Origin of the sequence: Pseudomonas syringae pv. cilantro, assembly GCF_001293775.1 — a bacterium.
Classification (GTDB): Bacteria; Pseudomonadota; Gammaproteobacteria; order Pseudomonadales; family Pseudomonadaceae; genus Aquipseudomonas; species Aquipseudomonas syringae_P.
In genome coordinates, this window is the sequence record NZ_LGLN01000045.1 from 22191 (window position 1) to 79861 (window position 57671).

At 60.4% G+C, this 57671-nt stretch carries 47 protein-coding genes and 2 pseudogenes (1 of these 49 only partly in view); 23 read left to right on the forward strand and 26 right to left on the reverse strand.

The genetic code is table 11. The features are described 5' to 3' along the window. Positions 1-97: 97 nt before the first annotated feature. The 3 genes and pseudogenes from ABJ99_RS28255 to ABJ99_RS13245 all read right to left on the reverse strand — a co-directional run. Positions 98-211: pseudogene (locus tag ABJ99_RS28255) on the reverse strand (type II toxin-antitoxin system RelE family toxin); the annotation flags it as partial. Continuing rightward, positions 201-440 (reverse strand): annotated as a pseudogene (locus ABJ99_RS13240) (type II toxin-antitoxin system RelB/DinJ family antitoxin). The pseudogenes ABJ99_RS13240 and ABJ99_RS28255, both read right to left, overlap by 11 nt. A 79-nt stretch (positions 441-519) precedes the next feature. Further along, positions 520-1107: a GNAT family N-acetyltransferase gene (locus ABJ99_RS13245; protein ID WP_054086224.1), complete on the reverse strand. Its 588-nt coding sequence runs from the start codon at positions 1105-1107 to the stop codon at positions 520-522. 158 nt (positions 1108-1265) lie between these two features. Here ABJ99_RS13245 and ABJ99_RS13250 point away from each other — a divergent pair, with 158 nt between their 5' ends. Then, positions 1266-1760, forward strand: coding sequence for a hypothetical protein (locus ABJ99_RS13250; protein WP_007252955.1), 495 nt, complete (start codon positions 1266-1268; stop codon positions 1758-1760). Positions 1761-1901: 141 nt separating this feature from the next. Here the strand turns inward: ABJ99_RS13250 and ABJ99_RS13255 are convergent, their stop codons facing one another. The 5 genes from ABJ99_RS13255 to ABJ99_RS13275 all read right to left on the reverse strand — a co-directional run bounded on the left by ABJ99_RS13255 (position 1902) and on the right by ABJ99_RS13275 (position 9048). Then, positions 1902-3176, reverse strand: coding sequence for an OprD family porin (locus ABJ99_RS13255; protein WP_054086225.1), 1275 nt, complete (start codon positions 3174-3176; stop codon positions 1902-1904). Positions 3177-3406: 230 nt separating this feature from the next. Continuing rightward, on the reverse strand, positions 3407-3613 hold the full coding sequence (locus tag ABJ99_RS13260; protein ID WP_054086226.1) for a hypothetical protein: 207 nt from the start codon (positions 3611-3613) through the stop codon (positions 3407-3409). Between the two features lie 219 nt (positions 3614-3832). Then, a complete protein-coding gene (gene aguA / locus ABJ99_RS13265) occupies positions 3833-4939 on the reverse strand; it encodes an agmatine deiminase (protein WP_054086227.1) in 1107 nt (368 codons plus the stop codon). A 5-nt stretch (positions 4940-4944) separates the two neighbouring features. Further along, complete coding sequence (gene aguB / locus ABJ99_RS13270) at positions 4945-5823, reverse strand: N-carbamoylputrescine amidase (protein ID WP_054086228.1); 879 nt, start codon at positions 5821-5823, stop codon at positions 4945-4947. Between the two features lie 312 nt (positions 5824-6135). Then, on the reverse strand, positions 6136-9048 hold the full coding sequence (locus ABJ99_RS13275; RefSeq protein ID WP_054086229.1) for an aminotransferase: 2913 nt from the start codon (positions 9046-9048) through the stop codon (positions 6136-6138). Between the two features lie 227 nt (positions 9049-9275). Here ABJ99_RS13275 and rfbB point away from each other — a divergent pair, with 227 nt between their 5' ends. The 5 genes from rfbB to ABJ99_RS13300 all read left to right on the forward strand — a co-directional run bounded on the left by rfbB (position 9276) and on the right by ABJ99_RS13300 (position 14803). Beyond that, entirely contained in the window at positions 9276-10358 is a 1083-nt protein-coding gene (gene rfbB / locus ABJ99_RS13280; protein ID WP_054086274.1) for a dTDP-glucose 4,6-dehydratase, read from the forward strand. Positions 10359-10438: 80 nt separating this feature from the next. After that, positions 10439-10984, forward strand: coding sequence for a dTDP-4-dehydrorhamnose 3,5-epimerase (rfbC, locus tag ABJ99_RS13285; RefSeq protein ID WP_054086230.1), 546 nt, complete (start codon positions 10439-10441; stop codon positions 10982-10984). Between the two features lie 168 nt (positions 10985-11152). Next, positions 11153-12961 carry a sensor histidine kinase gene (locus tag ABJ99_RS13290; protein WP_054086275.1) on the forward strand — a complete coding sequence of 603 codons (1809 nt, stop codon included), beginning with the start codon at positions 11153-11155 and terminating at the stop codon, positions 12959-12961. Further along, entirely contained in the window at positions 12958-14343 is a 1386-nt protein-coding gene (locus tag ABJ99_RS13295) for a sigma-54-dependent transcriptional regulator (RefSeq protein WP_054086231.1), read from the forward strand. Before ABJ99_RS13290 ends, ABJ99_RS13295 begins: the two co-directional genes overlap by 4 nt. Then, positions 14330-14803 carry a thioesterase domain-containing protein gene (locus ABJ99_RS13300; RefSeq protein WP_054086232.1) on the forward strand — a complete coding sequence of 158 codons (474 nt, stop codon included), beginning with the start codon at positions 14330-14332 and terminating at the stop codon, positions 14801-14803. The genes ABJ99_RS13295 and ABJ99_RS13300 overlap by 14 nt, the downstream gene beginning before the upstream one ends. 99 nt (positions 14804-14902) lie before the next feature. On the opposite strand, the gene cysQ is transcribed toward ABJ99_RS13300, so the two are convergent. Then, entirely contained in the window at positions 14903-15745 is an 843-nt protein-coding gene (gene cysQ, locus ABJ99_RS13305) for a 3'(2'),5'-bisphosphate nucleotidase CysQ (RefSeq protein WP_054086233.1), read from the reverse strand. After that, positions 15742-16305 carry an ADP compounds hydrolase NudE gene (gene nudE / locus ABJ99_RS13310; RefSeq protein WP_007252944.1) on the reverse strand — a complete coding sequence of 188 codons (564 nt, stop codon included), beginning with the start codon at positions 16303-16305 and terminating at the stop codon, positions 15742-15744. Before nudE ends, cysQ begins: the two co-directional genes overlap by 4 nt. A gap of 98 nt (positions 16306-16403) precedes the next feature. Here nudE and yrfG point away from each other — a divergent pair, with 98 nt between their 5' ends. Then, positions 16404-17066 carry a GMP/IMP nucleotidase gene (yrfG, locus tag ABJ99_RS13315; protein ID WP_054086234.1) on the forward strand — a complete coding sequence of 221 codons (663 nt, stop codon included), beginning with the start codon at positions 16404-16406 and terminating at the stop codon, positions 17064-17066. Positions 17067-17107: 41 nt separating this feature from the next. Here yrfG and lysM read toward each other — a convergent pair whose 3' ends face one another. Next, positions 17108-17545 carry a peptidoglycan-binding protein LysM gene (gene lysM / locus ABJ99_RS13320; RefSeq protein ID WP_054086235.1) on the reverse strand — a complete coding sequence of 146 codons (438 nt, stop codon included), beginning with the start codon at positions 17543-17545 and terminating at the stop codon, positions 17108-17110. Positions 17546-17696: 151 nt separating this feature from the next. Here lysM and ABJ99_RS13325 point away from each other — a divergent pair, with 151 nt between their 5' ends. The 4 genes from ABJ99_RS13325 (at position 17697) to ABJ99_RS13340 (ending at position 22514) form a co-directional block, all read left to right on the forward strand. Continuing rightward, positions 17697-18578: a LysR family transcriptional regulator gene (locus ABJ99_RS13325; protein WP_054086236.1), complete on the forward strand. Its 882-nt coding sequence runs from the start codon at positions 17697-17699 to the stop codon at positions 18576-18578. A gap of 103 nt (positions 18579-18681) precedes the next feature. Continuing rightward, positions 18682-19518 (forward strand): formate dehydrogenase accessory sulfurtransferase FdhD, encoded by an 837-nt coding sequence (gene fdhD, locus ABJ99_RS13330; protein WP_054086237.1) that lies wholly within the window; start codon positions 18682-18684, stop codon positions 19516-19518. Further along, positions 19515-21851: an FdhF/YdeP family oxidoreductase gene (locus tag ABJ99_RS13335; RefSeq protein ID WP_054086238.1), complete on the forward strand. Its 2337-nt coding sequence runs from the start codon at positions 19515-19517 to the stop codon at positions 21849-21851. The genes fdhD and ABJ99_RS13335 overlap by 4 nt, the downstream gene beginning before the upstream one ends. A gap of 216 nt (positions 21852-22067) precedes the next feature. After that, positions 22068-22514 (forward strand): hypothetical protein, encoded by a 447-nt coding sequence (locus tag ABJ99_RS13340; RefSeq protein ID WP_054086239.1) that lies wholly within the window; start codon positions 22068-22070, stop codon positions 22512-22514. Positions 22515-22573: 59 nt separating this feature from the next. On the opposite strand, the gene ABJ99_RS13345 is transcribed toward ABJ99_RS13340, so the two are convergent. After that, the gene (locus tag ABJ99_RS13345; protein ID WP_054086240.1) at positions 22574-24502 is read right to left on the reverse strand and encodes a RecQ family ATP-dependent DNA helicase; all 1929 of its coding nucleotides are present in this window, start codon (positions 24500-24502) and stop codon (positions 22574-22576) included. 145 nt (positions 24503-24647) lie between these two features. Here ABJ99_RS13345 and ABJ99_RS13350 point away from each other — a divergent pair, with 145 nt between their 5' ends. Continuing rightward, the gene (locus ABJ99_RS13350; protein ID WP_054086241.1) at positions 24648-25466 is read left to right on the forward strand and encodes a hypothetical protein; all 819 of its coding nucleotides are present in this window, start codon (positions 24648-24650) and stop codon (positions 25464-25466) included. Positions 25467-26049: 583 nt separating this feature from the next. Here the strand turns inward: ABJ99_RS13350 and ABJ99_RS13355 are convergent. The 14 genes from ABJ99_RS13355 to tagH all read right to left on the reverse strand — a co-directional run bounded on the left by ABJ99_RS13355 (position 26050) and on the right by tagH (position 44730). After that, complete coding sequence (locus tag ABJ99_RS13355; RefSeq protein WP_054086242.1) at positions 26050-26556, reverse strand: hypothetical protein; 507 nt, start codon at positions 26554-26556, stop codon at positions 26050-26052. Further along, the gene (locus ABJ99_RS13360; RefSeq protein ID WP_054086243.1) at positions 26553-27458 is read right to left on the reverse strand and encodes a hypothetical protein; all 906 of its coding nucleotides are present in this window, start codon (positions 27456-27458) and stop codon (positions 26553-26555) included. The genes ABJ99_RS13355 and ABJ99_RS13360 overlap by 4 nt, the downstream gene beginning before the upstream one ends. 72 nt (positions 27459-27530) lie before the next feature. Then, positions 27531-28472, reverse strand: a complete 942-nt coding sequence (gene tagQ / locus ABJ99_RS13365; RefSeq protein ID WP_007252932.1) for a type VI secretion system-associated lipoprotein TagQ — start codon at positions 28470-28472, stop codon at positions 27531-27533. 86 nt (positions 28473-28558) lie between these two features. Then, positions 28559-30283, reverse strand: coding sequence for a formylglycine-generating enzyme family protein (locus ABJ99_RS13370; RefSeq protein WP_054086244.1), 1725 nt, complete (start codon positions 30281-30283; stop codon positions 28559-28561). Further along, entirely contained in the window at positions 30276-31469 is a 1194-nt protein-coding gene (locus ABJ99_RS13375; protein WP_054086245.1) for an ABC transporter permease, read from the reverse strand. Before ABJ99_RS13375 ends, ABJ99_RS13370 begins: the two co-directional genes overlap by 8 nt. Then, on the reverse strand, positions 31469-32185 hold the full coding sequence (locus tag ABJ99_RS13380) for an ABC transporter ATP-binding protein (RefSeq protein ID WP_054086246.1): 717 nt from the start codon (positions 32183-32185) through the stop codon (positions 31469-31471). Before ABJ99_RS13380 ends, ABJ99_RS13375 begins: the two co-directional genes overlap by 1 nt. Then, complete coding sequence (locus tag ABJ99_RS13385) at positions 32185-35208, reverse strand: serine/threonine-protein kinase (protein WP_054086247.1); 3024 nt, start codon at positions 35206-35208, stop codon at positions 32185-32187. The genes ABJ99_RS13380 and ABJ99_RS13385 overlap by 1 nt, the downstream gene beginning before the upstream one ends. Positions 35209-35219: 11 nt before the next feature. Then, entirely contained in the window at positions 35220-35948 is a 729-nt protein-coding gene (locus ABJ99_RS13390; protein WP_054086248.1) for a PP2C family protein-serine/threonine phosphatase, read from the reverse strand. Further along, positions 35949-36602: a type VI secretion system-associated protein TagF gene (gene tagF / locus ABJ99_RS13395; RefSeq protein WP_054086249.1), complete on the reverse strand. Its 654-nt coding sequence runs from the start codon at positions 36600-36602 to the stop codon at positions 35949-35951. After that, positions 36599-40102 carry a type VI secretion system membrane subunit TssM gene (gene tssM / locus ABJ99_RS13400; protein ID WP_054086250.1) on the reverse strand — a complete coding sequence of 1168 codons (3504 nt, stop codon included), beginning with the start codon at positions 40100-40102 and terminating at the stop codon, positions 36599-36601. Before tssM ends, tagF begins: the two co-directional genes overlap by 4 nt. Then, a complete protein-coding gene (locus ABJ99_RS13405) occupies positions 40099-41412 on the reverse strand; it encodes a DotU family type VI secretion system protein (protein WP_054086251.1) in 1314 nt (437 codons plus the stop codon). The genes tssM and ABJ99_RS13405 overlap by 4 nt, the downstream gene beginning before the upstream one ends. A 6-nt stretch (positions 41413-41418) precedes the next feature. After that, on the reverse strand, positions 41419-42753 hold the full coding sequence (gene tssK, locus ABJ99_RS13410) for a type VI secretion system baseplate subunit TssK (RefSeq protein WP_054086252.1): 1335 nt from the start codon (positions 42751-42753) through the stop codon (positions 41419-41421). A gap of 14 nt (positions 42754-42767) precedes the next feature. Next, positions 42768-43271, reverse strand: coding sequence for a type VI secretion system lipoprotein TssJ (tssJ, locus tag ABJ99_RS13415; RefSeq protein ID WP_054086253.1), 504 nt, complete (start codon positions 43269-43271; stop codon positions 42768-42770). 43 nt (positions 43272-43314) lie between these two features. Beyond that, complete coding sequence (gene tagH, locus ABJ99_RS13420) at positions 43315-44730, reverse strand: type VI secretion system-associated FHA domain protein TagH (protein ID WP_054086254.1); 1416 nt, start codon at positions 44728-44730, stop codon at positions 43315-43317. Between the two features lie 390 nt (positions 44731-45120). On the opposite strand from tagH, the gene tssA reads away from it, so the two are divergent. The 11 genes from tssA to ABJ99_RS13475 all read left to right on the forward strand — a co-directional run. Then, positions 45121-46128, forward strand: a complete 1008-nt coding sequence (tssA, locus tag ABJ99_RS13425; RefSeq protein ID WP_054086276.1) for a type VI secretion system protein TssA — start codon at positions 45121-45123, stop codon at positions 46126-46128. Positions 46129-46223: 95 nt separating this feature from the next. Beyond that, positions 46224-46739, forward strand: coding sequence for a type VI secretion system contractile sheath small subunit (gene tssB / locus ABJ99_RS13430; protein ID WP_007252919.1), 516 nt, complete (start codon positions 46224-46226; stop codon positions 46737-46739). Between the two features lie 15 nt (positions 46740-46754). Then, positions 46755-48251, forward strand: a complete 1497-nt coding sequence (gene tssC / locus ABJ99_RS13435) for a type VI secretion system contractile sheath large subunit (protein WP_054086255.1) — start codon at positions 46755-46757, stop codon at positions 48249-48251. A 114-nt stretch (positions 48252-48365) separates the two neighbouring features. Beyond that, positions 48366-48854: an Hcp family type VI secretion system effector gene (locus ABJ99_RS13440; RefSeq protein WP_007252917.1), complete on the forward strand. Its 489-nt coding sequence runs from the start codon at positions 48366-48368 to the stop codon at positions 48852-48854. 78 nt (positions 48855-48932) lie between these two features. Continuing rightward, entirely contained in the window at positions 48933-49388 is a 456-nt protein-coding gene (locus ABJ99_RS13445) for a type VI secretion system amidase effector protein Tae4 (RefSeq protein ID WP_054086277.1), read from the forward strand. Beyond that, on the forward strand, positions 49388-49825 hold the full coding sequence (locus ABJ99_RS13450) for a hypothetical protein (protein ID WP_054086256.1): 438 nt from the start codon (positions 49388-49390) through the stop codon (positions 49823-49825). The genes ABJ99_RS13445 and ABJ99_RS13450 overlap by 1 nt, the downstream gene beginning before the upstream one ends. Further along, positions 49822-50334, forward strand: a complete 513-nt coding sequence (gene tssE / locus ABJ99_RS13455) for a type VI secretion system baseplate subunit TssE (protein ID WP_375232742.1) — start codon at positions 49822-49824, stop codon at positions 50332-50334. Before ABJ99_RS13450 ends, tssE begins: the two co-directional genes overlap by 4 nt. Beyond that, positions 50331-52190 carry a type VI secretion system baseplate subunit TssF gene (gene tssF / locus ABJ99_RS13460; protein WP_054086257.1) on the forward strand — a complete coding sequence of 620 codons (1860 nt, stop codon included), beginning with the start codon at positions 50331-50333 and terminating at the stop codon, positions 52188-52190. Before tssE ends, tssF begins: the two co-directional genes overlap by 4 nt. Further along, positions 52154-53206, forward strand: a complete 1053-nt coding sequence (gene tssG / locus ABJ99_RS13465) for a type VI secretion system baseplate subunit TssG (RefSeq protein WP_054086258.1) — start codon at positions 52154-52156, stop codon at positions 53204-53206. The genes tssF and tssG overlap by 37 nt, the downstream gene beginning before the upstream one ends. Next, on the forward strand, positions 53199-55886 hold the full coding sequence (tssH, locus tag ABJ99_RS13470) for a type VI secretion system ATPase TssH (RefSeq protein ID WP_054086259.1): 2688 nt from the start codon (positions 53199-53201) through the stop codon (positions 55884-55886). Before tssG ends, tssH begins: the two co-directional genes overlap by 8 nt. A gap of 45 nt (positions 55887-55931) precedes the next feature. Continuing rightward, a protein-coding gene (locus tag ABJ99_RS13475; protein ID WP_054086260.1) for a type VI secretion system Vgr family protein crosses the window boundary here: on the forward strand, positions 55932-57671 show its 5' portion. It continues 195 nt past the right edge of the window; only the first 1740 of its 1935 coding nucleotides appear in the window; it begins with the start codon at positions 55932-55934; its stop codon lies off the right edge, out of view.

Sequence of the window (57671 nt, forward strand, 5' to 3'; positions counted from 1 at the left end):
ATTGCAGGGAGCTTCCGCAGCTCGGGTTTCTTTTTGGTTGGCATACATGCACCTCTTACTCATGTTATGCCCAAACACAAAATTTCTGACACCCCCCTCGGGGTGCGATCAGGACCGTCGCCAGCTTTTTCTTGAGCTGCTGGCGCACGGTGTCACCTAATTTGCGCCACTCCTTCAAAGCCCGGGCATCGAACTCAAGGCTATAAGTCATCCAATGAAACCTTGACCCGTTGTGGAGCAACAAGACGCTCACGCACTTTCGCCAGTAGCGCTGCATCTTCCTCGGTCATCAAGACTGTCTTGAATGGCAGCTGTCAGCGCTCGGCTACGTACTGCAGGGTCTGACGCATCAGTTCAGAAGGGGTAACGCCAAGCTTTTCCAATTCCTGAAAAGCACGCGCTTTGAGATCGTCATCGATACGAATATTTATAGATGCCATCAGAGCGGCCTCCATGTGTAATGACATTAGTCTTTACACTGAGGCAAAAGGCTCGCTTTTGCAAGCAGGAAACGACTGATCAAAGCATGGACCAAACTATCGCCCCCCCCCCCCCNCCCCCCCCCCCCCCCGCCCTCCACGCTTCCCGCGTCATCTCCCAGACCTCAACCCCATACCGCCCACCGACAAACTCATCTTCATGCGTGCCCACCACACGCATGCCCTCGTTGATCGAGATGCGGCGGGACGCTTCATTCAGGACGGCCTTGGGAACTTGCATCAGCGGCATGTTCAGCACTTCAAACCAGTAACGGTTGATAGCCTGGCACGCTTCCGTCATGTAGCCGTTGCGCTGCCAGTTCGGGTGCAGCCAGAAGCCGCGGTTGTTACCGGGCTGGGTCATGAGGGTGATGCTGCCGATAATGTCGTCAGGAGCGCTTTGCAGACGGATCATCCAGTGCCACTCAGTGCCTCGGGCGATGGCGGGCAGTGCAACGTCCTCGATGTAACGCAGCGCACCCTCTTCCGGATAAGGCCAAGGGACGCGGCTATAGAGGTAGCGCACGATGTCCCAGTGCGGGAAGCACCGCTGGACGTCGGCTGCATCCTCCAGCCGAAGTGGTGTCAGCAATAGCCGATCGGTCTGCAAAGTTGGTGTGGCGCTCACGACGAATTCCTTCTCGGTCAGTAGTCCCTACAGGATGAACGGTCTCTGTACCGGGGATTTACGCCGAACTGCACGACGCGAATCAAGGTCTATGCAACATCTTTTATACATCGGAAAGCCTAGTGCCCAGAATCATTACGGATCAGACGCCTCAGACTGTGGCAGATGAGCAGCAGACCAAGCTATTTGGCTCGCCCAAGGAGCGACTGGATTTTTATCGGCGCGAGATTCATTACGAAACCACCAACCTGTCCAACCGCACCAACGCGTATCTGTCGGCACAGTCGTTTCTGGTGATTGCCTATGCGTCGTCGATGGCGAACATGAACCCGGAGTGGGGCGTGATGTTCACGCTCGTCGTGCCGCCCATGCTGGCCTTGTTGGGATTGCTCAGCACGCTGTTCGCCTGGCCCGGCATTCGGGCAGCGTGCGACATCATTCAGCACTGGCATCACAAGCAAGCACAACTGTTGCGCAGCGAACCGGTGATCGGACTGACCTATGATGACTCGCCACTGTTCAGCGACTGGGAATCCAGCGAGACCGGGCCGAAGAAGTCCCTGCTGTTCTCCAAGCGCACCCCTTGGCTGTTCAGCTTTTTCTGGATTTTCCTCGGCAGCTTCGCAGTGTTCGTGCAGTTGATCGCGGACTGAGGGCCATCGGCTCTAGAGCGGAGGTAGACGTAGCCCTGCAATCGCCGCCTGTGACGCAGAGCGTCACGAGAGGCATGCCCACGCTGGAGCGGTGGGCACGATCAGGACGCAGGCGACTTTTTCGTCAAGCCGCCTCCCCCATCAAAAAACGCTAATCGGGTAGTCGACAAAAATACGGGTCTCGTTACCGTCGCTGTTGTAAGCCTGTGCATCGTCTGACACGCGCAAGAATGAGTTGCGCAGGCGGATCGAGAGGTCTTTGGCCGGGCCGTTCTGGACGACGTAGGTCAGCTGGCTGAAGATCTCGCGCTCGGTGCCGTCGCCGCTGCCAACGGTGCCATCATCGATGTTGTCGCCGCGCACGTAGGCGGCCTTGTAGCTCAGGCCGGGCAGGACCAGCCCGGACAGGTCGATGCCGTAGGCTGCTTGCCACGAGCGCTCGTCCTTGCCGTTGAAGTCGGACCAGTAGGAGTTGGCGAGGTAGATGGTGTTGCCGCCATCGCCGAAACCGCCGTCATTGCGGTAGCCGCCGTAGGCGTAACCCATGTCGCCGCTGCTGCGCTGATGCGCCAGGGTGAAGGAGTGAATGCCGACCGCCCAGGTTGCCGCCAGGCTCCAGATTTTATTGTCACGCGCATCGCTGGTGGTGAAGTCTTTATCCAGCGTGGTCTTGTAGCCGTTGAAGTCGAGGGTCAGCGACTGGTCTTCCGGCAAGGCAAAAACGTAGTTCAGGTTCAGGTACTGCTTTTTGAGCACGTCTTCGTTGTCGGAGGCGTAGAACGCGGCGCTGAATTCATCGGTGAATTTGTAGCTGGCGCCGTAGACGTTGATGCTTTTCAGGTCACCACTGTCGCGGCCTTCGGCGCTTTTGCGCGCTTCCTGCGTGAAACGTCCGGCAACCACTTCAAGCCCGTCGATCTCTTTCGAGGTGATCATCGTGCCGGTGTAGCTTTCCGGCAGCAGGCGAGAGTTGTCGTAGCTCAGCACCGGCAGTTGCGGCATCTGGTCGCCGTACTTGATGACGGTGTTCGAGAAGCGCGCTTTTACCGCAGCACCTGCGCGGGACAGGTCATCGGCTGCAGCGCCGCTGTTGCCCTGTTTGAAGAAGTCGATGCCGCCATTACCACTGCGGCCTTTGCCACCATCAAGGCGAATGCCGTACAACGCGAAGGCATCGACGCCCACGCCAACCGTGCCTTGGGTGAAGCCGGATGCGAAGGTGCCCATGAAGGCCTGTCCCCATTCGGACTTGTCTTCACGGCCATTCTTGAAGTCGCGATTGATGTAAGCGTTGCGCAGGTTGATGTTCAGACTGCTGTCTTCGACGAACCCTTTTGAATCTGCCTGTCCCTGGGCCATGGCCTGACTGGCGCTGATGATGCCCAAAGCGAGCATACCCATACGTTTGTTAAGCATCTTGTCTTCCTTTTTTTCTGCAAATTAACACGCACTGTGGCAACGGCACATGGCTGTCCTGGCTTCCAGCCTATGAACAAGCAGTGTAGAGAGCCGCACAAAGTCATTGCAGTGAAGGACTACTGATGCACGTACAAGGAATGGGGCCACAGGCAGTGGGGCGCGAATCCTAGTCCCGGTGCCTGGGGGTGTCAAACCCACAAGTGGCCGGTCTGAAGCCGGTGTATTGCCTAATCTGTCAGCACGTGAAGCAGCGCTTCAAACTCGGCGTCGTTGAACAGTCCGGCCGGGTAACGCTGCAACAGCATTGCGCGCACGTCTGGCCTGGGTTTCGCGGGCCTGGTCATCCTTAACCAATCCGCCATTACCTGGCGGGCCTCGTTACTGTGGGAAGCAGATAAACCACGAACGTACTGCGGGCTCATCACTGCGTTCATAACGAAAACCTCTTGATTCATGAGGGGCTAAATCTACTGATGCCATGTGACAGTCAAGCTAATAAAACAGGTTTGCGCCAATCGAATTTACTGTCACCGCTGATAAATCTGACGAGGGAGGTTATACAGTAACGTATAAAAAAGCCCATCAGATGATGGGCTTAGTAGAGCAAGATCGAGACCATTTAGTTACTGCAAGATACAACTAGTTACGAAGTATTAGCCTTTGTAGGAGGCTGGTTGTTGCTGCGTCAGGCAGTGGATATTGCCGCCACCCAGCAGCAATTCCCGGCCAGGTGCCATCACGACCTCGTGCTCTGGAAACAGCTTTTGCAGGATTTCACGGGCTTTTTCGTCCATAGGATCATCGAAGCTCGGCGCGATAATGCCGCCATTGACGATCAGAAAGTTCACGTAGGAACCGGCCAGACGCACCGACGGGTTGCGTTCCTGACTGCCATGCACCTGATCCACGCCGGCACATTCTTCTTCTGTGGCGAACAATGGGCCAGGAATCGGCATTTTATGAACGATAAACGAGCGCCCCTGCGCATCCAGGGTGTTTTCGAAAATACTCATCGCCGCATGGCAACGCGAGTAGTTGGGGTCTTCGGGATCATCGGTCCACGCCAGTAACACTTCACCCGGACGCACATAGCAGCAAAAGTTATCCACATGCCCGTCGGTTTCGTCGTTGAACAGGCCATCAGGCAGCCAGATGATCTTATCCACAGCCAGATAATCGCTGAGCACCGTTTCGATCTGCTCGCGAGTCAGGTGCGGATTACGATTGCGATTGAGCAGGCACTCTTCAGTGGTGATCAGGGTGCCTTCGCCATCGACGTGGATCGAGCCGCCTTCCAGCACGAAGCCTTCGGTGGCGTAGCGCGGGCAGCGTTCGATTTCCAGCACTTTGCTGCCCAGCTGCGAGTCCAGATTCCACGGCGCGTACAGCCCGCCGTCGAAGCCGCCCCAGGCATTGAATTCCCAGTTCACGCCACGCACTTCGCCCCGGTCGTTGATGACGAAGGTCGGACCACTGTCACGCACCCAGGCATCGTTGCTGCTCATTTCCACAACACGAATGTTCGGCATGTCGAGACGCGCTCGGGCGTTGTCATACTGCCCGGCGGACACTGCCACCGTAACCGGCTCGAAGCGGGCGATGGCCTTGGCGATGGCAACGTGGGCGGCCTGCGCGGGCTTACCGCCAAGGCGCCAGTTATCCGGGCGCTCCGGCCAGACCATCCAGATCTGGGTCTGCGGCGCCCATTCAGCTGGCATGTGGAAACCGTCGGCGCGTGGCGTGCTGTTGAGCGTGGTCATGGTGATCAGGACTCCAGCGAACCGTCGAGGGTCTTGATCGCACCGTACAGGTTCGGACGGCGATCACGGAACGTGCCCCAGGCGCTGCGAATGTGCTCCAGTTCGTCCAGGTCGAAGCTGTGCACCAGCACGCCTTCTTCGGTTTCGTCGAGCTCGGCGACTTTTTCACCGAACTGGTTGGCGATGAACGACGAGCCGTAGAAGGTGATGTCGTAGCCGTCCTGTTCTTCGTTACCGATGCGGTTGCTGGCGATCAGCGGCATCAGGTTCGCGCCGGCGTGGCCTTGTTGCACGCGCTGCCAGTGGTCGCGGGAGCTGATGGTCTTGTCATGCGGCTCGCTGCCGATGGCGGTCGGATAGAACAGGATTTCTGCGCCCTGCAACGCCATGCTGCGCGCGCACTCCGGGAACCACTGATCCCAACAGATGCCGACGCCAATTTTCGCGTAACGGGTCTGCCAGACCTTGAAGCCGGTGTCGCCCGGGTTGAAGTAGTACTTTTCGTGGTAGCCGGGGCCGTCCGGGATATGGCTCTTGCGGTAGATGCCCAGGTTGGTGCCGTCTGCGTCGATGATCGCGATGGTGTTGAAACGCGCACGACCCGCCAGCTCGAAAAAGCTGATCGGCAATACGACTTGCAGTTCTTTGGCGACTTTCTGGAAATGCTTGATCGCGACGTTGGATTCGAGGGTAGTCGCCAACTGCAGATAGTCCGGGTTCGGCTTCTGGCAGAAGTACGGAGTTTCGAACAGCTCCTGAATCAGGATGATCTGTGCGCCCTTGGCGGCAGCTTCACGCACCAGCTTTTCAGCGGTCTCGATGTTGGCTTCCAGATCCCAGGAGCAGGCCATCTGGGTAGCAGCGACAGAAACGATACGGCTCATGAAAATTTCTCCAGGGGCGGTTGCAAAGGACTTAACACCATAGCAGACAAGCAATGACGATTATGAACGCCTTTATATCGGATATAAATCGGCATTAAAAGCTTAAACTATACAAGCAGCGTATTAATTTGTTTATTTTGCCGATATTAATCCACTTAATACTCATGGCGGCGCTCATTTCTACGAGCTGGGCGTAACGCGGAGCGTCACGAGCAGCGTTCCACGCTGGAGCGTGCGGAACGATGGGTGTCGGGCTCCACCTATGGTGCCCATGCTCCGCGTGGGTATGCCGTTCTGGACGCTCTGCGTCCTCTATTCCAGCTCGAGGAGCACCTTCGACACGTTATCGACAAAAAAATCCACGCTCTGGCGGGTGGTGCACATCGGGGGTTTGATTTTCAGGATGTTCAGATGATCGCCGGTGGGCTGCATGAAGATGCCCAGTTCACGCAAGCGCTCGCAGAGTTGCGCAGTTTCTTCTGTGGCGGGTTCCAGGGTCTGGCGGTCGCGGACCAGTTCCACGCCCAGGTAGAAACCCATGCCGTGCACCGCGCCCACCAGCGGATGTTTATCGGCAAGCGCCTGTAAGCGCGCCTTGAAGTGATCACCGACAATCCGCGCGTTGTCCCGCAGCTTTTCTTCTTCCATGACATCCAGCACCGCCATGCCGATCCGGCAACTCACCGGGCTGCCACCGGAGGACGAGAAGAAATAGCCCTCGGCCTCCAGCGCCTCGGCAATCTCGCGCCGAGTGATGACCGCGCCCAGCGGATGGCCGTTGCCCATGCCTTTGGCCAGAGTGATGATGTCCGGCACCACGCCCTGCTCTTCAAAGCCCCAGAAATAATGGCCGAGGCGGCCATAACCCACCTGCACTTCATCGGCGATGCACACACCGCCGACCGCGCGAACGCTCTGATAGACCTGTTGCAGATAGCCAGACGGTAACGAAATACCGCCTGCATTGCCGTACACCGGCTCACAGATGAACCCCGCCACCTGGCGCGCTTGCCCGGCCAGCGTTGCCAGCACCTGATCGACGCTGCGCACATATTCCGGCGCACTGTCCGCGCCACGAAACGGCCCGCGATACGTGTTGGGTGCGGTGACCGGGTGCACCCAGTCCGGCCGGGTGCTGAGCGCCTGCGGGTTGTCGGCGATTGAAGTGGAGATGGCATCGGTCGCCACCGACCAGCCGTGATAGGCCTCCAAGACACTGAGCATGTCGCGCCCGCCGCTGAAGGCCCACGCCAGCCGGATCGCCAGATCATTGGCCTCGGTGCCGCTGTTGACCAGGAACACCCGGTCCATGCCGTCAGGTGCCAGCTTGAGCAAGCGTTCTGAAAACTCGGCAATCGCCGCGTAATGAAAGCGCGAGTTGGTGTTGAGCAATGACCACTGCCGAGCCGCTTCGTGGGCCATGCGTGGATGGCCGTGGCCGAGGACCGCGACGTTATTCAGCATGTCCAGATACGAGCGGCCGTGCATGTCGATCAAATGATTGCGCCAGCCGCGCTCGATCTGCGGCGGTGCCTGGTAATAGTGCTTCTGCGAACGGGCAAAACTGGCATCACGACGCGCCAACAACAGCGCGGCATCTTCCAGTGCTGGCGCGTCGCAATCAAAGCCCAGCAAGGTCGAGGGCGATGGGCAAAACCGGCGCCAGGCAGCGGCCCATGACGGTGTGGTGAACAGCGGCGGGCTGAGCTCTGGCGCCGTACACAATTGCAGCAACAACGAACCGCCGCCCTGCCCGATCAGCGCGCCAGCCTGAACCTGCCCAGACAACGCAGCATCCGGCAGCACGCCCCACAGTTTCAACGTGATGCCGTCGCCGACCAGCAGCAACGCGGCATCGGCGGTCAGGCGGAGCGTGCCGTTGAACGGCGCATGCAGCGCTGTCTCGGCCGGTACATGCAGTTCGACGTGCAACGCGAATGTTTCAGGCTCCTTCGCGCTGTCAGGCAGAGTGCGTGACAGGCGGTACTCACCAAAACGGCTGACCGCCAGCCCGTCATCGCCGGCCGCTTGCGAGAGCAAATATTCATCAAACCCGCTCTGCTCCCAATTGCCTGCCACGAAATGCTCGCTGAGCACGCCCAGATCGACCTGTTTCGGCTTGAGCCCTTGCAGACCGGGCAGTAGCGGTTGGTAAGCGGGCTGCTCGACGGAAGGTAAATTCATCCCCACGGCCTGCAGGATTGCCGCCTCCATCAACGCCATCGGCACCGAAGTGGCAACGTCAAAAATGTTCCATTCGCCCGCCAGATTGGCCTGAATATAGGTGTTGTCAGGCTCGACACTCGCCTGTTGCTCGCTGCTGAGCACCAGCACGGCAGAGCGGGCGACGATCAGCGGCCAGAGCGCCTGCAACTCTTCGGTCTTCAGTGGATTGAGCGCGTTATAAGCAACCACCGCAGGCAGGATGTACAGCGGATCGCCGTCGGCTTGGTGCAGCAGTGCGGCGCAGGTGACCGACAGATCGGCGACTCGCCAGGTGCTGAGCAGATCACCGAAATCGATCAGCCCCTGTATCTGCCATTGACGACGACCATCACGCTGCCAGACCACGTTGTGCTCGGTGATGTCCAGATGCACCGCCTGCATCGGCAGCGCCGCAATCAATGGCAACAAACGATGATGAGCCTGCTCTGCCGCCTCGATCACGCAGGCGCGGGCGTCGGCATCCTTGAGCACCGGCAACAGATGTTTGATCAGCGCATGGGCATGACGCGGGTCCCATTGCAGAATACGTTCGAGGCCGGGGTGTTCGAAATCGGCCAGCGCCAGATCGACCCGCGCGCACAGCTCGCCAAGCCCGACGACGACCTCGCGGCTCAGATGCCCGGCATGCCCCAACGATTGCCCGTCGATAAATTCCAGCACGCGCACATGCACCGCCTGCCCATCGATCTCGACGGACAACAACTGCTCGGTGTCATTGGCACGGATCACGCCAGGCACGTTGACGGCGCCGTGGCGGCCGAGGTGTTGCAAGGCCGCGTGCTGGGCGTTCAGTTCGGCAGTCGAATAAGCGCCATGGCAGATTTTAAGAACGTACCGCCGCGTGTCGGTTTGCAGCAAAAAGTTACGATCCTGCTGACTGCCCAAGGCGCTCAACACGCCGCTCAGCCCATAATGTTGCGCGAGCAATTGCAGCGCCTGATCCACACTGACATCGGGGCAAGGCAGGCTGGAGCGTCGGATAAGCGTGGCGAGCGGCATGGGAGACCTCAATTATTGTCATACCCCGATGCAATGGACAGCGCTTCACGGGCAATCGGACAACTATAGGGCGATTGACGCTCGCCACCAATCCGGCGCGGCACCTCAGGTCGGGAAACCTGCGGCAGTTCTATTCAGCGGCCCACTCAGGTTTAATGACCTCATCCTGTCATACGCGCTCAAGCGCTATGCTGCACTACTTTCAGAACTCACAAGAAGGTCAGTTCATGCGAATACTCGTCACTGGGGGCGCGGGCTTCATCGGCTCCGCACTGATCCGCCATTTGATGAACAACACCGAACACGACGTGCTGAACTTCGACAAATTGACGTACGCTGGCAACCTTGAGTCGCTGCAGTCGATTGCGACCAACACGCGCTATGAGTTCGTACAGGCCGATATCTGCGATCAAGCCAAGGTCAGCGCAGTGCTGGAGCGGTTCGCACCGCACGCGATCATGCACCTGGCGGCTGAATCCCACGTCGACCGTTCTATCGATGGCCCGGCAGAGTTTGTGCAAACCAACATCGTCGGCACTTACAGCCTGCTAGAGGCCACGCGCGCCTACTGGCTGAAGCTGCCGGAAGTCGAGCGTCAGGCCTTCCGCTTTCACCATATTTCCACCGATGAAGTGTATGGCGACCTGCACGGTGTCGATGATCTGTTCACCGAAACCACGCCCTATGCGCCCAGTTCGCCGTACTCGGCGAGCAAAGCCGCGTCCGATCATCTGGTTCGCGCCTGGCATCGCACTTATGGCCTGCCGGTGGTGGTGACCAACTGTTCCAATAATTACGGCCCGTTCCATTTCCCCGAAAAACTGATCCCGCTGGTGATTCTCAACGCCCTCGCGGGCAAGCCGCTGCCGGTGTACGGCAATGGCCTGCAAGTGCGCGACTGGTTGTACGTTGAAGACCACGCGCGGGCGCTGCTCAAAGTGGTCACCGAAGGTGAGGTCGGCGAGACCTATAACATCGGCGGCCATAACGAGCAGAAGAACATCGACGTGGTACGCGGTATCTGCACGCTGCTCGATGAACTGGCCCCGCACCATCCGGCAGGCGTTCAGCACTACAGCGACCTGATCACCTACGTGGTTGATCGGCCGGGCCACGACCAGCGTTACGCCATCGACGCCAGCAAGATCGACAAAGACCTCGGCTGGACACCTGAAGAAACTTTCGAGTCCGGGCTGCGCAAGACGGTGCAGTGGTATCTGGACAACCTGGACTGGTGCCGCAGGGTCCAGGACGGCAGTTATCAGGGCGAGCGACTGGGCTTCAGCGAAAACAAAGATCTGATTGCCTGATCGCCGCACTTTTCGATTGGCACACCTGAGTGCAGACTGTCGAACAGCCACTATTTATCGAAGATTGCAGGGGAAGTCACGTGAACGCAGTAGCCACACAATTGCCGGAAGTCCTTATTCTGGAACCCAGGGTTTTTGGTGATGAACGAGGCTTTTTCTATGAAAGCTTCAACGCCAAAGCCTTTCAGGAAGCCACCGGCCTGACCCGGCAGTTTGTGCAGGACAACCACTCGCGCTCGCAACAAGGCGTGCTGCGCGGCCTGCATTATCAGATCGAAAACGCCCAGGGCAAACTGGTGCGCGTCACCGTCGGCAAAGTGTTGGATGTGGCTGTGGACATCCGCCGCAGTTCGCCGAACTTCGGTCAGTGGGTCGGCGTCGAGCTGTCCGCTGAAAACGCCCGTCAGTTGTGGGTTCCGGAAGGGTTTGCGCATGGTTTCGTGGTACTCAGCGAGCATGCCGAGTTCCTCTACAAGACCACCGACTACTACACGCCTTCGGCCGAGCGCTGCATTGCCTGGGACGATCCGGACCTGGCCATCGACTGGCAGCTGGACGGCCAGCCGAGTCTGTCGGCCAAGGATCAGCAAGGCAAGCGCCTGAAAGAAGCCGATCTGTTTCCCTGAGCGAATGACCACAGGCACCGTGGCGCAATGTCCGGGTGCCTGACACGTCGGCGGCGGGCATAATACGCGCCTGATGCCCACGTCAGGATCGACCGGGTGTTTCTGTTGCCCGTTGCGACTCCTCGCAACCGGCATCGTCAACCCTTCGGCGACGGCCAATCGATGACCATGACCCCCACTCTGCCGCCCCGCCCCCGCTGGCGCAGCCTTGCCCTGTTGGCGCTGTGCCTGGCGCCGCTGCTGTGGCCGCTGGAACATCTGGCCGAGCGCTATTACCGCAACGTGCTGGCCAACCAGAACCGTCAGACCCTCGACCTGTACGTCGCCAACCTGCTGGGCACCCTGCACCGCTACGAAACCCTGCCGCAGATTCTAGGCGACCTGCCCGCGTTACGCGGCCTGCTGGCCGACCCCAAAGACAGCACGACGCTGGAAAACGCCAATCGCTTGCTCAGCGACATCACGCGCCAGACCGGCGCGGACGTCATGTACCTGATGGACGCCAACGGCCTGACCCTGGCCGCTTCGAATTCGGAGCAGAAAGACAGCTTCATCGGCCGCAATTTCTCGTTCCGTCCGTATTTCATCGATGCGCTGGCGGGCCGGACTGGACGCTTCTTCGGCTTGGGCACCACGTCGGTCAAGCGCGGCTACTTCTTCGCCGCGCCAGTGCGCGACGGTGATCGGGTCATCGGCGTGCTGGTGATCAAAGTCGATCTGGACCACACCGAGACCCTGTGGGGCAAGACACCCGAACAACTGCTGCTGACCGACCAGAATGGCGTGGTGATTCTGACCTCCAACCCCGAATGGCGCTTCCGGGCGACCCGTGACCTGTCGGAGGAAGAGAAAAAATCCATCACCGCCATCCAGCCCTATCCGACCCGTGATCCGCGACCGTTGCGAATCGATGAACATGCCTGGCTGACCCAGACCCAAGTCATCGAAGAAACCGGCTGGAACGTGAACATACTCGCCCCGCGCGCCCTGATCGACCGGCCGGTACGCACCGTGCTGGCGATTGGCGGCGCGACACTTCTGGTGCTGATGCTGCTGTTGGGCCTGATGATGCAGCGTCGTCGCCATTACCTGGACCGTATCGCCTTCGAAGCCAAAGCACGGCGCGAGCTGGAAATGCGCGTGATCGAACGCACCAGCGATCTGGAAGGCCTCAACAGCCGCCTGCGTCAGGAAGTGCTGGAGCGCGAACAGGCGCAACAGGAACTGGTGCAGGCTCAGGACGAACTGGTCCAGACCAGCAAACTCACCGCGCTGGGCACCATGTCGGCGAGCATCAGCCATGAACTGAACCAGCCGCTGGCCGCCATCCGCAGTTACGCGGAGAACGCCGAAGTGCTGCTCGATCACCAGCGCACCGAAGAGGCGCGCGGCAACCTCAAGCTGATCAGCGAACTGACCGGGCGCATGGCCTCGATCATCGCTCACCTGCGCGCCTTCGCCCGACGCGACCGTCACGCGCCTGAAAGTGTCGCGCTGCAACCGGCGCTGGACGACGCGCTGGCACTGCTGGCCAAGCGGCGGCGGGCCATGGAAGTCGAGCTGATCCGCGATCTGCCGGACGCGACGCTGTGGGTGCAGGCTGGCGAGACCCGTTTGCGACAAGTGCTGGGCAATCTGCTGGCCAACGCGCTGGACGCCCTTACCGAAAAAGGTCCGCCGCGCAGGCTGTGGATAAGTGCCGAGCAAACCGCCGAGGGCGTCAACCTGTACATTCGCGACAACGGCCCCGGTTTTTCTCAGGAAGCACTGGCGCGGGCCCGCGAGCCGTTCTTCACCACCAAAACGCGTACTCAGGGCCTTGGGTTGGGCCTGGCGATTTGCGATACGCTGATGCGTGCGCTGGGCGGCGAATTGCTGTTCGCCAACCATCCCGGCGGCGGCGCGCTACTTACCCTGCGCCTGCGTGCGGGGGCTTCCGGGGCCAATCTTCAAACGCCAGAGGACCTTTCCGCATGAGTTCGGACACAGCCATCGACAGCCAGATTCAAGTGGTGCTGATCGACGACGATTCGCACCTGCGCCAGGCATTGCGCCAGACACTGGACCTGGCCGGTCTGAACGTTCTGTCGCTGCCCCAAGCCACGGGCCTGGCCGAACGCATCGGTCGCGACTGGCCGGGCGTGGTGGTCAGTGATATCCGCATGCAGGGCATGGACGGTCTGGAGCTGCTCGATCAACTTCACGAACAGGACCCGGACCTGCCGGTGCTGCTGATCACCGGCCATGGCGATGTGCCGCTAGCGGTGAAAGCCATGCGCGCCGGAGCTTACGACTTTCTGGAAAAACCCTTCGCCAGCGATGCCATGCTCGACAGCGTGCGCCGCGCCCTGGCATTACGCCGACTGGTGCTGGATAACCGCAGCCTGCGTCTGGCATTGAGCGACCGCCAGCAACTGAGCACCCGGTTGATCGGCCAGTCGCCGTCAATATTGCGTCTGCGCGAACAGATCGGCGCCCTGGCCGGAACGCGCGCCGATGTGCTGATTCTGGGTGAAACCGGCGCCGGCAAAGAAGTCGTCGCCCGCGCGCTGCATGATCTGTCCAACCGCCGCAGCGGCCCATTCGTGGCGATCAACGCCGGGGCGCTGGCTGAGTCGGTGGTTGAAAGCGAACTGTTCGGCCACGAGCCCGGCGCGTTTACCGGCGCGCAGAAGCGGCGTATCGGCAAGTTCGAGTTTGCCAACGGCGGCACGTTGTTTCTTGATGAAATCGAAAGCATGAGCCTGGATGTACAGGTCAAGCTGCTGCGCCTGTTGCAGGAGCGCGTGGTTGAGCGGATGGGCAGCAATCAGCAGATCCCGCTGGATATCCGTATCATCGCGGCGACCAAGGAAGACCTGCGTCAGGCGGCTGATCAGGGCCGCTTCCGGGCCGACCTGTATTACCGGCTGAACGTGGCTTCGCTGCGTATTCCACCGTTGCGCGAGCGCGGTGAAGATGCGCTGATGCTGTTCGAGCACTACGCCGATGCGGCCAGCATGCGCCACGGCATTCCCAAGCAGGAGCTCAAGCCGGGCCAGCGGGCGCTGTTGTTGCGCCATAACTGGCCGGGCAATGTCCGAGAACTGCAAAACGCCGCCGAACGCTTCGCGCTGGGGCTGGAACTGGAGCTGGAAGGCGCGGATGCCGAGCAGGCTCCGCCGCCGGGCGGAGGCTTGAGCGACCAGGTGGAAAGCTTCGAGCGAGCGTTGATCGCCGCCGAACTGGCGCGTCCGCACAGCTCGGTGCGCAGCCTGGCCGAAGCGCTGGGCGTACCACGCAAAACCCTGCACGACAAACTGCGCAAGCACGGTCTGAGTTTTGGCGACAGCAGCGGAGCCTCCGATGACACCGATTGAGTCCGAAGACAAAGCAGCCCGCGAGCTGGAACGGGTGCTGCACCACGACATTCCGCTGACCCGCGACATGGGCATGCGGGTGATCGACTGGCGCAACCATACGCTGCGCTTGCACCTGCCGCTGGCCCCCAACGTCAATCACAAGAGCACGCTGTTCGGCGGCAGCCTGTATTGCGGCGCAGTGCTGGCAGGCTGGGGCTGGTTACACCTGAGGCTGCACGAAGTGGGGATCACCGATGGGCATATCGTAATTCAGGACGGGCAGATCAGTTATCCACTGCCGGTGCGCAGCGATGCGATTGCCCGGTGCGATGCGCCGGAGGTGGCCCAGTGGGAGAAATTCATCACCACCTACCAACGCCGAGGTCGCGCCCGCCTGACGCTGCACACCGGCATTACAGCGCAGGACAGCGACGAACAGGCCGTGCGGTTTGTGGGGCAGTTTGTGTTGCACAGGTGAGGCCAGCGCACGAAAGCTCATCGTCTGAACCATAGTCTTCGCGATCCGCATGGTTGACGAAGCTGATGTGGGAGTGAGCTTACCCCGGCGTGAACGGCTTCAGGACTGTGCCAGTACCAGCAGTTTCTCGCGCCAGGCGGCGTTGGCGGGCAGGGCCAGGAAGAACGGGTTGAGCAGCGATTCGCGGGGTGGGTAGCTGAAAGGTTTGCCGTCCAGTTGCAACACCGCACCTCCAGCGCCTTCAAGCACGCCTTGTGCCGCCGCGGTGTCCCACTGCGAGGTCGGGGCCAGCCTTGGATAGCAGTCGGCAGCGCCTTCGGCCAGCAGGCAGAACTTCAGTGAACTGCCGATATTAGTCAATTGCAGCGGTCCAAGCCCGTTCGCCAGGCCGGCCAGCAAATGCTCTTGCTCGGGGCTGGAATGGCGGCGGCTGGCGACAACGGTAAACGTCTGCCCGTTGCCGATCTCATTGCGCACCGCAATCGGCTCAACGTGATCACTATCATCGCTGCGCCAGGCGCCCAGCCCGGCACCGCCGAAATAACAACGGTTGTTGGTCGGCATCGAGACCACACCGAACACCACGCGACCGTTCTCTATCAGTGCGACGTTGACGGTGAACTCTTCACTGCCGGAAATGAATTCCTTGGTGCCGTCCAGCGGATCGACCAGCCACCAGCGCTCCCACGTCGCCCGCTCACTGAGCGGGATGTCGGCGTCCTCTTCGGACAGCACGTGAATGCTTGGATCAAGCGCTTGCAAGCCCTCGACCAGCACCTGATGGGCGGCCAGATCGGCGGCGGTTACCGGGGAATCGTCCGTTTTGGTGGTCACGGTGACGTTGGCGCGCCAGAACGGCAGGATCACGTCCCCGGCCAGTCGTGCCAGCTCTATCACCGGGGCGAGCAGCGGATGGGGCAGGTTTTTCAGCGAATCGGTCATGGCTGGAACAGTCCACGCTGGGTCAACAGGTCACGGGTGAGGTACAGCGCCGCCAGCGCGCGGCCTTCGCTGAACTGGGCATTCTGCGCCAGGCTCGACAGTTCCCGAAGGTTGATCCGGTCGACCCGAATCGGCTCGGGCTCGTCACCTTCCAGCCGCTCCTCGTAAAGGTCGGTCGCCAGCACCACCTTGATTTTCTGGCTCATGTAGCCCGGGGACAGCGACAGCTCGGTAAGCAACTCCAGATGGCGCGCACCAAACCCGGCTTCTTCCTTGAGTTCACGGTTGGCGGCGTCCAGCACGTCTTCGCCCGGCTCGATCAAGCCCTTGGGCAAAGACAACTCGTACTCATCGGTGCCACCGCAATATTCTTCGATCAATACAGCGTGGTCGGCATCCAGCATGGCCACGATCATCACTGCGCCGGGGCCGCCTTTGCTGGCCAGACGCTCGTAGGTCCGCTCGACGCCGTTGGTAAAGCGCAGTTGCAGCTCTTCAACGCGGAACAGACGACTGCTGGCAACGATTGCACGAGCAAGTACGGTAGGTTTCTGACGCATGACAGGCTCCTTTACATGAGCGAGGTACTATACCGAGCTTTTCCTGAAGTCTGTGTCGGATATGCTTGCCCGACACCCACCCCCCTGACGAGGCCAGAATGCTTTCCATGCCCTGGAGCGAAATCGATACCGTCCTGCTGGATATGGACGGCACGTTGCTCGACCTGCATTACGACGAACACTTCTGGATGCAACACCTTCCGCAGCGTTACGCCGAATTACATGGCGTCAGCTTCGCCATGGCCTGGCTGGAACTGAAACCATTGTTCGAAAACAACGCGGGCACGCTCAACTGGTATTGCCTGGATTTCTGGAGCACCGAGCTGAAATTATCGGTGCGCGACCTGAAACGTGAAATCGCGCACATGATTGCTCTGCGCCCCGATGCAGAAACCTTTCTGGCCGCCATCAAGGACGCCGGCAAGCGCGTGATCATGATCACCAACGCGCATCGAGATTCATTGTCGCTGAAAATGGAGCGCATAGAACTGGCGCCCTACTTCGAGCGCATGATCAGCTCCCATGACTACGGTTTCCCGAAGGAAAACCAGCAATTCTGGGACGCCTTGCAGGCCGAAACCGATTTTGATCCGGCACGCAGCCTGTTTATCGACGACACGCTGCCCGTCTTGCGCAGCGCTCAGAAATTCGGCGTTGCTCACTTGTTGGCCGTCAGCCAGCCGAACAGCCAGAAAGGCCCGAAAGACACCGAAGAGTTTGCCGCAGTGGACGACTACCGCGAGCTGATCAAGGGGTTGTGACACTGACAGGTGCCCGCCTGAAAGTGGGCACCTGTTTAAGATCACCTGGGAATACGAAGCTTCTGACCCGGATAAATCTTGTTTACGTCCTTGAGCATCGGCTTGTTGGCTTCGAATATTTTCTGGTACTGGTTGGCATCGCCATACACGCGCTTGGAAATAGCGCTGAGGGTGTCGCCCGACTTCACTTCGACGTATTGAGGTTCAGCAGTCTCGCCGCCCGCAACAGTCATTTGGTCGTCGACTTTATCCACGCCATGAATATTGCCCAGCGTCACGACAATCTTTTCCCTTTCCTCCTGATTGGCGACCTGGCCTTTGACGATCACAGTGCTGCCGTTGACTTCGGTCTGCACATTGGGATTGCCCAGACCGACTTTGAAAATATGCTCTTTCAGCACTTCGTCGGTAGCCTTGTCTGACGTCAGCACGTCCAGAATTTTCTCGCCTGCTTCTTTGATAAAACTGATAAGGCCCATTCTCTAGATCTCCCATAGTGTGGTTCAAGGAATGCCGCTATAACTGTAGCCCTTATAAATCAAGGCCTGCAGGCTTCCGACCAACGTTGCTCGACCATGGTTCAGCCTGAACGCGTAGAATCGGCGGCCTGGACTGCCCACCGGAGAGAATATGGACATCAAGCAACTCAAATTTCTGATCGCCCTCGATGAAACGAGACACTTCGGCCAGGCGGCTGCGCGCTGCAATATCACCCAGCCGACGCTGTCGATGCGTTTGCGCAATCTGGAAGAAGAGCTTGGCTTGCCGCTGGTCAATCGCGGCCAGCGCTTTGAAGGTTTCACGGCGCCCGGCGAACGGGTGCTGGCGTGGGCGCGCACGGTACTGGCCGCTTACGACGGCTTGCAGGCCGAAGCCGCCGCGTGCCGAGGCCATCTGGTCGGCACCCTGCGCCTGGGCGTGGTGCCACTGTCGAGTTTCGATCCGTTGCCGCTGTTGCACCGGCTGCATCAGATGCACCCCAACCTGCGCTTCGAGCTGTCATCACTCAGTTCCGAACAAGTGCTTGAGCAATTGGCGAGCAATCGCATCGATCTGGGCGTGTCTTATCTGGAGCGACTGGACAACGAGCGTTTCGATTCGCTGACCCTGGACGACACGCGCATGGGGTTGCTGTACGACCAGCGGCATTTTTCGTTTGGCGAAAAACCGCTGAGCTGGGCGGATCTGGTCGAGCTGCCCTTGGGCATGCTGACCAGCGGCATGCATTTTCGCCAATCGATCGACCATAACTTCCACAGTCGCAATCTGCAGCCTCATCCGCTGATCCAGACCGATGCCGTTCATCAGTTGCTGCAAGCGGTGCATGGCGGGTTCTGTTGCGCAATCATGCCGCTGGACGGTGGCCTGGAAACGCTCACTGAACATTTGCGCCTGCATCCGATTGCCGATGCGCGCACGTTGGCGCGGCTCGGGCTGATCATGCGCCGCAGTGCGCCGCGTTCTGCGCTGGCTGAAGCATGTTTTGCGCTGGTCGCGGAAATACCCCGTTAAAACGCTGATCGACGTTATCTATCGAGGCATCAGCACTAGCGATTAGACGATATGCAATAAGACGCCTAGTCTTGCAGATGTCAATCTGCCGGTACTTAAGCCCATGCCCGTTACGCGCAAGGTCAGCTCGGCGCCCGTTCCTGCGCCCGCCCCCGACGCAAGTCAGTCTTACAGCTACTCGAATCTCGAGGGCAAGGACGCTGCACGCAACGCGCTTGCCGAAGAAGTGGCGTTGGCCATCGCTTACAACGGCATCAGCCAGGCCGTCATGCTGGTCAGCCCGACCGACCTGGAAGACTTCATCGTCGGCTTCAGCCTGGGCAGCGGCATCATTGCATCGCCCGATGAAATCTACGACTTCAAACTCAGCGGTTGCGGCTCGGCGATGCAGGCCGAGGTCGAAATCGCCAGCCGCGCGTTCTGGGAGCTCAAGCAGCAGCGCCGACAAATGGCCGGCACCAGCGGCTGCGGATTGTGCGGTGTTGAAGCGGTCGAACAGGCGCTGCCGAAACTGAACGTCCTGCCCGGCGCGCCCTTGCCGCCGATTGAATGGCTGGAAGGCCTGCGCCAGCGCATCGGCGAATTCCAGCCCCTCGGCCGCCATTGCGGCGCCGTACACGCGGCGGTGTTCATGGACGGCAATGGCCAGTTGCTGCTGGGCCGTGAAGACATCGGCCGCCACAACGCGCTGGACAAGCTGATCGGCGCACTGGTGCGCCAAGGCATTTCGACTGTCGGCGGCGCGGCTATCGTGACCAGCCGCTGCAGCCTGGAACTGATTCAGAAAGTATTGCGCGCCGGCATCCAGACCCTGGTCAGCCTGTCTTCGCCCACCGGACTTGCCCTGCAATGGGCTCGCCGTCACAACCTCAATTTAATTCACCTGCCGCAGCACAGTGCGCCGCGGGTTTATAGCCCTGCGATGGAGATTCAACCGTGAGCACTCATCATCAAGCCGACAAGACACCTACCCCCCGCTACAAGCCGTACAAAGGCGCGGCAGGCGGCTGGGGCGCACTGATCAGCGTGACTCAGGCCTGGCTGGGCAGTGACAACGCGCTGAAAAACCTGCGCATGATGCTCAAGACCAACCAGAACGGCGGCTTCGACTGCCCGGGCTGCGCGTGGGGTGATTCGCCGGAAAGCGGCATGGTCAAGTTTTGCGAGAACGGTGCCAAGGCGGTCAACTGGGAGGCCACCAAGCGCCGCGTCGACCCGGCCTTTTTTGCGCGCTACAGCGTCAGCTCGCTGCTGGAGCAGAGCGATTACTGGCTCGAATATCAGGGTCGTCTGACCGAGCCGATGGTTTACGACGCAGAAACCGACCGTTACAAGCCGATCAGCTGGGATAACGCGTATGCGCTGATCGCCAAACACCTGAACAACCTGCCCAGCCCGAACATGGCCGAGTTCTACACCTCGGGCCGCGCCAGCAACGAAGCGGCTTATCTGTATCAGCTGTTCGTTCGCGCCTACGGCACCAACAACTTCCCTGACTGCTCGAACATGTGCCACGAAGCCAGTGGCGTTGCGCTGTCGCAAAGCGTCGGCGTCGGCAAAGGCACCGTGACCTTCGATGATTTCGAACACGCTGATGCCATCTTCGTCCTCGGCCAGAACCCCGGCACCAACCACCCGCGCATGCTGGAGCCGTTGCGTGAAGCGGTACAGCGCGGCGCTCAGGTGGTCTGCGTCAACCCGCTCAAAGAGCGTGGTCTGGAGCGTTTCCAGCACCCGCAGCACCCGGTTGAAATGCTCACCAACGGCGACCGCCCGACCAATACCGCTTATTTCCGCCCTGCATTGGGCGGTGACATGGCACTGCTGCGCGGCATGGCCAAGTTCCTGCTGCAATGGGAACGTGATGCACAATTGGCGAATGAACCGTCGGTTTTTGACCACGCGTTCCTTAACGAACACACCGAAGGCGTGCTGGATTACCTGGCGGCCATTGATGAAACATCGTGGGACGAGATCGTTGAGCAGTCCGGCCTGCCGCTGACTGACATCGAGCAGTCGGCGCGCATGTATGCCAAAGGCAAGAACGTCATCATGTGCTGGGCGATGGGGATCACCCAGCATCGTCACTCGGTGGCGACCATTCAGGAAATCGCCAACCTGATGCTGCTGCGCGGCAACATTGGCCGCCCTGGCGCAGGTCTATGCCCGGTGCGCGGTCACAGTAACGTGCAGGGTGACCGCACCATGGGCATCAACGAGCGCCCACCGGTGTTCTTCCTCGATGCGCTGGAAAAACGCTTTCAGTTCCAGGTGCCGCGTGACAACGGGCACAACGTGGTCGAAGCGATTCATGCCATGGCCGAAGGCCGTGCCAAGGTGTTCATCGCGCTGGGCGGCAACTTCGCGCAGGCAACCCCGGACAGCCATCGCACCGCCGAAGCCCTCAGCAATTGTGATTTGACGGTGCAGATCAGCACCAAGCTCAACCGCAGCCACCTGTTCCACGGTAAGGACGCATTGATCCTGCCGTGCTTTGGTCGTACCGATATCGACATTCAGGCTAACGGCCCGCAAGCCGTCACCGTGGAAGATTCGTTCAGCATGGTGCACGCCTCCAACGGTCAGTTGCAGCCGCTGTCGAAGCAGATGCGCTCGGAGCCTTCCATCATTGCCGGTATCGCCAACGCGACACTGGGCAAAAAACCGGTGGACTGGTTGTGGCTGGTGGAAGACTACAACCGTATTCGTGAGCTGATCGCCGACACCATTCCTGGCTTCAAGGACTTCAACGAGCGCATCAAGCATCCTGGCGGGTTTTATCTGGGCAATGCCGCCGGTGCGCGGCGCTGGAATACCGCATCGACCCGCGCCAACTTCAAGTCCAACGCGCTGCCGCTCAAGCTTATCCATGAAGGCATCAGCTCGACCGGTGAAGTTCCGGACCTGATCATGCAGTCGATGCGCTCCCACGACCAGTACAACACCACGATTTATGGCCTGGACGACCGTTATCGCGGCGTGAAAGGTCAGCGCGACGTGCTGTTCGTCAACGAGGCGGACATCATTCGCCTGGGCTTCCAGCCGGGTCAGAAAGCCGACCTGATCTCGATCTGGGGCGACAACCGCGAACGCCGCGTCAAAGGCTTCACGCTGCTGCCGTTCGATATCCCGGCAGGTCAGGCTGCGGCTTACTATCCCGAGGTCAACCCGCTGGTGCCGCTGGAAAGCGTCGGTGAAGGCAGCAGCACGCCGACGTCGAAGTTCGTGGCGATCCGCCTTGAGCGCTCGGCAGAATCGGCGCGGATTGTCTGACGCTCAGAGTAATTTTGAGTCGCCCATGCAAAAGGCCCGTTTCATTTGAAACGGGCCTTTTGCAAGTAACCTGAGACTGTGTTTTTGAATTTAAGTTCCTTATTTAAAACAGTAACTTAGGCTTATTTGTGGCAAACGTGTTACTCGTCGGATTTGAATTGCTACATTCTTAACTTGACACCAATATCGCATCGTCATCCCTATGAGATTCCACACATGAAGTATTCCTCGATACTGTTGTTGTCTCTTGCTCTGGCAAGTGGTGTCGCATCAGCAGGCGGAACACTCGAATCAGGCTTGGGCGGCGCGGCTGGCGGTGCAATCGGTGCAGCAGTTGGCCAGCAGCTCGGCGGCACTGGAGCTTCGGCGATCGGTGCAGGTCTGGGCGGCGCAGCAGGTGGCGCCCTCGGCGCTGACCGCCGCAACCGTACAGAAGCGGCCCTTGGCGGCGGTCTGGGTGCAGCAGGCGGTAACGTTCTAGGCGGCGGGAGCGGTACAAGCGGCCTGGTAGGCGCAGCCGCGGGTGGTGGCGGTGGCGCAGCACTCGGTAGCTATCTTGGCAACAAGAGCCAGAGCGCTGATCGCCGGGATCGTGGAGGCCGCGAATATCGGGGTAATAAACGTAACAAGCACCACGGCCATCGCCGTCACGATCGCGACTGATTTGATCGTTGAGTGTTGATACGTCCAGAACCGGCCGCTCTTGAGCGGCCGGTTTCTTTTTACAGCATCCCCTGCACCCACACCCTCACCTGCGCATACGGATAATCCTCCAGCACAGCGAACCCTGCGGTCGCGCGGGCCTTGAGTTTGGTGAACAATGGCACGCTGATGCCGCACAGGAAGCGGGTCAGGCATTCAGCGCTTGGCGGCTGGCCAGTATAGTCCTGATGCTTGTGGATAAAGTCGCCACACAGTTGCTGAAAGTCCCGATTCGCCAGCGGTTCCAGAGCCGGCGGTTCTGGCAGGTGCGCGACTTCGCCATGGCAGACCGAACAATGCCCGCACTGCTCAGGTGCATGATGATCGCCAAAGTAGCGGGCCAGACGATGGGTCAGGCACTGATCGCTGGAGAACACTTCCAGCATCGCGTGAATGCGTGCCACCTCAGTGGCTTCGTGGTGAGCAAAATAGTCATGCAGTTCAGTGCTCAGCGCCTGCGGGTCAAAATCGCTGCGCAGCAGGCTGTACACCTCGGTCATCTGCTTGCTTTCAAGCTCGATCCAGCCCTTTTCCTGAAAGTAATCCAGCGCCTTGACCACGCGCCCACGCTCGGCGCCGTATTGCTGGTACATCGCATCGAAATCGACGGTGGCCCAGGTCCTTGCCCGGCTGGACGTGTTGATCAGCGCCTGCACGAATTGCTGTCGCTCGCCTTCGAAACGCGCCATCAGGTCAGCGGGCTGTAGCAGGAACTTGAAACGATATTCCGCAAAATACGCGTAACGCGGCGCGATGATGCCGCGCAGTTCCAGTTGCACCAACAGGGTTTTCAATGGCAGCTGGCGAATGTTGCTCAGATCGGCCAGCGGCCCGAGCAAAAACTCCCATTGGCCGTCATGCCGTGCGTTGAGCAAATCGTCCAGCACACGTGCGATGCCCTCGCGTTCAGGCGTGTCGCCATACACGAAGTTCTCCAGCACGTTGAGGCTGTCGCGGTTGGCCAGCACCAGGCAGTCGGATGCAGCCCCGTCGCGCCCTGCCCGGCCGATTTCCTGGCTGTAGTTCTCGATGGACTTGGGCAGGTCGAAATGCACCACGTTACGAATGTCGCTCTTGTCGATGCCCATCCCGAACGCGATGGTCGCCACAATGCAGTTCAGGCTGCCGCCCATGAAGCGCTTCTGGATCGACTCGCGCTGATCATTAGGCAGCCCGGCGTGATAAGCGCTGGCCGGCAGACCGTTTTGCTCAAGGTGCGCGGCAATGTATTCGGCGGTCTTTTGCAACGTCACGTACACAATGGTCGGCTGCCCGCGCTTGCCATCGAGCCACTCGACCAGCCGTCGCCGCTTGTCACGCCCGCTGACCGGTTTGACCCACAGGTGCAGATTGGCGCGATAAAACCCGGTGGTGATCACATCCTCGGGGGCGATGGCGAACTTGTCCTGCATGTCGATAATGACTTGCGGCGTGGCGGTCGCCGTCAGCAGCAAGGCCTGGGGGATGTTGAACTCGCGCTGGTAGTCCGGCAGCTTCAGGTAGTCGGGCCGAAAGTTATGCCCCCATTCCGAGATGCAGTGCGCCTCGTCGACCACCAGCAAGGAAATCGGCACTTGCGCAATGAAGTTACGGAAGCGCTCGTTCTTAAGGCGCTCGACCGAGATCATCAGGATCTTCAGCTCGCCGGAACGCGCCCTGGCCATGACGTCTGCGACATCCTCGCGGCTTTGCGCCGAATCGATGCTCGCCGCCGAAATGCCATGGCGGTGCAGAAAGGCCAGTTGATCCTGAATCAGCGCCAGCAACGGCGAAACCACCAGCGTCAAATGCGGCAACATCAACGCAGGCAATTGGTAACATAGCGACTTGCCAGAACCCGTCGGAAAGATCGCCGCAGCCGAACGCCCGGCCAGCACAGCGCTGATCGCAGCCTCCTGCCCGGGCCGGAACTGTGTGTAACCGAATACGTGTTCGAGACGCTGGTGCATGGGCGATCCTTCCGTAGCAATCAAAACGGCCACAACCTTAGCGCGCCAAGTTCAATGCACCTAGCACCAAAGCGTTGCAGAAACCCGATACCCAGCCGATAGCATTGTAATATCATGCACGGACAACGCTTGATCAGGAGCAGGAATGGAATCCCTACAGCAACCCGAGGACGACGGGATTATTCGCATCCAGCGCCTCGTGCCAGGTCAGGTCGACGTTGTGCTGGGCTCGCATCCACGTCGAAAGCGCGTTGCTGCGCCTCGCCGTTCAAAACCCTACGGGCTGTGGCTGGCAGGCTTGATCGTTACCTTATGTCTCGCCGGGCTGATCGCTTCACACCTGAAAGGTCCCAAAGCGGTACCCCTTCCCCCTGTCGAACAGCCAGCACCTGACGCCACGACAATCGATATCCAGCCGCAACCCGCGCCAGCCGCCGCAGCCCCTGCGCAATTGCGTAAGACGGCAGAGCTTTTGCCTGTCGCAGCAACCACGCAACACCCCGCCGCCGTGCAGCCGCTGGACAACTGCATGAAAAACGGCAATGTCATCGATGAGAGTGTGGCCAACTGCCGATTCGGCCAGGTGCCGCGCCCCGTTCAGGCGGAAGCAGCCAAAGGCATGGTCTCTGCGAGCTACATGGCCGACTTCAAAACCAATGCAACGCGTAACCCTGCGCGGTCATCCAGGCCTTACAGCGTCGCAACCGTTTCGATCCGCGAATGGAATGGCCGCAATCGCTATAGCGCGCAATGGCGCGTGTACGGCAACACCATCGACGGCGACAGCGTCTGTGAAAACTTCGCCAGCCATTCATTGGAAAGAAGCGAATGCCGCAAGTCGGCACAGGTCAATTTCAAAGAACAGTGCCGTGAGTGGAGCAAGCGTTCGGCGCGAGATCGTGATGAAGCGAGTAAAAATGCCAAGCAGCGTTATTGCGAGGTAGCAGCGACGTTCTTGCCCTGAACCGGCGTTAACGCCTTGTTTTCTATGGCCTGCAGGCTTTATGCGTGTGCATGGGCAAAGCCGGAAATCGATTATTTCCCACACGCATGTAAGCTAAGGCTTACACGTAATCGAGGAAATTGGCTATTTTGCAATGTCAGCGTGCCCCGTAATATTGGATCCAACAACTGGTGAACAAGGAGTTCACCAGGATCAGGGACGATCGACCATCGCCGGGAAGGCAGCCGACAGGGAGTTGGAATGGTCTTGGTACAAACCCGCTTCGGCGGGTTTTTTATTGCCTGCATTTTGCCGTCGGCTAATCGATACGATTCAATAAATACCTGACGCCAGAATAACCGCCCTCTCACTTCACGCTCAGACGTGGAAAAGTCAGGTATAGCGAAAGGCTTACACGCACTGGAGTCAGTTGGCTATTTCTGAGCCGCTGCACACGCCGTAATATTGGATCCATCAAGTGGTGAACAGGAGTTCACCACGATCAAGGATGATCGACCATCGCCTGGGAGGCGGCCGACAGGGAGTCGGGATGGTCTTGGAAAAACCCGCTTCGGCGGGTTTTTTGTTGGCTGCGGGAAATTGCCTACTTGTGTCGCGCCTTGTTCCTGCGCAGCCTCTCACGGTTTTTTTCCAGCATGTCCTGACGACGCGCGTCAACACTGCTTTCCTTGCGCTCGAACCGCAAAGCCACGAACTCCGCACGCATTTCCCTGTGCAACTTGCTGTTGAGCAGCAACAGACCCAGCAGCGGAAAAATCAGACCCAGCACGTAGATGAACACGAGCCCCCCCGGACCATTCGACGGATACGCAGTCAGCACCGCCAACAGACTCGCCACCATCATCGCCACCAGCCCCCAAACGCCCCAACTACGTCCACGACTGATCAACAAGCCTGCGAGCGCGAGCAGCATTGATGCGCCAATCAGAAACACGACCTGATACATGCCAATGTCGGCAACGTCGCCAAACCAGACATGGCTGACCTGCGAAGTGGCGATGACCACCGCAAAAAGAGTCAGGAACATCGATCCCAGGAACGACGGAAAGTAGCGCGCGCGAAAGGCGTAGTAATTGTGGCGGTCGGTCATTCGGTGATTTCCTCATACAGACCCACCGCGAAGGTTTGCACATAATTGCTTCCGACCAACCCGACGCCCATGCTCAAGACATCCTGAAACTGAATGACGGTAGCGGCTTTAAGCTGGGTTGACGTCAAACGCGTAGGCAATTCGCCACTTCGTTGTTTGAGTTTCAGTAGCCTGGCAGTCAACTTCGGATTCTGAAGTGTCAGCAACTCGTCGGTCAGCTGTTTGCGCTGCTGCCGATTGAGCTCTTTAGTGAGGTCGTACCAACTGCGTCCCGTTGCAGCCTTCTTCGCTTGCATCAGTTTGTACGTCGTCAGGCCGGTGGCGCCAACCCCTGCCAGGGACGCAATATCCAGCACCGAGCTGATGGTGTTGTACAACTCGGAATCGCTTAGCCGATCATTCGCTTCGGGGCTTTGTATTTCGTTGATGGTTCTCGCCAGACCGATGCCACATTGTGCCGTACTGGCTGCGGTGGAAGCATAGCCGATGGCCGTGATGACCAGACTGGTGCCGCCTGTAAACGGTACGGCAGCCCCACTGCCAAACACCGCGATCCAGCCCAGAATCGCGCCGCCACAAGACATCGTGGCGCTGAACGCCTCGTAGAGCAGACGCGATTCACGAGGGTTGGTCTGCACGTCTCTGGCGAACTGTTGGGGTGCTATGTATTTTTTCGCCTCCCGCAAAATAACCCGCTTGGGTTTGATGCTGCAGATCGGCGTGAATTCTCGAAGGGTTACCACGTTGAAATCGGCGTCGACGTAGACAACACCGGCACCGACGATGCCAGGGTCGGAATCGATGGCGGCGAAAAGCCGCTGAGTATTGATTTTGCCCGCAATCTGCTGGCGAGCCAGCACCTGCGAAGGGCTGTTGGTCAGCCCGATCATTGCTTGAGACATTGATCTTCCTTGAATCCCGGAAAACTTCACCGACCTCCCGCAGGAGATCGGCGAATCCATACGTCAAAACACTCAGACGTTAGGGCAAGGCACTGGAGCCCAGTCGCTTACATCAGGGCTTTTGCACATTTTTTCGACTTCGCTCTTACCGGCGGTAACCACCTGCTGGCTTTCAGCCTGTTTGACCTTGGCCTGTTGCAGTTCTTTCTCGGTACCCACCGCTTCTTTCGGCACGGCTGGCAGTTTCACCTTGGCCGGTTGCTTGGCTTTGCCGTTCTTTTTGGTCGAAGTGGCGGCAACCGGCGCAGTCTCGGCATTGGCAACAACGACGACGTCATTGCGTTTCACACCAACCTGCTGCAGGTCTTTCTCGTAAGCCTGGGTGTAGCTGCTCAGGTCTTCGGTGGCGCGACCGTTGACGGCGGCGATCAGGTCGTTGGACTCTTTGAGCCCGGCCACGATCTCGGCCAGGCGCTTGCGGCCTTCGTCGGCGTTGATCTTGTTCGATTTGCGACCTGAAATCAGGTTGCTGAACTCACGCTGGTAGCAGGTCTGCGAAGCCTTGGCATAAGCAGTGCTGCGGTCGATATCGGCAGCGCTTTTGCTGATGTCGGTGGAGTAGGAAGCGATGCGCGCCTTGTCATCGGTGATCTGCTTCTGACGCTCGGTGTAGTAACCCGCTGCGCCGCCCACCAGAGCACCGCCTGCTGCGCCAATCGCCACATTCCGTGCGCGCTTGTCCGAGTCACCTGTCAACGCACCGGCAAGCGCACCACCGACCGCGCCCAACGCGGCGCCGGTAGCAACCGATTTGGTCGTGTCCGAGTCTGTCTGACGCAGATGCTGCACCGGCTCGTAGCAAGAAGGGTAATACTCGACCTTGGTGGTCGCGCCGACTCTGGATACCGGCGAACTCGCGCAACCGGTCAGCAGAACAGCACTGAAACCGGCAGTGGCCAGCAGCAGAGAACGGCTTTTGGAGGCCGAGACAAACGGTTTACGGGACAAAAGCATATTGGCATTCTCTTCGTTGGTATTGACTAGCCCGGCGCAGCTTGATGCCACCCGAGTCCCTTCTTTGCTTCCCACACCCCGGCCAGTCATTGCTGACTGGCCGACGCAAGCAATTGCTTCAAGATCGTTTCCGGGTCGGCCCGCTTTTGCTGGCGGTACTCACCGACATGGCGAACGAACAACGTTGCCCTGGACACCAGACTCCTGCCGATGACCGGTTTGCGATTAAGCTCTTCTTTGATCCGCTGAAACTGCGCCTGAATCACCGCATCGGTGTAACGCGTGCCGGTCGCCAGGTTGTCGATATAGATCGCCACCGCACCGTCCAGCGCGCTGCGGCCATTGTCGATTGCAATGGCATACAGCCTGGCGCCGGTTTCGTCCTTTGCCGCAGCGGCCTGTTGCTGGCTTTTCTTCAGATTGGTCAGGCGAATGTTGTAGTTACTGATGGTCTCGGCCACCAGCGCAGCGGACTGGATCAGGTTGCCAGCGGCTTCCTCGCGCTGCCGGGCGATGAGCGAGACGTTGCGTTTCAGTTCTTCGTTGACCAGCCCCAATTCGGCTTGCAGACGAGGATCGGCACTGGCGGCAATGATGCTGTCCAGACGTTTGGTCGGATCATCGGTATCGGTGATGTCATCGGTCAGCGCCGCCAGACGGCCTTCCTTCTGCCATTGTTCGAACAATTCCTTGTAGCGTGAGCGCGGCGCGGACAGCGCCCCGATGGCGACCCGAAAGCCGGTGGTTTCGTTGTTTTGCTCGGTACCGTCGGCGGCGAACAGCGGGTACTCGCGACGCATGCCGGTAAACAGCGTGCCCTCGCCCTCCAGGTAATTCCCGCCCTTGGCCACAAAACCGCCATAGGCCCCCTGACGACGTCCGGCATGCACCAGCTGGAATGACTCTTGGACCATTTCCGCCGCATTGCCTATCACGTCGAACATGCCGATGGGGTTGGGCAGCTTCGTACCGACAGGCATCAGCCGCGCCGCCTGCCCGGTGCCGCCAGCGACCTGGTTGAACACCGCCCAATCGGCCAGAGGACCATCGCCCTCGCTGCCCTCGATGCGCCGTGGAAACAGACGCCCGTCCATGTCCTGACGACTGACGGCTTGCGCTCCGCGTGCCGCAAACTCCCACTCGACCTCGGTCGGCAGGCGGACAAAGCCGACCCCGCCGTCTTCTGTGTCGCTACCGCGCCCGCTGACCGGCAGCAGATCCCGGTGATTTTTCAACAGCCAGGCGCTGTATACCGCGCCAAAGCGCTCGGCCTCGAAGCGCGACAACTTGACCTTGGGCAAGCGCCCTGCCATGCCGGTCGGCGCGTCACAGGCGGGTGCTGCTTCGCCGTTGGCGAGGGACTGCGCTTGCGACATGACCTGCGCATACTGCCGCGCGGTGACCTCGTATTTGCCGATGAAATACATCATCGGTTTGAGCGGTGTTCCGGCATCGGTTTTCGGCAGCAGCGGGCCGATCACCTTGCGCCAGTCACCGGGCAAATCCTTCAGCGTGAACTGGCCGTTGATGAAGTCGCGGCGATAACCGGAAATGAACGACTGCTTATAGCCCGCCTCGCCTTCGCTGAACGGATAGCCGAGGTTGATCTCGCGGTCGTCCAGGCTGCCCTGAGCCAGCACGTAAACGTAACGAAACACCATTTCGCCGTCACACGGCAGCGGCAGGCTGATGTCATCCGCCAAGGGCTTGGGGTTATCCAGCGTGCCGTTGTCATCCGCAAAAGCGCTGAACGACGACACGCACAGCGAAGCGATCACCAGCCTCAGGGCAGCTCTGCGCAACTCAAACATCTCTGATTCCTTCCGAAGCTTCGATTCGGGCCACGCGCAGGCCGCCCAGCGCCGCAGCAACAGCGCTGGCACCCAGCACGGCCAACAGGGCCACGAGGTAATGACGAGCGAGCAGATGGCTGGCGTATTCGCCGGACACCTGCACGAACAGACGATTCAGGCCCAGTTCGGCCACGCCGTACAACGCGGCGGAAGTCAGAGCCGCCAATGCGCCGCTGTAAATGGCCTGCAATACCACGAACAACAGCAATGCGCCGGTACTGAAACCCAGCAGGCGCAGCACTGAAAGCTCACGGCGTTTGCGCTCGACAGAGGCCAGAGCCCCTGCAAAGATTGCTGCGCAGGCGCCGCACAGGGCCAGACCGGAGATGATCCAGAACACGATTGAAAGATTGCGGCTCAGCGACTGAACCTGGGCGATGGCTTGCGACTGAGTCGACACCAGCAGGCCGTTTTCGGCGAAGTAGTGGCGCAACGTTTCGACATCATTCAGGTTGCGCGCATACAACCGGAAGGCCGGATAGATGCGCTGCGCTTGCGGCGCTGACTCGCCCGGCCAGCCCAATACAGGCACAGCGCGGCCGTCACGATAATCTTCAGCGGCCTGCAACAGCCCCAACGATGCAAATAACGCATCACGCTGAAACGCTTCAAGCGGCAGCACCGCCGAGACACGCAGCCGAGTACGTTGCGTCTGAAGCACACCTGACACCTGACGGGTGAACGCGGCATCAAGCCAGTCGCCGGCCCGTGCATTGAGCTTTTCTGCGGCGGTTCTGCTCAGCACAACGCTGTCCAGCCCCGGAGGCGGAAGCAGGCCACTCAACAGCGGGTCGCCCTGTGCAGTCGGAATCATCTCGACGTTAAGCAGCTGGTTGTTCAGCGACAGATCAGCGGTTGCGGCTATCTGCCGGGTTCTGGGCAGTGCAAAGCTGACGTCCGGGCGCGCGGCCAGGCTGTCGATGAATTGCGCCGTGAAACGACCGCCGCCTAGCGGAATGACTTCGCGCACGGCCGGGTCTTGCTCCAGACGTTCGGTGAGGCTGCCGACCAGGCCGAACTTGAGGCCGAACAACACCAGCAAAGGTGCGATCACCGCGACCAGAGCCAATACGTTACAGGCGGACAGTCGGCTTTCGCTGCGATAGTCCTGCCAGGCCAGACTGGCGATGAGAGGCACGCGCATCAGTTCGGCTCTCCCAGCGTTGCGGTCACGCCACCGTCGGCATCACGCCGACATTCAATGCGCAACACTGCAAGCCCGGCGCTGCGGGCAAGCGTTTCATCGTGAGTTGCAATCAGGCAGCAGGCGTTCTGTTTCTTTGCCTGGGTGAGCAGTAATTGCATAACCCGGCCGGCATTGAGCGGGTCCAGCGCTGCGGTCGGCTCGTCAGCCAGCAGCAACTGCGGCGAATGCGCGAGCGCCCTTGCACAACTGACCCGCTGGCGTTGCCCGACCGAAAGGGCAGCAGGCTTCTTGCGCAGTTGATCGCCAATTTCCAACTGCTCGGCCAGTTGCCCGACCGTGCCGTCGTCGGCCAGCCCCAACAGCTTGCGCGACAGTCCGATATTGCTCTGCACATCCAGATAACCCAGCAGCCCGCCCGTTTGAAGTACGTAGCCGAGGTGTCGACTGCGCAAATCCGCCAGCTGCTTCTGCAGACCTTCGCGCCACAGCTCAGCGATATCGTACTCGCCTGCAGAGGTCGCGAAATCGAAGCGCTGCACCCGGTCGGGGACCGACACCAGCGCCAGAATATCCAGCAGGGTACTTTTGCCACAGCCGCTGGGTCCGACCAGTGCATATTGCTGCCCGGCACGCAGTTCCAGACGCGGGATCACCAGGCTGTAGCGCTGACTGCCCTGCCCTCGGGCCTTGTGTACCTCGCGCAGACTCAGCATCACGGCAGCGTCGACAATGGAACGCGGTACAACGCATCACCCGGCTCGGCATCGCCAAAGCGTACCCAGTTGGCCAGATCGTTATGAAAGGTTTCATAGAGGCGGATTTTCGAATCCAGCTCATCGATGAAATCTTCCTGCTCAGCCACGCTCAGGGACAGCCACAGATCCTGGGTCATGTTCAGCGATTTGCTGCGGTACGGCAGCCCCTCCAGATATTCGCCCAGGATGCCGCCTTCAGTCAGATTCCCGCCCTTGCGCAAGGCTGACGGATCACGACTCATGTAAGCACTGGCGCTGGCGATTTCCTGAAAGAAGTCCTTGGGCGAGGTTTTGGTCTTGCGGGCAGCGTCCACGATCAGTTTGAGCGACTGCTGCAAGTCGTTAAGCTGCAATTTGGTTAGCATCACACACACCTGAAACGCCGGAAGCTTCAGATTGGTGACGTCCCGGTCGGCCGTCCAGGCGCTGACCAGTTGGGGGGCCTGGCTGGCCGACTTGCGGCCCAGAAAATCCATGTGCATGGCATAACCGACTGCCGCAGTTTTTTCGGCGATACTCGGTGCTGCGGTCAGGACCGGCACGGCTTGCGACGGATTACTGCGGACCTGATGCACAAGGTCGGCAAACACCGAACCTATCTCGTCGACGCGCGCGCCAAACTGGCGGACATCGCCGCCCGCCACCGGGATGTAAAGGTTGCCGATCTGCGGGTTCGCATCGGCAGTCAGCGTGCGGTATTGCTGCTCGGCCGAGGCATGATTTTTCTTGCCCGCATCGGTACGCAGATGCAGGGCAAAAATCTTGATCTGCTTGCCAAGCGCCGCCTGACGCACCTCGGCCTCGTTCATCTGGGTACTGCTCAGCGGATCGCTTTTGCGCAGCGATCCGGCATCGCTGACCAACAGGATCAGCCGGCCACCATAGCCCGACCAGTCCATCTCGTTGACCGCCTGCATCACCCCGGCAAAGGAGTCCTCGTTGAACGCATGGCTGGAGACTGACGTGGCCTTGACCTGCCCGGCCAGTTCCATGAAGCGCTGCGGGTCACGGCCCTGATCCAGAGTGACCAGGGTTTTGGTCAGATACTCGAGACCCGGGGTTTTACTGATGTTGTTACGAAAACCCACCAGACCGAAACTGACGCTGTCCAGCTCGCCGCGCTGGGCGATTTTTTCCTGCAAGCCATGCACCACCTCGCGGACCTGATCGATGTAGGGCTGCATCGACACCGAGGTGTCCACGACCAGCACCACCGCTGTGCGGAAGGCATCGGCACTTTGAGCGGCCCTGACTTCATTGCCCGCCGTCTTTTGCGGCAGGTTGCCTGGATCGATCGAGGCCACGTTCAACAGTTGAACCGGCTGGCCGTTTTCATCGAAGCTCTCTTGCGACTCGAAAATCGGCAGCAGGTAAAACTGATCCTGAGGCACTGCGCTGGCGGCAGGCTCCAGGGCCAGCACCTGAGTATTGTCTTCGGCATGCTTCTGAGCATCGAGCAGCAGCTTTTTGGCTGCCGCAGGATCAGCAATCAGTTTTTCCAGTTGCTCGGGCTGGCGCACGAACATCACTGGCGCACGTCCGGAGCGTTCGGTGAATTTCAAGACCAGGCTCTGTTTCCAATCACTGACCTGCTCGGCAGGCAACCAGCCCTCGCTGCGCCCGTCGCTGGCAGCGCCGACCCTTAGCCACTGGCTGCCATTGACCGTCTGGCGTTGATAAACGTACAGCACGGAAAATGCGGGCAGTTCCTCCCCGGCGGAAGCGCCAGGTTCACTGGCATAGCGCGTACCTGGCTTGCTCAGGACGCGCTGAAACAGAGTTTTCTTGCCCGGCATCAGCAACGGGCGCTGGCCACCGTCGCTGTCGGACGATACGGAGGAAGGCTGTGTCTGCGCCGCAACCGGTGTTGGAGCAGTCTCCGGTGGCTTGGTCTGCGCCTTGGCATCGCGCACGTCAGCATCATGCACGTCGCCCCGCAAAAACCAGTAACCGCCGGCTCCAATCGCCGCAGCAATGGCCACGGTGAGCAAGGCCAGCGGCAGCACCCGACGTTTCTCAGGCGGCGCGGTTTTGCTCAGGATCAGCTCGGGTGGCGGCATCAAAAGAGGCGCGCTCACCGGCGGCGGGCCGCTCGGAATGTCGATGGACACCGGCGTCATACCGGCAAGCTCGTCGCGTGGCGCTTCGGGCTTGAGCAACGGCTGAAACACCGTGCGCTCAGTATCGTCGAGCCCGAGCGTGTCCAGCGCGGCCAGCAAGGCCTTGGCGTCAGGAAAGCGCTCGGCCGGGTTCTTGGCCAGCAGACGCGTGAGAATGTCCTGATAGCGGCCGTGATGCACCGGCAGCTCGGGCAACGGTTCGGTGAGATGCGCCAGCGCCGTGGAAAGCGCATCGACACCGTTGTACGGCAGCTTGCCGACCAGAATTTCATACAACACTACGCCCAGCGCATACAGGTCCGCACGCCCATCGATATCCTGGCCGCGAGCCTGCTCCGGGCTCATGTAACTGGGCGTACCGACCGCGAAACCGGCCTGCGTGAATTGCGTGCGGTCATCCAGCGACTTGGCGATGCCGAAGTCCGACAGTACAGCATTGCCATCGGCGCGAAACAGAATGTTGGCCGGCTTGACGTCCCGGTGCACCAGCCCCTGATCATGGGCGTAACCCAGTGCAGAGGCGATCTGCCGGATGTACAGCAAACCCTGCTCGGCACTCAGGCCAGACGCAATGCGCTCTTTGAGCGTGCCGTTGGGCAAGAACTCCATGGCCATGTAATACAGGTCGTCGACATTGCCGATGTCATGGATGGTCACGGTGTGCGGGTGTGACAGACGCGCCAGCGTGCGGCCCTCACGCAGAAAGCGCTCGCAGAAGCTCGGATCGGCGGCCAGCGTGGCGGCCATCACCTTGAGCGCCACCTTGCGTTCGAGCGAGCGCTGGGTGGCCAGGTAGACCGTCGCCATGGCGCCTTCGCCAATCTCGCCTTCTATGTCAAATCCAGAAATCCGTATGTCCATGTGTATGTTCTTCAACCGGCTTTGACGACGATGGCAGTAATGTTGTCGGGTGCGCCCCGTGTCAGCCCGAGGTGCACCAGGCTGCGCACGATTTCGTACGGGTCCTTGTGACTCAGTACGTCACGAATCTCATGGTCTTCGGCGGTCTTGTTCAAGCCGTCGCTGCACAGCAGGTAGGTGTCGCCGGGCAGGATCTGGAGTTGCACCTGCGACAGTTCGAGCCGGTCCTGAACCCCGATTGCCCGGGTGACGATGTTCGAGCGCGGATGCACTCGCGCTTGCGCTTCGTTGAGCAAGCCGCTGTCCATCAAGTCCTGCACATAGCTGTGATCGCGTGAAATACCTTGCAGCTCGCCGTCGCGCAGGCGATACAGGCGGCTGTCACCGGCCCACAGACAAATGCCCTGATTTCCCCGTACCGCCAGCAACACCACGGTGCTGCCCATCATGCTCACATTGCGTTGATGGGTTTCCTTGCGCACTGCCGCGTTCACTTCATCCAGGCGTTCGCGCAACAGCTCGACGCAGGCATCCAGCGCGGAGGCAGAAGGCGAATTGCGCAGGGTGTCGACGATCAGACTGCTCACGTAGTCGCCCGCCGCGTGCCCGCCCATGCCATCCGCCACGACCCACAAGCCCTCGGCGGACCTCTCCAGAAAGGCGTCTTCGTTGATCTGACGGACCATACCGACATGGCTGTAGCTGGCCGACGTGTAATTCATGCTTGAGGGTGCGCTCATCTAGACCTCTGCCCCATTGCCCAACAGGAAACTGCCGAAATCCGCCGCAGCCGGTAGCCCTTCACAACGCAGCATGCCCGGTGCAATGCTTTCCGACCCGTTGCCCCACCAGACGCTGGCACCTTCGCAAGCGCGCTCGACCAGCGCGGTACTCCGCTCCTGAGGTGTAACGGCAGAAAAGCGTTGCAGCCCGGCAAAAGCGTGCACCGGCTGACGTGGCGCCAATAGCGGCGCGCCCAGCGCCTGCAGCCCGGCTTCGAACAACTCGAACGTCGCCTGCGGTTCAAGCGTCGCCAGCAGCAGCTCTTCCGCCTGCTCGAACCAGCCATCCGCGCCACTGAGCAGTGAACCCGGTGCCTGTCCGGCTTCGATGGGCACCGCGACTGTCATCGGGAAATAGCGACCGACCCGATCAATGCTCGGCATCAATACGCCAGTGACCGCCTGTGGGCCGCACACGCCCGAGGCCAGCACGAACCGCCACAGCGGGCTGATCAGATAGGCATCGAGCCAGGCACCACCGAGCTGTCTCTGGCTCGCGAGCAAGCCGGCCGCCAGCCAGGCGTCCCACGGCTGAATGAAGCTCTGCGGCAAATCGCGGCTGACGAAATCGCCACGGCTGGCCAGTTTTCCGTAGAAGCCCACCGCTGTCATAACCGCTCCGGCAGACTGAAGCCGCTCAACACGCGACTTTTGAACGGGTTGAATGCGCTATTGGCGCGCAGTTCGTAAGAGATACTGGCGCCGTCAACGCGCAGTCGCAGATTGAAACGATCTGGCGCATTGCCTGCGGTCAGATCTGACTGTTCCAGCAGACGAAACCAGGCCCAGGGCCCATCTAGCGTTACACCTGAACGGCCACTGGCAGACGGTGGCGAAATCGACAACCGCACGACGCCGATACTGCCCGGGTTCGGCCACTGCATGGCGACCGGGCGGCTGGGGCCGTGGTCATAACCGATCTGCTGACCATCCAGATCCAGCAGAAATTGGGTGATGGAGGCGTCCATGGCGATCGGTTTCAGCTCGAAACGAACCGTCGGCTGAGTGCCTCCGGAGCGAAAGAACGCATCGCGAATCGCACTCGCACGCTGGAATGTCTGCAGCACGCCCGCATTGATCCCCAGCTTTTGCGCGGCACCGGACTGCCAGCGCCAGGTGCTGGCAGACGTGTCGACATAAGGCTGCAGGTATTTGCGGAAGTAGCTGTCCATCACGCCGCCGACACCGAAGAACTGACCGAAATCGTCCAGCGTCGCATCACGCGTGCTGCCGGGGGACATCGGGTAGCGGCCGCTGAGTGACTGGCGATAGACGTTCACCACCTCGCTGACCCAAGCGGCATTGAGCTGATTGCGCACCCCGCCCATCATCGTGTTGGTCGTGGAGCTGACAACCGACTTGACCAGCCCCTGCACCAGAGGCGGCTGACGCTCCGCGGTAAGGCTGACCCGTGCAGCGGCGGCCGTGGCCTGGTTTTTCGCTTCACCGAGCAACGCATCGCCACTGGCCCCGACCATAGCGCTGACCTGCACATAAAGCGCGTTCATGTCGGACAGCAACGCATCGATTGCCGCAGGCTCACCTTCGCCTTTAGTGACCAGACCCTTGAGATCGGCAAAATGCGCGCTCACCGGGTCCTCCACTGCCACCGGCGCAGTGCTGGCGGCCGCCTGCTGCTGGCCCAACAACGAACCGAGGCGCTGCTTGAGCTGATCAACGTTGCCATCGACCTTCTTGCCTTGTTCCGCGAGGAGTTTCTCTTCTTCCTGCAAGTCGGTTTCTCTGGCCACTGCCGACAGCAGTTTTTTCAAGGGCGAAGCAGGCCCCGAGATGACCCGCAGCACATCGGCAGCTTGCGCCACGCTGGTAATCGGCACAAAGTCGATGTCCGCCAGCAACGCATCCCACTGGCGCACGTAATCCTGGAAGTACAGGCGACGCACTTCGGCAGCCAGGCTGGCCACGTCCAGTTGTTCGGCCTGATCACGGCCCAGTACCCACTGTTCTTCTGCCAGCGTTGAAGCCTGATTGAGGCTGCTCAGCAGAAAGCCCTGGCGATAGCCCTTGGCGGTGAACAGGCCACTGAGCGGTTCAGTCAGAGGCTTGCCACTCTTGCGACTGAACACCAGTGCCGCGTCACGGCCACCGGCTTCGCTCAAGCGAAAATCCGGCACGCCTTCAGGCAGCTTCTGCCGTTTGACCCGGTCATAGACGCGCTGCGCCACCGGCAATTGCTGCAACTGGCGGCGCAGGTCATCGATCAGGCGCTGATCCAGACGGGCTTTGGGCGGGTGCCGCTCGAACAGCGCCTGCAAGTGCTCGCCCAGTGCCAGCCGCTGTTCCGGCGGCAGATCGCGGGGCAGGCTGCTGTCCCAGTCCAGAGCAATCCAGGCCTTGATGAAATCCGGGTCGTAATGCTCCGTATCGGCAAGCATCAGATAAGCCTTCAGGCCCTCGTACAGAAAGTCCGAAGAACCCCCGTTGTGCAATTGCTCTTCCAGCCTTGTCACCAGGCGCGGCGCGAATACGGCGATCAGCAGCTTGCGGTAGACGCTGGACGACTCCGCCTCGAGCATGTCGCCCTGATACAGGCCCAGCCCTTGCGCCCAGTCCGGCGGTTCACTGGCCAGATGACGGACCGCGTTGAGCAACGGCAGTACCGCCAATACATCACGCTGAGCGGGGCTGAGGTTCTGGACGGTCTGGCCAAGTGGCGCGACTTTCTGATCGACCTGCGCGATGTAGCGCTGGTTGGCGTTGTAACTGATCAGCCACAGTGCGCCAACCAGCAACACCACCGCGACCGTTGCAGCCAGCACAGCGCGGGCGATCCACTTGCGGCGGCGCTCCACTTTGGGATCGACCCCCATCAACCCCTGCTCGGCAAACGCTACGGCGGTAAACAATCGCTCGATGAAATAACTGCGTCCGGTGCCGGATTGCCGCGCCAGTTGCTGTCGGTCCAGGTTCATGCTCTGGGCCATGCTGCCGATCAGACGATCGATCGGGCTGCCTTCCTGAGTGCCGCTGGTGAAATAAACGCCACGCAACAGCGCGCGCGCCTCGAACGCATTGGGCTTGAAGACGCCGTCCAGAAAGCCTTGCAGCGTTTGTCTGAGCGCAGCGAACTGCTGCGGGAAGCCATAAATCAGGTCGCGCCGCGCCGGGTCACGCTCTTGCTGCAAGCGCTCCACCAACCGTTCATTGAGACGCCGTTCCAGCGCCGAAAACTCTTTCTGGAAGTCCTGCAGCGGGTCTTCGGCACTCTTGCCGTCGTCCAGCGCAAATGTCATGCCCCAGACCTGAGCGCGCTCTTCCTTGCTCAGCGCATCGAAGAACTCCATGAAGCCCGGCACCAGATCGAGCTTGGTCAGCATCAGATAGATCGGGAAACGCACGCCCAGTCGAGTGTGCAGCTCCTGAATCCGCAGGCGAATCGCGGCGGCATGATCAGCCCGCTCGGTATCGCTGCCAAGCAGCAGATCGGAAAGACTGATGGCAATGAACGCACCGTCGATGGGCCGACGCGCGCGCTGGGTCTTGAGCAGGTCGAGAAAGCCCAGCCATGCTGCCTTGTCGACTTGCGCGTGGCTGTCCTGAGTGGTGTAGCGACCTGCGGTGTCGAGCAGCACCGCCTGATCGGTGAACCACCAGTCGCAGTTGCGTGTCCCCCCCACGCCACGAACGGCACCCGCGCCAAGCTGGGCTGCGAGTGGAAAATGCAGACCCGAGTTGACCAGCGCTGTGGTTTTGCCCGAACCGGGCGGCCCGATGATCACATACCACGGCAGCTCATACAGATTGCGCCGCTGATCACCGCCCAGACGGGCCTTTTTCAGCAGGGTGAGCGCTTCGTCCATGCGTTGCCGCAAGGTCGCCAGTTCCTCGGCGGTGGCGACGCTGGCAGGGTCCGGCGCGGTCTCGGCGGCCAGGCTCTGCATGACGGCTGCCGCCTGGCGACGGGCCTGAATGATGCGAAACACCCGGTAACCGATCCAGATCGCGAACAATAGAATGATCAACGCCCAACGGCGACCTTCCGGGACCAGGATGTCCAGCAGCGGACCGACAAACCAGATGATCAGGCTGAGCGCGATCAAGCCCAGCAGCGGGACGAGCCAGCGAATGACAAAACCGAAAAAAACCTTCACTCGACCCCCTCCGCCAATACAGTGATTTCAACCCGGCGATTCTTCGCTCGGCCCTCAGCGGTCGCGTTGGAACCCAGCGGCTCGGTATCGCTGCGCCCTTCTGCGGTGAAACGTTGCGGCTGGCCAGTCTTGGCGGCGAGGATTTGCAACACTTGTTCGGCACGAGCCTGCGACAGCGCCCAGTTGGACGGAAAGCGCAGGGTCGCAATGGGACGGTTGTCGCTGTGCCCGGTGATGCGCACGTCACCCTTGACCTTGCGGATGGCATCGGCAATGCGCAGCATCAGTGGCTGGAAGTCGTCCACGATGGTGGCGCTGCCCGACGCAAACAGCTCGTCACCGCGAATAGTCACCACCGAGCGATCCACGGCGTCTTCAACCGCCACCTTGCCGGCCTTGATGTCGTCGGCCAGAAAGCCTGCAAGACGCGGGCGTTCGATCAGTTTCGGCTGCACCACGGGACGATCGATGGACTGCACCGGAATCTCGCCCAACGCATGAATATTCCTGAACACCGGCTCGGCGTCAGACGCCAGTTTCAGTCTCAGCACCAACAGCAACAGCAGCAACAGCGCCAGCCCGATGGCGACACCGACCCACGGCGGCATGAACTGGGTCAGGCGATCACGGGCCAGAGTCAGACCGCGCCAGTGTGGCGAGAGCTCACGTTCATGCTCGCCGCGGGCACTGCGGATCGCTGCACTGGTCCGCTCGCGAAGGGCTTCAAGTTCGCTGCGACCGTTGTTCATCACCCGATAGCGGCCCTCGAAGCCCAGGCACATGCACAGGTACAAAAGCTCTAGCAGGTACAACCGCTCGCGCGGGCTTTGCAGGCAGTGGTCAAGCAACTGGAAAACCTTTTCACCTCCCCAGGCTTCGTTGTGCACCGTGATCAGCAGGCTTTGTTTGCCCCATTCGCTGGTGCTGCCCCACGGTGTACTCATGACCGCTTCATCAAGCGCGGTGCACAGTACGTAACGCCCCAGCAGCACATCGTTGCGGGCGACCCCGGCCGCTTCGGCGCGCTCCTCGAACTGGCGCAGCCAGGCCAGCAATTGCGCCCGCAGGCTGGCCGGTGCCGGGTGGGCAATGGTGCTGCGCAGGCGGGCCAGCAAGGCCAGCAGCGGACCTGCGGCACTTTCCAGCGGATTGAGCCCCTGCGCTTGACCGGTTGCCAGCGGCGCCGATGGCACATTGAGCGGCGGAGTAGGCTCCGGAGCGCCACTGGACCCGCTGCGACCGCCGGGACGCGGCATGAACTGGGTGCGGTCGCTGGCGGGCGGGGATGAACCGTCGTCGTTGGAATGCATCGCGGTTTATCCTCGAATGGCCCAGAAGGCCAGGTTCAGCCCCGGGAATTCACCCGCGACATGAAAGGCAAAGCCACCGGAGTGCATCAGCTGTTTCCAGTGCTCGCTGCCGCGGTCCAGTTCGTAGTAGGTCGAGCCCGCGTGGTACGGAATCTGTCTCGGCGCCACGGGAAGTGGCAACAGGCCGATGCCGGGCAGTTGCAGGTTGACCAGATCACGGATGTGCTCCACCGAGCCGATTTTGCTCTGCTGGCTGAAACGCCCGCGCAGGGTTTCGCTCGGGATATCAGCACGCACCACGAGGATGAAGCTTGCAGTGTCGATCAGGGTCTTGTCTGCCAGCATCGCGACATGCACGCCGTAGGCTTTTTCAACGATTGGAATAGGCGTGGCCTTGCTGTCGATCAGCATCGACAGCGCCTCGCGCAGCGCATGCATGACCGGCGTGAAACTCAATGTCAGGTCGTCATGCTGATAACGAGGGAAATCCTCAGGGCGACGGCTGCTCGACGAAAAGGTCGCAAACTCCCCGGCCAGCGCGACCAGTACGCTGTAGAAACGCTCGGGGTGCACAGGGCTCAACTGACTCAGGTGGTTGATCAGCGGCTCGGCGCGATTGACCAGTTGCAGCAACATGAAATCAGCGATTTCCGAAGCGCCGCCCGCGCCAGACGCCACAACCCGCCCGGCCAGCGCCTCGCCACGCTGGCGCAACAGGCCCTGTAGCTCGCTGCGAAACGCCGACAGCGGCCGGCTTGCGGTAACGTCGAGCACTGGCGGTATGTAACTGTCATCCAGCACCAGCGCGCGGTCGGCGCGCTTTTCCTTGATACGCACCACGCCTATGGCAGCGTAATCGCCCAAGCCGTCCTCAGCCGTCAGCAAGCGCAGAGCTCTGGAACCGACGGCCACTGGCGCTCGGTTTTCGAACGGAGCGTTGTCATCGCGCACCTCGCGCACCTGGCTGAGGTAACGTGCGCCACCCAATGCTTCGCCTTCGTCCACGGTATCGCGTGCACCGGCGCGCTTGAGCGGCAAGGCCAGGTACACCACGCCGTCACGCAGGTTGTCATCAATGCTCAACGGGCTGGGTGCCAGATCATCCTGCGGAATGCTGAAAGGTGTGCCGTCGGGCAGCAAACCCCGGGCCGAAATGATTGCCAGTTTGCCTTGGGCCAACAGACCCTGATCGATCAACAGCTCGGAAAACCCCCACGCGCCTGCCGACAGTGGCCGATTGCGGGCATCGATCAGGTTTTCCAGGTATCGGTCATGCTGCTGAAAGTGCTGGGTTCCGATGAACATGCCTTCCGACCAGACCACTCGATTGTTCCAGGACATGGGTACTCCGTTTGCTATTGAGCCGGGCGGGTTGGGGTGGCGACGTCAGTGCGTACGGCCTGCACATCGAGGCTGATCCGGTGTTCGCTGGACTGTCGCGGCGAGACGTCGATGACGGCACGCCACTGCGCACGATCTATTGCGCGATAGCCGACCACCAGGCCGATATGACGGGTCGCCGGATCAAGATGGCGAACGACACGCTGCTGCGCACCGGGCTGGACCAGCACTTCATCCTGATCAAGCAGATCGGGTCCCAGCGTGGCGGGAGCGCGCTCGGCCAGGGCGAAATAGTCCGCACGCAGGAAAGACGCTGTGTTTTTCAATTCGTAGAGGCGCACCCGGACGGGCGCAGCCTGACCGGTCGCGCCGGGGTTGAGCCCTGCGGCAGCCTGAAAGTCGAGCGTGACGGCGGCTTCCGAAGAGGACGCAGACGCATCCTTCGGAGTTTGCACATCCTTGGCACAGGCACCCAGCAGCAATACAATGAGAGCGGCCGAAACAACGCTGCGAAACATCCTTGATCCTTAAGTTCTGGCTAGTGGTGGTTGATCCTGCAACTCAGGGGCGGCGCAAACGGGCGCTGTGCTCCTCATAGGCGCGGCTGAACTCACGCCCGAAAAGCTCTTGGAAATCGTCTTCCGCTTCGCGCGAAATATTGCTGTAGAGCTCGGTGAACTGCTGCCAGTAACGGGCTTGTCGGGAACCGCCCAGCAGGCTCGATAAAGCACCTGACGGTGCGCTCATACGCGCCTCAAGCTCGGCAGGTTCAAAGCGTTTGAGCAGATGCTTGATCGCTGCCTGCACACCGGCCATCACGGCCAGCTGGTGAGCGCGTAAATCATCAAAACTGTCGGTCACCGCCTGTTCCGGTGCCATGAATGCCTGATTGCCGTGACGCAGCAGCAGCAGCAACAGGGCCTCATCGGCATTCGGGGCGAATTTCAACGGGTTGTTTTCCACCGGGCCTATCACGGTCTGCTGCATGCGGAACTCGCCCTTGAGGCTGGTGCGCGCCCGCAATACGTCGATCAGCCCTTCAACCATCAGCCGATAGCTGCGCCCTATCGCCTCCATCTGGGCCTCGGCCTGAGCGGTGTCGATGCGCAGCTGATCAAGGCCTGCGCCGCGCAGAAAGGCTTGAAGCAGATCGGGCGTATGAGCGGAGGCAGTTTCGGCTGGCGACGGCGTAGCGACTGGCGCTACGGCTGGAGCGACTGGGACAGCGACGGGTTCAGGCCTCGTCAGCTCAGGCTCAGGCTCAGGCAGAGTATCGGCCCGCGGTTGCGTCGGTGTCGGGGCGGGCGTATCGGCTAACAGGTCCCAGTCTTCGGGAATGAGTCCGACAGCGGGCGCGGACTCAGGCATTTTCAACGCCGGGGCCGGTCTCGAGGGCACCGGGGCTCGAAAGTCATGTTGCTCGGCAGGAACATGATCAGGCTGTGTCGGCGGCGTGATGCTCGACGGCGTCAGAAAGTCGAACAGATCAGGAAAGGTATCGTGTGCCGATCCGCCCTGAAAATGAGCGGTAGCCGGCACGCTGCTTACTGGCGCAGCACCGGGTTGCGCTGCGCCGCTCTGGCGCCCCATCAGCGCTTCGAAACTGTTGGGGGAGTCGATCCCGCTCGCTGGCATGACGTCCGCAAAATTCAGACCCGCGTCGATGCGTGCCTGTATTTCGTATTCACCAATACGGATGATTTCGCCATCCTGAAGCGGTTCGCTGTTGCCGCGCCGCAGACGAATACCGGCATTGATCAGCTCGACGCCATTGGTGCTGTAGTCGGTGAGGTAGTAACGACCATCTTTGTACTGGACAACGCAATGCTTCTGGGAAACCAAGCGCTCGGGATCAGGCAGCACCCAGTCATTCTCCGGGCCACGACCGATCGCCATCACCCCATTATCCATTGATTTTTCAGGACATTGGCCAGGGGTTATCTTGTGATAACTAGTGATCGTCAGACACAGCGTCATTGCGCCTCCTTGCTTACAACGCGCATGAGCAACAATAACGAAAAACCTGAAACGATGAGCGCAGCAGCCTGAATGAGGCAAAAAAGCTCAAAGAACGATTTTAAAAATTATTGGTGAACATGAAAGCACGCGACTTTATACACAATTCCATGGCAGTGACACAGGCGACGGCAAAACAACATTTCGGTTGCCACCCCCGTCACACCCGCGCAAAGCCGGCATAGCTTAACCTTGACAAGCCATCTGTACTACACCAAAAATGCACAACGCCCATGCCCCAGTGAGTTCATAGTGGCATCACTGCGAGTAACCGCTACCCATGGAAGTTGTTCAGGGAACGTCCTGACTAGCCGCGCGACAACAACTGATTTGATAAGGAGATCGATCTTGGTGGATGTACCGTTGCTGCTCGCTGCAGTGTCCGCCAATTTTCCTTGCGGCGATGATCTGGAATACGACCCGGATTTTCTGCAATTGGAGCGCGATGCGCTAGGCCGTCCTGAACGCGTCATGGGCGATTCGATACAACCTGCCGAGCCCCCCCAATGGCGCGCCATCGAGCAATCGAGCGTTGCGCTGCTGCAGCGCAGCAAAGACCTGCGCATCACCCATTTCCTTCTGCAAAGTGCCCTGGCGCTCGACGGCGTTGCTGGCCTGGGCAACGTGCTCACGCTCATCAGCGAACTTCTCAAGCAGTACTGGGCCGATATCTACCCGCAGCTTGATGCAGATGACGATAACGATCCTACCGTGCGTATCAATGCGCTTTCAGGTCTGACCTGCGACACCAATATCCGCCTGTTGCGCGAAAGCGTTCTGATCCGTTCCCGGGCTTTCGGCACTGTCAGCCTGCGCGCCGCGCTCAGTGCCAGCGGCCTGCAGAGCTGTGCCGATGAGACGCTGACCGCCGATACCTTGTCTGCCGCTCTGCGCGACAGTGATCCCGAGCAACTGGACGCCACCCGAAGCGCGCTGAGCGAAGCACGCTCGGCCGTCGAATTTATCGAGCGTTTCGTGTCAGAGCAGGTCGGTTCGGCACAGGGTGTCGACCTGTCCCCGCTGAAACAGCTGCTCAGGCAAGCCATGCAGATTCTGGGCGAACAGAGCGTCGCCAGCGCTGACAACGAGTCGGTCGACGAAGCGCCAGGGTCTGCCGCGCAAGCGCCCGCCTCCATCACGCCAAGCGCGTCCGGCGACATCGCCACTCGCGACGACGTACTGCGCAGCCTTGATCGAATTCTGAGTTATTACACCCGCCACGAGCCCTCGAGCCCGCTGCCGGTGCTGTTGAACCGAGCAAAGAATCTGGTGCACGCCGATTTCGAAGCCATCGTGCGTAACCTGATTCCAGACGGTATGTCGCAGTTCGAAAACTTGCGCGGACCCGAGGCTGACTGACTCCCTGATGGGGTCTGTGTCCGGATCACGCAATCCCGTTACCGGCAACGACCGATGACGCCAACACCGTCGCAGCAGCGACCAGGAGGAGCAACGTGGCGAAAACCAGTTCTCAGAAATTCATTGCGCGCAATCGCGCGCCGCGAGTTCAGATCGAATACGACGTAGAGCTTTATGGCGCCGAGAAAAAGGTCCAGTTGCCCTTTGTCATGGGGGTCATGGCAGACCTTGCCGGCAAGCCGGCAGAGCCTCTGGCAGCGGTGGCCGATCGCAAGTTTCTGGAAATCGATGTCGACAATTTCGACTCGCGCCTCAAGGCCATGCAGCCACGTGTGGCGTTCAACGTGCCCAATGAGCTGACGGGCGAAGGCAACCTGAGCCTGGACATCACGTTCGAGAGCATGGATGACTTCAGCCCTGCGGCGGTTGCGCGCAATGTCGACTCACTGAAAAAACTCCTCGAAGCGCGGACGCAGCTGGCAAACCTGCTGACCTACATGGACGGCAAGACCGGCGCTGAAGAAATCATCATGAAGGCTATCAAGGATCCTGCGTTGCTCCAGGCCCTGGCGAGTGCGCCAAAGCCTCAGGACTCCGAGCCCAACGCGTAATCAGGACCAGACATCATGACCGAATCGAGTCGCGAAAATCAGCCACAAGCCGCCGTTGCCACCGAGCAGACCAGCGAGTTTGCGTCGTTGCTGCTGCAAGAGTTCAAACCCAAGACCGAGCGTGCCCGCGAAGCGGTCGAAACTGCCGTACGCACCCTCGCTGAACAGGCGTTGGCGCAAACCGATCTGGTGTCCAACGACGCCATCAAGTCGATCGAGTCGATCATTGCAGCGATCGACGCCAAGCTGACGGCGCAAGTCAATCAGATCATCCACCATCCGGATTTCCAGCAAGTGGAAAGCGCCTGGCGTGGCCTGCACTATCTGGTCAGCAACACCGAAAGCGACGAGCAACTGAAGATTCGTGTCCTGAATATCTCCAAGCCGGAGCTGCACAAGACCCTGAAGAAATTCAAGGGCACGGCGTGGGACCAGAGCCCGATTTTCAAGAAGATGTACGAAGAAGAATACGGCCAGTTCGGCGGCGAGCCTTACGGGTGCCTGGTGGGTGACTACTACTTCGACCAGTCGCCACCGGACGTCGAACTGCTCGGCGAGCTGTCCAAGGTCTGTGCCGCCATGCATGCACCGTTCATTGCGGCCGCCTCGCCCACCGTGATGGGCATGGGCTCCTGGCAGGAGCTGTCCAACCCGCGCGACCTGACCAAAATCTTCACCACCCCGGAATACGCAGGCTGGCGTTCGCTGCGTGAATCGGAAGACGCACGTTACATCGGCCTGACCATGCCGCGTTTCCTGGCTCGCCTGCCTTACGGGGCCAAGACTGATCCGGTGGAAGCGTTCGCGTTTGAAGAGAACACCGACGGTGCCGACAGCGCCAAGTACACCTGGGCCAATGCGGCCTACGCCATGGCGGTGAACATCAACCGTTCGTTCAAGCACTACGGCTGGTGCTCGCGGATTCGCGGTGTCGAATCGGGCGGCGAAGTGGAAAATCTGCCTGCTCACACCTTCCCGACCGATGATGGCGGCGTGGACATGAAATGTCCGACCGAAATCGCTATTTCGGACCGTCGTGAAGCCGAGCTGGCCAAGAACGGTTTCATGCCGCTGCTGCACAAGAAAAACACTGATTTTGCAGCGTTCATCGGCGCGCAGTCCTTGCAGAAGCCTGCCGAATACGATGACCCGGACGCCACCGCCAACGCCAACCTGGCCGCGCGCCTGCCGTACCTGTTCGCCACCTGCCGCTTCGCGCACTACCTCAAGTGCATCGTGCGCGACAAGATCGGCTCGTTCAAAGAGAAGGACGAAATGCAGCGCTGGTTGCAGGACTGGATTCTCAACTACGTCGACGGCGACCCGGCGCACTCCACAGAAACCACCAAGGCTCAGCATCCGCTGGCGGCAGCAGAGGTGGTGGTCGAAGACGTCGAAGGCAATCCGGGGTACTACAACTCCAGGTTCTACCTGCGCCCGCATTATCAGCTCGAAGGCCTGACCGTATCACTGCGTCTGGTTTCCAAGCTGCCGTCGGCCAAGGGTGCCTGACCACGTCCGCAGCTAAAGCTGCGAGCGGTTTTGCGCAATGCGAACAGGCTGCACGTCCAGACCGGCGTGCAGCCAATCAACACATGAGTGGTCCACGCCACATCAGGAGAGAACATGGCAGTCGATATCTTTATCAAGATCGGTGACATCAAGGGCGAGTCCATGGACAAGGCCCACAAGGAAGAGATCGATGTGTTGAACTGGAGCTGGGGCATGTCCCAGACCGGCAACATGCACACCGGCACAGGCGGTGGTGCAGGCAAGGTCAATATTCAGGACCTGTCGATTACCAAGTATGTCGACAAATCCACGCCGAACCTGATGATGCATTGCTCCAGCGGCAAGCACATCGACAAGGTCAAGCTGACCGTGCGCAAGGCTGGCGGCGAAAGCCAGGTCGAGTACCTGATCATCAATCTGGAAGAAGTGCTCATCACTTCACTGAGCACCGGCGGCTCGGGCAGCGATGATCGCCTGATCGAAAACGTCACCCTCAATTTCGCCCAGGTGCTGGTGGACTATCAGCCACAGAAAGCCGACGGCACCAAGGAAGGTGGCCCGGTCAAATACGGCTGGAACATCCGCTCCAACACCAAGCGCTGAGTGCATGCGGCCCCGTCAGCAGATGCCGGGGCCATCGGTATCCGGAAGCTCCGATCCATGCCGTTTCGAGATTGAATGATGGCCAAGCCAGCTTTTATCAATTTGTGGAAAGCGTACAACGACATGATGGGGACTTCGCCCAGCGGCAAGCCCTGCGATGGTCCTTGGGACAATCAGTGTGCGATCCGCCTGAGCATAGCGCTGTGCAATGAGCGTTCGCTTGCGGTTAACAGTTCTACCTACAGCGAGCCTCGATGTGCTCACGGGCATGCCCGAGGTGCCGAATCTCTGGCCAACTGGCTGTGGAAAAAGAAACAACTCGGCGCGCCGAAAATCTACAGCAACAGTTCGGCAGACCGAAACAGCCTGATCGACAAGACAGGCATTATTTTCTACAAGGATTTCTACGCGCAGCCGAACGATGCCGAGGGCCATCCCACCGGCGACCATATCGACCTGTGGAATCGCGGCCAGACCCAGACCGGCGATTATTTTCACCGGGCCAAGGCTGTCTGGTTCTGGGAGCTGACGTGATGCGCAAATCGGTCGTTATTCCCGTGCTGACTGCCACTCTGATCAGCCTCAACGCGTGTGCCGAACAGACAGACCCGCCCCCCATTGGCCTGATCCAGGCCGAAGTCGGTGGCCAGCAACTCAGCCTGAGCAACGAGCAGGGTCGTTGTACCCTGAACCGCACGGGAAACGCGCCCCTGACGCTGGAGATGCAGTGGCCCTGCCGCTTCAGCGAGGACCTGCAAAAAAAAGTGCGCGTAGAAACCTATCGCAAGGCTCTTATCGTTATGGTCGAGCGCAGCGATCGGTTGCCCGCGCCAAGCAAGAACTGCGTCACTGACCTTCAGCCAGTGCGCCTGTTCAACGGCAAACTTGAGGCATCGCCCGTTAGCCGGGTCGCCGCATGCGGACCAGCCCACTGGGATCAGAAAGCGTTTGTCTGGCAGTTCGACTGGTGAACGACATCACTCTGCGCGAGCGCCTGCAGCCGTCGCTGCTTGATCGGCTGACCGACGAAGACCCTAGCAATCCGCAGGAAAGTGCGGACAGGCGCGTGTTGTCTCTCAGTCAGCTCAAGGCCTCGGTACTGCGTGATCTGGCCTGGCTGCTGAACACTACGTCCTTGCTGGACGCCGATGCCACGCTGCACACCCCGGCCGGTACTTCGGTCGTCAATTACGGATTGCCGGCGCTGGCAGGCAACAGTGCATCGAGTATCGATATAAGCCTGCTGGAAAGCCTGATTCACCGTGCGATTGTGACGTACGAGCCGCGCATTCTGCCCCAGACATTGCAAGTGAGGGCCCGAGTGGGGCGTGACGAAATGAATCACAACGCATTGAGCTTCGAAATCCAGGGCGACCTGTGGGCTCAACCAGTCGCCCTGCCCTTGCTGCTGCGCACCGAACTGGATCTGGAATCCGGCCATGTCTACGTGATGCCTGCCGAACAACGGAGGCGCTCATGAATCCCCGCCTGTTGGGGCTGTACAACCAGGAATTGCAGCACATCCGCGAAAGCGCCGCCGAGTTCGCCAGGGAATACCCGAAAATCGCCGGGCGTCTGACCTTGTCGGGCCTCGATTGCGCAGATCCGTATGTCGAGCGCCTGCTGGAAGGGTTCGCTTACCTGACCGCTCGCGTACAACTCAAACTGGACGCCGAATACCCGACCTTCACCCATAACCTGCTGGAAATCGCCTATCCGCACTACCTGGCGCCCACACCCTCGATGACCGTCGTGCAGCTGCAGACGGACCCGAACGAGGGTTCGTTGAGCAGCGGCTTTACCCTGCCCCGCGACAGCGTGATGCGTGCCGCACTGGGTCGCGACTCGCAAACACCCTGTGAGTATCGAAGCGCGCATGACGTGACGTTGTGGCCTTTGCAGGTGACCCAGGCGGAGTACTTCGGCAATCCGGCAGCCGTGCTCGGACGCCTGGCCGCCAGCGAACCCAAAGCCAAGGCCGGGCTGCGCATTACCTTGCGCACGGGCGCAGAGCTGACCTTTGACAAGCTGGCGCTGGATAACCTGCCGTTGTTTCTGCATGGCGCAGACGAACAACCCTTTCGCCTTTACGAACAACTGCTCGGCAACGCCTGTGCCGTGTTTGCCCGCCAGCCCGGCGGCGACTGGGTAGAGCGCCTGCCTGCCGACGCCTTGCGCCCCTGCGGGTTCGATGACCGTGAAGCGGCATTGCCCGTGGTGCCACAAGCCTTTCAGGGCTACCGCCTGTTGCAGGAATATTTTGCCCTGCCGCAACGCTTTCTGTTTGTCGATTTCAGCCAGCTGACCCGTGCCGTGCAGCGCTGCTCCGGGCAGGAGCTGGAACTGATCGTGCTGTTCAACAGTTTCGAGCAAAGCCTGGAAAGCAGCATCGGCGCCGAGCAATTCGTGCCGTTTTGCACGCCCGCCATCAATCTTTTCCCACGCCGTCTTGACCGCATTCACCTGACCGATCGCGTCCATGAGCACCATGCGATTGCCGACCGTACGCGACCGATGGATTTCGAGATTCATTCGCTCAAGAGCGTGACCGGGCACGGCACCGGTCCAGATCAGCCATTCCTGCCGTTCTATGCGGTGCGCGACCCGTCGCGTTACGGCCGTGACAAGGCGTACTACGTGCTGCGCCGGGAGCCGCGGGTGCTGTCCAGCGAGCAGCGACGCAATGGAACACGCTCGAACTATGTGGGCAGCGAGACGTTCATCAGCCTGGTCGACAGCCAGCAGGCACCTTATGGACATGATTTGCGCCAATTGGGTCTGACTGCATTATGCACCAATCGTGATCTGCCCCTGTTCATGAGCGTCGGCAGCGGCAAGACCGACTTCACACTGGCCGACAGCGCGCCGGTGTCCGCCGTGCGCTGCCTGGCCGGCCCGAGCCGCCCGCGCGCCAGCCATGCCCACGACAACAAGGCCTGGCGCCTGATCAGCCAATTGTCGCTGAATTACCTGTCATTGAGCGAACAGGGTCAGGGCGCAGCGGCATTGCGCGAACTGCTCCGGTTATACGGCGACGACAACGACGTTGCCCTGCAATTGCAGATTGAAGGCCTGCGCGAGGTCAGCAGCAAACCCTGCACCCGCCGCCTGCCGATGCCGGGACCGATCGTATTTGGCCGAGGCCTGGAAATTACCCTGGAGTTTGACGAGAACGCCTTTCGCGGTACCGGAGTGTTTTTGCTCGGCACGGTGTTCGAGCGTTTCCTGGCACGTTACGTGTCGATCAACAGCTTTACCGAGACCGTGTTACGTACCACCGAACGCGGCGAGATCATGCGATGGAAAGCCCGACCCGGACGCCGTCCGACCCTTTGAATACTGTGACGGCCATGCACGAGCAGCCCTGGGAATTCGATTTCTTCCAGGCGCTGCGGCGTCTCGAGTGCGAATCGCCGGATTTGCCCAGAATCGGCCATTCCGTGCGGCTGGCCGACGACCCGTTACGGATGGGTCAACAACCGGACAGCGCGTTCGCCCCGTCGACACTCGCCTCCATGACGCCGGCGAGCGAAAACAGCCCGGCACGCCTGGAGCAGTTCTTCTTCGGCCTCGGCGGCCCTAACGGCCCGCTGCCGCTGCACATCACCGAGTACGTGCGCGAACGTCAGCGCAACAACGCCGACAGCACCAGCAAACGCTTTCTGGACGTGTTCCATCATCGGTTGCTGAGCCTGTTCTACCGCGCCTGGGCGGAAGCCCGTCCGACCGTCAGCCATGACCGCCCGGATGATGATTACTGGTCGGCCCGGCTCGCTGCACTCAGCGGACGCGGGATGCAGAGCCTGCTTGAACAGGGCCTGATTCCGGACACGGCCAAATTGCATTTCAGCGGCCATCTGGCGGCGCAGACGCGCTACCCGGATGGCCTGCGCGCGATTCTGTCCGAGTACTTCGGCCTGCCGGTAGAGATCGAAGAATACGTCGGCCAATGGCTTGAACTGCCTGAGCGCAGCCGCGTCGGTGTCCGTTCGAATCAACTGGGGGTGGACTTCTGTCTGGGCAGCCACGTCTGGGATCGTCAGCACAAGTTTCGTATACGGCTCGGGCCGCTCAAGTTCGCTGATTACATGGGCATGTTGCCTGATGGCCAGCCGTTCAAGGAGCTGGTGGCCTGGGTTGCCGAGTATCTGGGCCACGAACTGGACTGGGATCTGAACCTGATCCTGGAACAACCCGAGGTCCCGGCTTTTCAACTCAACGGCCGTCAGCGGCTGGGTTTCAACACTTGGCTCGGCACGCCCGAAGAGGACGCCAAGGATTTGATTCTGGCTCGGCACTACGCCGACCAGGCAACGTCAGCACACCTTTCAAGGAGCAGGAAACATGGGTGAAATCAGTCGCGCCGCGCTGTTCGGCAAACTCAACAGCGTCGCCTACAAAACCATCGAGGCGGCTACGGTGTTCTGCAAATTACGTGGCAACCCGTATGTCGAACTGGCGCACTGGTTTCATCAGTTGTTGCAGCTCCAGGACTCGGACCTGCACCGCATCATCCGTCAGTTCAACGTAGAACCGGCGCGCCTGGCCCGCGACCTGACCGAAGCGCTGGATCGCCTGCCACGCGGTTCGACATCAATCACCGATCTGTCTTCCCACGTCGAAGAAGCGGTCGAGCGCGGCTGGGTGTACGGCAGCCTGATGTTTGGTGAAAGTCAGGTGCGCACCGGCTATCTGGTGATCGGTATCCTCAAGACGCCGAGCCTGCGCCATGCCCTGTTGGGCCTGTCGGCAGAATTCGACAAGATCAAGGTCGAAGCCCTGAGCGAGCGTTTTGACGAGTACATTGGTGACTCCCCGGAAAACGCCTTGAGCGCTAGCGACGGTTTCAATGCAGGTGCCGTCCCGGGCGAAGCCAGCGGCGCCATGTCACCCAGCGCGCTGGGCAAGCAGGAGGCGCTGAACAAATTTACCGTCGACCTGACCGAGCAGGCGCGCAGCGGCAAGCTGGACCCCATTGTCGGTCGTGATGAAGAGATTCGTCAGATGGTCGACATCCTGATGCGCCGCCGCCAGAACAATCCGATCCTGACCGGCGAAGCCGGTGTCGGCAAGACCGCCGTCGTCGAAGGTTTCGCCCTGCGCATCGTTGCCGGTGATGTGCCGCCCGCGCTCAAGGATGTCGAGTTGCGCAGTCTGGATGTCGGCCTGCTGCAGGCCGGCGCCAGCATGAAAGGCGAGTTCGAACAGCGCCTGCGTCAGGTCATCGAAGATGTTCAGGCCTCGCCCAAACCGATCATTCTTTTCATCGACGAAGCCCACACGCTGGTCGGTGCGGGCGGCGCAGCAGGTACGGGCGATGCTGCCAACCTGCTCAAACCGGCACTCGCACGCGGCACGTTGCGTACCGTCGCGGCGACCACTTGGGCCGAGTACAAGAAACACATCGAAAAAGACCCCGCCCTGACCCGCCGCTTTCAGGTCGTGCAGGTCGCCGAGCCGTCGGAAGACAAGGCGCTGCTGATGATGCGCGGTGTGGCTTCGACCATGGAGCAGCACCATCAGGTGCAAATCCTCGACGAGGCGCTGGAAGCGTCGGTGAAACTGTCCCACCGGTATATCCCGGCGCGTCAGTTGCCGGACAAGTCCGTCAGCCTGCTGGACACCGCGTGTGCGCGCGTTGCGATCAGCCTGCATGCGGTTCCGGCCGAAGTGGACGACAGCCGTCGTCGCATCGAGGCACTGGAAACCGAGTTGCAGATCATCGCCCGTGAACACGCCATCGGCATTGTCACAGCGACTCGCCAGAGCCACAGCGAAACCTTGCTCAACGCCGAGCGCGAACGCCTGGCCGTACTGGAAACCCGCTGGGCCGATGAAAAGGCGCTGGTCGACGAGTTGCTGGCGCTGCGTGCGCAGTTGCGTGACAGCGCTGGCACTGTCGATGCGATTGCCGACCCGGATAACCACGAGCAAAAGGCGCTGCGCGAACAGCTGGTCGATTTGCAGCAGCGTCTAAGCGCGTTGCAAGGCGAAAATCCGCTGATTCTGCCGACGGTGGACTATCAGGCCGTGGCCTCGGTGGTTGCCGACTGGACCGGCATCCCGGTGGGCCGTATGGCGCGCAACGAGCTGGAAACCGTGCTCAATCTGGATCAGCACCTGAAGAAGCGCATCATCGGCCAGGACCACGCCCTGCAAATGATCGCCAAGCGTATCCAGACCTCACGCGCCGGGCTGGACAACCCGAGCAAACCGATTGGCGTGTTCATGCTGGCCGGTACGTCTGGTGTGGGCAAGACCGAAACAGCGCTGGCACTGGCCGAGGCCATGTACGGTGGCGAGCAGAACGTCATCACCATCAACATGAGCGAGTTTCAGGAAGCGCACACCGTTTCGACACTCAAGGGCGCTCCGCCGGGCTACGTCGGTTATGGAGAAGGCGGTGTGCTGACCGAGGCGGTTCGCCGCAAACCCTACAGCGTGGTGCTGCTGGATGAAGTCGAAAAAGCCCACCCGGACGTACACGAAATCTTCTTTCAGGTGTTCGACAAAGGCGTGATGGAGGACGGCGAAGGTCGGGTGATCGACTTCAAGAACACCCTGATTCTGCTGACCACCAACGCCGGCACCGAACTGATCTCGCACCTGTGCAAAGACGCGCTGAACGTCCCGGACCCGGAAGCCATCGCCAAGGCGCTGCGCCAACCACTGCTGGAGATCTTCCCGCCCGCGCTGCTCGGTCGACTGGTGACCATCCCGTATTACCCGCTCAGCGACAGCATGCTCAAGGCCATCACTCGCTTGCAGCTTGACCGTATCAAAAAGCGTGTCGAGAGCACCCACAAGGTTGCGTTCGATTACAACGATGACGTAATCGACCTGATCGTGTCGCGCTGCACCGAAACCGAAAGCGGCGGGCGCATGATCGACACGATTCTGACCAACACGCTGCTGCCGGACATGAGCCGCGAGTTTCTGACCCGCATGCTGGAAGGCAAGGCGCTGGCCGGGGTTCGCATCAGCCAGCGCGATAACGAACTGCATTATGAGTTCAGTGATGCAACGGCCTGACACGCTCGGCGTAATGCAGCCGTTGAACGCTGAACGGGACAACCCATGAACTTCCAGCAACTCACGCGTCTGGCACAAGTCAGCAGCCCGCTCGGTCCGGATGTGCTGCTGCTCAAGGAAATGAGCGGCGGCGATGAGCTGGGGCGGCTGTTCAGTTACGACCTGCAACTGACCTCGGTCGACGGCGCGCTGGACCTCAACCAATTGCTGGGCAAGCCGATGAGCCTGTCCGTGCAACTGGCGGGCGGTGCGCAGCGTTATTTTCATGGCATTGCGGCGCGCTGCAGCCAGAACGTGACCCGCGATCAATTCGCCAGTTACCAGGTCACGCTGCGCCCATGGCTGTGGCTGTTGACCCGCACGTCCGACTGCCGGATTTTCCAGAACCTGACCATTCCGCAGATCATCAAGCAGGTGTTCCGCGACCTGGGTTTTTCCGACTTCGAAGACGCCCTGAGCAAACCGTATCGCGAGTGGGAATACTGCGTGCAGTATCGCGAGAGCAGTTTCGACTTCGTCAGTCGGTTGATGGAACAGGAAGGGATTTATTACTTTTTCCGTCACGAAAAGGATCGTCACGTACTGGTGCTGGCCGATGCCTACGGCGCTCATCAACCGGCGGCCGGTTACGAGTCGGTGCCCTACTTTCCGCCCGACGGCCAGCATCGCGAACGTGATCATATCAATGACTGGCGTCTGGCTCAGGAAGTGCAGCCAGGTTCGCTAGAACTGAATGACTACGACTTCCAGCGACCGAGCGCGAGCATCGACGTGCGCTCGGCCATGCCGCGTCCGCACACCGCCGGCGATTATCCGCTTTACGACTACCCCGGCACCTACGTGCAGAGCCAGGACGGCGAGCACTACGCACGCACTCGCCTGGAAGCACTGCAAAGCCTGCACGAACGGGTCGAGCTCAGCGGCAACGCGCGAGGCCTGGGTGCCGGGCACCTGTTCAGCCTGACCGGTTTCGGCCGTCAGGATCAGAACCGCGAATACCTGATCGTCGGCGCGCGCTATTACCTGGCGCAGGAAAGCCTGGAAAGTGGCGCTTCCGGGGGCAGCGTGCAATTTGAACTCGGCCTGAGCTGCATTGATGCCCAGCAGAGCTTTCGGCCACTGGCCACGACCCAGCGCCCGATCGTCAAAGGCCCGCAGACCGCCGTGGTGGTAGGCCCCGCTGGCGAAGAAATCTGGACCGATCAGTTTGGCCGGGTGAAGGTGCATTTCCACTGGGACCGCCACGATCAGTCCAACGAAAACAGCTCATGCTGGATTCGCGTCTCGCAAGCCTGGGCCGGTAAGAACTGGGGATCGATGCAGATTCCGCGCATCGGTCAGGAAGTGATCGTCAGTTTTCTGGAAGGTGATCCCGACCGACCGATCATTACTGGCCGCGTCTACAACGCCGAACAGACGGTGCCTTACGACCTGCCCGCCAATGCCACGCAGAGCGGCATGAAAAGCCGTTCCAGCAAAGGCGGCACGCCGGCGAATTTCAACGAGATCCGCATGGAGGACAAGAAAGGCGCGGAGCAGTTGTACATCCATGCGGAGCGGAATCAGGACGTGATCGTCGAGGTGGATGAAAGCCACTCGGTGGGCCACGACCGGTTCAAGGGCATCGGCCATGACGAGACCGTGTTGATCGGCAACAACCGCGTGCGCATCGTCAAACAGGACGATGTGGTGGCCGTCGGCGCGAGCAAGACCGACAGCGTCAGCCAGAGCTACATCATAGAAGTGGGGGAAAACCTGCGGCTGGTGTGTGGCAAAAGCGTGCTT

Coding starts and splice junctions, on each gene's coding strand:
- ABJ99_RS13255 (WP_054086225.1), bottom strand. CDS start 3,176: ATGCTTAACAAACGTATGGGTATGCTCGCTTTGGGCATCATCAGCGCC.
- ABJ99_RS13260 (WP_054086226.1), bottom strand. CDS start 3,613: ATGAACGCAGTGATGAGCCCGCAGTACGTTCGTGGTTTATCTGCTTCC.
- aguA (WP_054086227.1), bottom strand. CDS start 4,939: ATGACCACGCTCAACAGCACGCCACGCGCCGACGGTTTCCACATGCCA.
- aguB (WP_054086228.1), bottom strand. CDS start 5,823: ATGAGCCGTATCGTTTCTGTCGCTGCTACCCAGATGGCCTGCTCCTGG.
- ABJ99_RS13275 (WP_054086229.1), bottom strand. CDS start 9,048: ATGCCGCTCGCCACGCTTATCCGACGCTCCAGCCTGCCTTGCCCCGAT.
- rfbB (WP_054086274.1), top strand. CDS start 9,276: ATGCGAATACTCGTCACTGGGGGCGCGGGCTTCATCGGCTCCGCACTG.
- ABJ99_RS13290 (WP_054086275.1), top strand. CDS start 11,153: ATGACCCCCACTCTGCCGCCCCGCCCCCGCTGGCGCAGCCTTGCCCTG.
- ABJ99_RS13295 (WP_054086231.1), top strand. CDS start 12,958: ATGAGTTCGGACACAGCCATCGACAGCCAGATTCAAGTGGTGCTGATC.
- ABJ99_RS13300 (WP_054086232.1), top strand. CDS start 14,330: ATGACACCGATTGAGTCCGAAGACAAAGCAGCCCGCGAGCTGGAACGG.
- cysQ (WP_054086233.1), bottom strand. CDS start 15,745: ATGACCGATTCGCTGAAAAACCTGCCCCATCCGCTGCTCGCCCCGGTG.
- nudE (WP_007252944.1), bottom strand. CDS start 16,305: ATGCGTCAGAAACCTACCGTACTTGCTCGTGCAATCGTTGCCAGCAGT.
- yrfG (WP_054086234.1), top strand. CDS start 16,404: ATGCTTTCCATGCCCTGGAGCGAAATCGATACCGTCCTGCTGGATATG.
- lysM (WP_054086235.1), bottom strand. CDS start 17,545: ATGGGCCTTATCAGTTTTATCAAAGAAGCAGGCGAGAAAATTCTGGAC.
- ABJ99_RS13325 (WP_054086236.1), top strand. CDS start 17,697: ATGGACATCAAGCAACTCAAATTTCTGATCGCCCTCGATGAAACGAGA.
- fdhD (WP_054086237.1), top strand. CDS start 18,682: ATGCCCGTTACGCGCAAGGTCAGCTCGGCGCCCGTTCCTGCGCCCGCC.
- ABJ99_RS13340 (WP_054086239.1), top strand. CDS start 22,068: ATGAAGTATTCCTCGATACTGTTGTTGTCTCTTGCTCTGGCAAGTGGT.
- ABJ99_RS13345 (WP_054086240.1), bottom strand. CDS start 24,502: ATGCACCAGCGTCTCGAACACGTATTCGGTTACACACAGTTCCGGCCC.
- ABJ99_RS13350 (WP_054086241.1), top strand. CDS start 24,648: ATGGAATCCCTACAGCAACCCGAGGACGACGGGATTATTCGCATCCAG.
- ABJ99_RS13355 (WP_054086242.1), bottom strand. CDS start 26,556: ATGACCGACCGCCACAATTACTACGCCTTTCGCGCGCGCTACTTTCCG.
- ABJ99_RS13360 (WP_054086243.1), bottom strand. CDS start 27,458: ATGTCTCAAGCAATGATCGGGCTGACCAACAGCCCTTCGCAGGTGCTG.
- tagQ (WP_007252932.1), bottom strand. CDS start 28,472: ATGCTTTTGTCCCGTAAACCGTTTGTCTCGGCCTCCAAAAGCCGTTCT.
- ABJ99_RS13370 (WP_054086244.1), bottom strand. CDS start 30,283: ATGTTTGAGTTGCGCAGAGCTGCCCTGAGGCTGGTGATCGCTTCGCTG.
- ABJ99_RS13375 (WP_054086245.1), bottom strand. CDS start 31,469: ATGCGCGTGCCTCTCATCGCCAGTCTGGCCTGGCAGGACTATCGCAGC.
- ABJ99_RS13380 (WP_054086246.1), bottom strand. CDS start 32,185: ATGCTGAGTCTGCGCGAGGTACACAAGGCCCGAGGGCAGGGCAGTCAG.
- ABJ99_RS13385 (WP_054086247.1), bottom strand. CDS start 35,208: ATGGACATACGGATTTCTGGATTTGACATAGAAGGCGAGATTGGCGAA.
- ABJ99_RS13390 (WP_054086248.1), bottom strand. CDS start 35,948: ATGAGCGCACCCTCAAGCATGAATTACACGTCGGCCAGCTACAGCCAT.
- tagF (WP_054086249.1), bottom strand. CDS start 36,602: ATGACAGCGGTGGGCTTCTACGGAAAACTGGCCAGCCGTGGCGATTTC.
- ABJ99_RS13405 (WP_054086251.1), bottom strand. CDS start 41,412: ATGCATTCCAACGACGACGGTTCATCCCCGCCCGCCAGCGACCGCACC.
- tssK (WP_054086252.1), bottom strand. CDS start 42,753: ATGTCCTGGAACAATCGAGTGGTCTGGTCGGAAGGCATGTTCATCGGA.
- tssJ (WP_054086253.1), bottom strand. CDS start 43,271: ATGTTTCGCAGCGTTGTTTCGGCCGCTCTCATTGTATTGCTGCTGGGT.
- tagH (WP_054086254.1), bottom strand. CDS start 44,730: ATGACGCTGTGTCTGACGATCACTAGTTATCACAAGATAACCCCTGGC.
- tssC (WP_054086255.1), top strand. CDS start 46,755: ATGACCGAATCGAGTCGCGAAAATCAGCCACAAGCCGCCGTTGCCACC.
- ABJ99_RS13440 (WP_007252917.1), top strand. CDS start 48,366: ATGGCAGTCGATATCTTTATCAAGATCGGTGACATCAAGGGCGAGTCC.
- ABJ99_RS13445 (WP_054086277.1), top strand. CDS start 48,933: ATGGCCAAGCCAGCTTTTATCAATTTGTGGAAAGCGTACAACGACATG.
- ABJ99_RS13450 (WP_054086256.1), top strand. CDS start 49,388: ATGCGCAAATCGGTCGTTATTCCCGTGCTGACTGCCACTCTGATCAGC.
- tssF (WP_054086257.1), top strand. CDS start 50,331: ATGAATCCCCGCCTGTTGGGGCTGTACAACCAGGAATTGCAGCACATC.
- tssG (WP_054086258.1), top strand. CDS start 52,154: ATGGAAAGCCCGACCCGGACGCCGTCCGACCCTTTGAATACTGTGACG.
- tssH (WP_054086259.1), top strand. CDS start 53,199: ATGGGTGAAATCAGTCGCGCCGCGCTGTTCGGCAAACTCAACAGCGTC.